Source organism: Micromonospora sp. NPDC049047, assembly GCF_040649135.1.
Classification (GTDB): Bacteria; Actinomycetota; Actinomycetes; order Mycobacteriales; family Micromonosporaceae; genus Micromonospora.
Genome location: NZ_JBEZEY010000012.1, coordinates 115344 through 173014 on the forward strand (window position 1 = coordinate 115344; position 57671 = coordinate 173014).

The 57671-nt window shown below is 72.2% G+C and carries 51 protein-coding genes and 1 pseudogene (2 of these 52 cut by a window edge); 16 read left to right on the top strand and 36 right to left on the bottom strand.

Annotated elements, in window-relative coordinates:
- On the bottom strand, positions 1-249 hold the 5' end (the start) of the coding sequence (locus AB0B86_RS20300) for a DNA translocase FtsK 4TM domain-containing protein (RefSeq protein ID WP_357409052.1). The gene continues 2208 nt to the left of window position 1, outside the view; the window shows 249 of its 2457 coding nt (coding positions 1-249); its start codon is at positions 247-249; the stop codon falls past the left edge of the window.
- 113 nt (positions 250-362) lie between these two features.
- Between AB0B86_RS20300 and AB0B86_RS20305 the strand changes: the two genes are divergently transcribed.
- Together AB0B86_RS20305 and AB0B86_RS20310 are read left to right on the top strand one after the other, a co-directional pair.
- A complete protein-coding gene (locus AB0B86_RS20305; RefSeq protein WP_357409054.1) occupies positions 363-842 on the top strand; it encodes a YbjN domain-containing protein in 480 nt (159 codons plus the stop codon).
- Between the two features lie 104 nt (positions 843-946).
- On the top strand, positions 947-2545 hold the full coding sequence (locus AB0B86_RS20310; RefSeq protein ID WP_357409185.1) for a YbjN domain-containing protein: 1599 nt from the start codon (positions 947-949) through the stop codon (positions 2543-2545).
- Positions 2546-2747: 202 nt separating this feature from the next.
- Here the strand turns inward: AB0B86_RS20310 and AB0B86_RS20315 are convergent, their stop codons facing one another.
- From AB0B86_RS20315 to AB0B86_RS20335, 5 genes and pseudogenes are all read right to left on the bottom strand, one after another.
- A complete protein-coding gene (locus tag AB0B86_RS20315; RefSeq protein WP_357409057.1) occupies positions 2748-4436 on the bottom strand; it encodes a ribonuclease J in 1689 nt (562 codons plus the stop codon).
- Between the two features lie 52 nt (positions 4437-4488).
- The gene (dapA, locus tag AB0B86_RS20320; protein WP_357409059.1) at positions 4489-5415 is read right to left on the bottom strand and encodes a 4-hydroxy-tetrahydrodipicolinate synthase; all 927 of its coding nucleotides are present in this window, start codon (positions 5413-5415) and stop codon (positions 4489-4491) included.
- 47 nt (positions 5416-5462) lie between these two features.
- Complete coding sequence (thyX, locus tag AB0B86_RS20325) at positions 5463-6203, bottom strand: FAD-dependent thymidylate synthase (protein ID WP_357409187.1); 741 nt, start codon at positions 6201-6203, stop codon at positions 5463-5465.
- Positions 6204-7127: 924 nt separating this feature from the next.
- Positions 7128-7565, bottom strand: a pseudogene (locus AB0B86_RS20330) (DUF2752 domain-containing protein); the annotation flags it as partial.
- A gap of 364 nt (positions 7566-7929) precedes the next feature.
- Positions 7930-9159, bottom strand: a complete 1230-nt coding sequence (locus AB0B86_RS20335) for a crosslink repair DNA glycosylase YcaQ family protein (protein ID WP_357409061.1) — start codon at positions 9157-9159, stop codon at positions 7930-7932.
- Between the two features lie 79 nt (positions 9160-9238).
- Between AB0B86_RS20335 and AB0B86_RS20340 the strand changes: the two genes are divergently transcribed.
- Positions 9239-9790, top strand: coding sequence for a GNAT family N-acetyltransferase (locus AB0B86_RS20340; protein ID WP_357409063.1), 552 nt, complete (start codon positions 9239-9241; stop codon positions 9788-9790).
- Here AB0B86_RS20340 and AB0B86_RS20345 read toward each other — a convergent pair.
- Positions 9689-10963: a glycosyltransferase family 87 protein gene (locus AB0B86_RS20345; protein WP_357419241.1), complete on the bottom strand. Its 1275-nt coding sequence runs from the start codon at positions 10961-10963 to the stop codon at positions 9689-9691. The genes AB0B86_RS20340 and AB0B86_RS20345 overlap by 102 nt on opposite strands.
- 35 nt (positions 10964-10998) lie before the next feature.
- Here AB0B86_RS20345 and AB0B86_RS20350 point away from each other — a divergent pair, with 35 nt between their 5' ends.
- A complete protein-coding gene (locus tag AB0B86_RS20350) occupies positions 10999-11574 on the top strand; it encodes a GNAT family N-acetyltransferase (RefSeq protein ID WP_357419243.1) in 576 nt (191 codons plus the stop codon).
- 42 nt (positions 11575-11616) lie between these two features.
- Here the strand turns inward: AB0B86_RS20350 and dapB are convergent, their stop codons facing one another.
- The 16 genes from dapB to rimP all read right to left on the bottom strand — a co-directional run bounded on the left by dapB (position 11617) and on the right by rimP (position 29021).
- A complete protein-coding gene (gene dapB, locus AB0B86_RS20355) occupies positions 11617-12369 on the bottom strand; it encodes a 4-hydroxy-tetrahydrodipicolinate reductase (protein WP_357409069.1) in 753 nt (250 codons plus the stop codon).
- 117 nt (positions 12370-12486) lie between these two features.
- The gene (locus AB0B86_RS20360; protein ID WP_357409071.1) at positions 12487-13917 is read right to left on the bottom strand and encodes a pitrilysin family protein; all 1431 of its coding nucleotides are present in this window, start codon (positions 13915-13917) and stop codon (positions 12487-12489) included.
- A gap of 47 nt (positions 13918-13964) precedes the next feature.
- Complete coding sequence (locus tag AB0B86_RS20365) at positions 13965-16352, bottom strand: polyribonucleotide nucleotidyltransferase (protein WP_357409073.1); 2388 nt, start codon at positions 16350-16352, stop codon at positions 13965-13967.
- A 227-nt stretch (positions 16353-16579) separates the two neighbouring features.
- On the bottom strand, positions 16580-16849 hold the full coding sequence (gene rpsO, locus AB0B86_RS20370; RefSeq protein ID WP_030337594.1) for a 30S ribosomal protein S15: 270 nt from the start codon (positions 16847-16849) through the stop codon (positions 16580-16582).
- A 194-nt stretch (positions 16850-17043) separates the two neighbouring features.
- Complete coding sequence (locus tag AB0B86_RS20375) at positions 17044-17973, bottom strand: bifunctional riboflavin kinase/FAD synthetase (protein ID WP_357409075.1); 930 nt, start codon at positions 17971-17973, stop codon at positions 17044-17046.
- Between the two features lie 25 nt (positions 17974-17998).
- Positions 17999-18883, bottom strand: coding sequence for a tRNA pseudouridine(55) synthase TruB (gene truB, locus AB0B86_RS20380; protein WP_357409078.1), 885 nt, complete (start codon positions 18881-18883; stop codon positions 17999-18001).
- Positions 18884-18995: 112 nt separating this feature from the next.
- The gene (locus tag AB0B86_RS20385; RefSeq protein WP_357409080.1) at positions 18996-20318 is read right to left on the bottom strand and encodes an MATE family efflux transporter; all 1323 of its coding nucleotides are present in this window, start codon (positions 20316-20318) and stop codon (positions 18996-18998) included.
- Positions 20319-21044: 726 nt separating this feature from the next.
- On the bottom strand, positions 21045-21254 hold the full coding sequence (locus AB0B86_RS20390) for a DUF6186 family protein (RefSeq protein ID WP_357409189.1): 210 nt from the start codon (positions 21252-21254) through the stop codon (positions 21045-21047).
- Complete coding sequence (locus AB0B86_RS20395; RefSeq protein ID WP_357378125.1) at positions 21254-21661, bottom strand: hypothetical protein; 408 nt, start codon at positions 21659-21661, stop codon at positions 21254-21256. Before AB0B86_RS20395 ends, AB0B86_RS20390 begins: the two co-directional genes overlap by 1 nt.
- 102 nt (positions 21662-21763) lie before the next feature.
- Positions 21764-22765 (bottom strand): bifunctional oligoribonuclease/PAP phosphatase NrnA, encoded by a 1002-nt coding sequence (locus AB0B86_RS20400; RefSeq protein ID WP_357409191.1) that lies wholly within the window; start codon positions 22763-22765, stop codon positions 21764-21766.
- A gap of 53 nt (positions 22766-22818) precedes the next feature.
- Positions 22819-23319, bottom strand: coding sequence for a 30S ribosome-binding factor RbfA (gene rbfA, locus AB0B86_RS20405; RefSeq protein ID WP_357409082.1), 501 nt, complete (start codon positions 23317-23319; stop codon positions 22819-22821).
- A 125-nt stretch (positions 23320-23444) separates the two neighbouring features.
- Positions 23445-23741, bottom strand: coding sequence for a DUF503 domain-containing protein (locus AB0B86_RS20410; protein WP_357419251.1), 297 nt, complete (start codon positions 23739-23741; stop codon positions 23445-23447).
- Positions 23742-23831: 90 nt separating this feature from the next.
- Complete coding sequence (gene infB / locus AB0B86_RS20415; RefSeq protein WP_357409086.1) at positions 23832-26852, bottom strand: translation initiation factor IF-2; 3021 nt, start codon at positions 26850-26852, stop codon at positions 23832-23834.
- A gap of 93 nt (positions 26853-26945) precedes the next feature.
- Positions 26946-27278 carry a YlxR family protein gene (locus tag AB0B86_RS20420; RefSeq protein WP_357409088.1) on the bottom strand — a complete coding sequence of 111 codons (333 nt, stop codon included), beginning with the start codon at positions 27276-27278 and terminating at the stop codon, positions 26946-26948.
- A 16-nt stretch (positions 27279-27294) separates the two neighbouring features.
- Positions 27295-28338 carry a transcription termination factor NusA gene (nusA, locus tag AB0B86_RS20425; RefSeq protein ID WP_357247291.1) on the bottom strand — a complete coding sequence of 348 codons (1044 nt, stop codon included), beginning with the start codon at positions 28336-28338 and terminating at the stop codon, positions 27295-27297.
- The gene (gene rimP, locus AB0B86_RS20430) at positions 28335-29021 is read right to left on the bottom strand and encodes a ribosome maturation factor RimP (RefSeq protein ID WP_357409193.1); all 687 of its coding nucleotides are present in this window, start codon (positions 29019-29021) and stop codon (positions 28335-28337) included. Before rimP ends, nusA begins: the two co-directional genes overlap by 4 nt.
- 155 nt (positions 29022-29176) lie before the next feature.
- On the opposite strand from rimP, the gene AB0B86_RS20435 reads away from it, so the two are divergent.
- The 7 genes from AB0B86_RS20435 (at position 29177) to AB0B86_RS20465 (ending at position 35681) form a co-directional block, all read left to right on the top strand.
- A complete protein-coding gene (locus AB0B86_RS20435; RefSeq protein ID WP_357409090.1) occupies positions 29177-29689 on the top strand; it encodes a hypothetical protein in 513 nt (170 codons plus the stop codon).
- A complete protein-coding gene (locus AB0B86_RS20440) occupies positions 29686-30123 on the top strand; it encodes a ferritin-like domain-containing protein (protein WP_357419257.1) in 438 nt (145 codons plus the stop codon). Before AB0B86_RS20435 ends, AB0B86_RS20440 begins: the two co-directional genes overlap by 4 nt.
- Before the next feature lie 52 nt (positions 30124-30175).
- Complete coding sequence (locus AB0B86_RS20445) at positions 30176-30778, top strand: PadR family transcriptional regulator (RefSeq protein ID WP_357419260.1); 603 nt, start codon at positions 30176-30178, stop codon at positions 30776-30778.
- The gene (locus AB0B86_RS20450; protein WP_357409096.1) at positions 30775-31509 is read left to right on the top strand and encodes an ABC transporter ATP-binding protein; all 735 of its coding nucleotides are present in this window, start codon (positions 30775-30777) and stop codon (positions 31507-31509) included. The genes AB0B86_RS20445 and AB0B86_RS20450 overlap by 4 nt, the downstream gene beginning before the upstream one ends.
- On the top strand, positions 31506-34271 hold the full coding sequence (locus tag AB0B86_RS20455) for an ABC transporter permease (RefSeq protein ID WP_357419263.1): 2766 nt from the start codon (positions 31506-31508) through the stop codon (positions 34269-34271). Before AB0B86_RS20450 ends, AB0B86_RS20455 begins: the two co-directional genes overlap by 4 nt.
- 79 nt (positions 34272-34350) lie before the next feature.
- Positions 34351-34851 carry a nitroreductase/quinone reductase family protein gene (locus AB0B86_RS20460; protein ID WP_357409099.1) on the top strand — a complete coding sequence of 167 codons (501 nt, stop codon included), beginning with the start codon at positions 34351-34353 and terminating at the stop codon, positions 34849-34851.
- Between the two features lie 92 nt (positions 34852-34943).
- Positions 34944-35681, top strand: coding sequence for a nucleotidyltransferase domain-containing protein (locus tag AB0B86_RS20465; protein WP_357419266.1), 738 nt, complete (start codon positions 34944-34946; stop codon positions 35679-35681).
- A gap of 6 nt (positions 35682-35687) precedes the next feature.
- Here AB0B86_RS20465 and AB0B86_RS20470 read toward each other — a convergent pair whose 3' ends face one another.
- A complete protein-coding gene (locus tag AB0B86_RS20470; RefSeq protein WP_357409103.1) occupies positions 35688-36401 on the bottom strand; it encodes a VIT1/CCC1 transporter family protein in 714 nt (237 codons plus the stop codon).
- Complete coding sequence (map, locus tag AB0B86_RS20475) at positions 36398-37255, bottom strand: type I methionyl aminopeptidase (RefSeq protein ID WP_357409105.1); 858 nt, start codon at positions 37253-37255, stop codon at positions 36398-36400. The genes AB0B86_RS20470 and map overlap by 4 nt, the downstream gene beginning before the upstream one ends.
- Positions 37256-37350: 95 nt before the next feature.
- Between map and AB0B86_RS20480 the strand changes: the two genes are divergently transcribed.
- Positions 37351-37665, top strand: a complete 315-nt coding sequence (locus tag AB0B86_RS20480) for an STAS domain-containing protein (protein WP_357409107.1) — start codon at positions 37351-37353, stop codon at positions 37663-37665.
- Between the two features lie 31 nt (positions 37666-37696).
- Here the strand turns inward: AB0B86_RS20480 and AB0B86_RS20485 are convergent, their stop codons facing one another.
- The 11 genes from AB0B86_RS20485 to pcaF form a co-directional block, all read right to left on the bottom strand.
- Positions 37697-41356, bottom strand: a complete 3660-nt coding sequence (locus AB0B86_RS20485; protein ID WP_357409109.1) for a SpoIIE family protein phosphatase — start codon at positions 41354-41356, stop codon at positions 37697-37699.
- A 193-nt stretch (positions 41357-41549) separates the two neighbouring features.
- Positions 41550-42101 (bottom strand): pyridoxamine 5'-phosphate oxidase family protein, encoded by a 552-nt coding sequence (locus AB0B86_RS20490; protein WP_357409111.1) that lies wholly within the window; start codon positions 42099-42101, stop codon positions 41550-41552.
- 47 nt (positions 42102-42148) lie between these two features.
- Positions 42149-42832 carry a gamma-glutamyl-gamma-aminobutyrate hydrolase family protein gene (locus tag AB0B86_RS20495; RefSeq protein ID WP_357409113.1) on the bottom strand — a complete coding sequence of 228 codons (684 nt, stop codon included), beginning with the start codon at positions 42830-42832 and terminating at the stop codon, positions 42149-42151.
- Between the two features lie 20 nt (positions 42833-42852).
- Positions 42853-43620 carry a 3-oxoacyl-ACP reductase gene (locus AB0B86_RS20500; RefSeq protein ID WP_357409115.1) on the bottom strand — a complete coding sequence of 256 codons (768 nt, stop codon included), beginning with the start codon at positions 43618-43620 and terminating at the stop codon, positions 42853-42855.
- A 5-nt stretch (positions 43621-43625) separates the two neighbouring features.
- Positions 43626-44981 carry an aldehyde dehydrogenase family protein gene (locus AB0B86_RS20505; protein WP_357419272.1) on the bottom strand — a complete coding sequence of 452 codons (1356 nt, stop codon included), beginning with the start codon at positions 44979-44981 and terminating at the stop codon, positions 43626-43628.
- A gap of 116 nt (positions 44982-45097) precedes the next feature.
- The gene (locus AB0B86_RS20510; protein WP_357409119.1) at positions 45098-46462 is read right to left on the bottom strand and encodes a glutamine synthetase family protein; all 1365 of its coding nucleotides are present in this window, start codon (positions 46460-46462) and stop codon (positions 45098-45100) included.
- A gap of 116 nt (positions 46463-46578) precedes the next feature.
- Complete coding sequence (locus AB0B86_RS20515; protein WP_357409121.1) at positions 46579-48165, bottom strand: amino acid permease; 1587 nt, start codon at positions 48163-48165, stop codon at positions 46579-46581.
- 379 nt (positions 48166-48544) lie between these two features.
- Positions 48545-49045: a DUF456 domain-containing protein gene (locus AB0B86_RS20520; protein WP_357409123.1), complete on the bottom strand. Its 501-nt coding sequence runs from the start codon at positions 49043-49045 to the stop codon at positions 48545-48547.
- A gap of 55 nt (positions 49046-49100) precedes the next feature.
- A complete protein-coding gene (locus tag AB0B86_RS20525) occupies positions 49101-51266 on the bottom strand; it encodes an EAL domain-containing protein (RefSeq protein WP_357409125.1) in 2166 nt (721 codons plus the stop codon).
- Positions 51267-51271: 5 nt separating this feature from the next.
- Entirely contained in the window at positions 51272-52084 is an 813-nt protein-coding gene (locus AB0B86_RS20530; protein WP_357409127.1) for an SAM-dependent methyltransferase, read from the bottom strand.
- 95 nt (positions 52085-52179) lie between these two features.
- Positions 52180-53385, bottom strand: a complete 1206-nt coding sequence (pcaF, locus tag AB0B86_RS20535; protein ID WP_357409129.1) for a 3-oxoadipyl-CoA thiolase — start codon at positions 53383-53385, stop codon at positions 52180-52182.
- Positions 53386-53491: 106 nt separating this feature from the next.
- On the opposite strand from pcaF, the gene AB0B86_RS20540 reads away from it, so the two are divergent.
- From AB0B86_RS20540 to AB0B86_RS20555, 4 genes are all read left to right on the top strand, one after another.
- Complete coding sequence (locus AB0B86_RS20540) at positions 53492-54457, top strand: glutathione S-transferase C-terminal domain-containing protein (protein ID WP_357409131.1); 966 nt, start codon at positions 53492-53494, stop codon at positions 54455-54457.
- A complete protein-coding gene (locus AB0B86_RS20545; RefSeq protein WP_357419281.1) occupies positions 54450-55127 on the top strand; it encodes a DUF998 domain-containing protein in 678 nt (225 codons plus the stop codon). Before AB0B86_RS20540 ends, AB0B86_RS20545 begins: the two co-directional genes overlap by 8 nt.
- 220 nt (positions 55128-55347) lie before the next feature.
- Entirely contained in the window at positions 55348-56640 is a 1293-nt protein-coding gene (locus AB0B86_RS20550; RefSeq protein ID WP_357409195.1) for a dicarboxylate/amino acid:cation symporter, read from the top strand.
- 67 nt (positions 56641-56707) lie between these two features.
- On the top strand, positions 56708-57671 hold the 5' portion of the coding sequence (locus AB0B86_RS20555) for an NADH:flavin oxidoreductase/NADH oxidase (RefSeq protein ID WP_357419284.1). It continues 104 nt past the right edge of the window; only the first 964 of its 1068 coding nucleotides appear in the window; the start codon lies at positions 56708-56710; the stop codon falls past the right edge of the window.

The following is a 57671-nucleotide window of genomic DNA, read 5'->3' on the forward strand; positions in this document are numbered from 1 at the left end:
GTCGAGGTCGCGGGCGGAGGCCGCCTGCCGACCGGCGGCCCGCACCGCCCAGCCCATCCCGTGTGCCACGCCCATCCACAGTGCGCCCACCGCGCGGCCCAGGTAGACGGCCGGGCCGGGCCGGGCCGGCGCCGTACGACGACGGACCGGCGCCCGGGTCTTCTTCGCCGGTTGACGGGCACGACTGTTGGTGCCACCGCGCGGCGACGCGCCGCGCCGCCGACTCGCCTGAGAGGTACGGCCCGCCATAGAGTCACGGTAACGGTGGGGCCGGGCAGATCCCCGCTTTTCCGGGTCGTGTCCGCGCGTCGCAACACTGGCCCCGCCGCCGGTCGTGATATCCGCCTCAGAAGGGATGCCCCATGGCGTCGCCGGAGTTCGAGGGCGATCCGGACGATGTGTTGGCCGGGCACCCGGGCGCGCTACGCCCACTGAGCGGCGAACTGGTCGCCGCTGTGCTCGCCGCCCGTGGCCGGCCCGTCGCCCTGAGCGTGGACGGCGAACTGGTGGGTCGCTTCGACGACAACACGATCTGGTTCCTGCGCCTCGGCGGGGACGGCGAGCTGCTCCAGGTCCGCACGATGGTCACGCCCACCTTCGGCATCGAGCAGGTGCCCGCACTGTACGCGTTCTGCAACTCGTGGAACCACGACCGGCTCTGGCCCAAGGCCTTCGTCCACGTCGACGACGGTGGTCGGGCCCGGGTCTACGGCGAGGTGGTCACCGACCTGGAACGCGGGGTGACCCCGCACCAGCTCGACCAGTTGCTCGACTGTGGCATCTCCACCGGCTGCCAACTCGCCGTGGCGGTCCGTCGACTGCCCGGCGCGGTGCCGTCGTGACCGGCCGGGACGAGTTCACCGCCGGTCGTACCGACCGGGCCGGCCGCCGCGTCGCACCGCCCGCCGGTCCCGTCGGCCGGCTCGACGGGGCCGCCCCGCCGGCCCTGGCGGTCGCGCTCGCCGACGCCCGGGACCTGCCCGACGGCCCGGCCCGGCAGGTGGCCCTGGAACGGCTCGCCGAACGCGCCGACGCCACCGGGGACGTCCGGTCCGGCGTGGACGCCCGGTTCGCGCTGATCGAGGCGTACCTGCTGCACGGGGAGCGGTGGCGCCTGGTCGAGCCGGTCCGGCGGTGCCGGGCCGCCGCCGACCACCGGCCCGAACTGCTCACCGACGTCGAGACCGGGCTGCTGCTGCGCTACCAGCGGTACGCGGTGGAGGCGCTGCTCGGCACCCCGCGGGTCGGGCTGGACCAGACCCGCGCCCTGCTGCACGACCTGGCCCACCGGGTCGGCGCGGCCGGTCCGGACGCGCCCACCGTCGCGGAGCTGCACTGTCGGATCGCCGACCACCTGGGCGACGAACCCACCGCCCGGCACTGGTACGAGCGGTGGTCCGCCCGGCCGCCCGGTCCGGCCGGCGGCTGCCCCGGTTGCGCCCCGGCCCGGCGCGCGGAACTGCTGGCCGGCTGGGGCGAGTGGCGAGCCGCGCTGGACGAGCTGGCGGAGACCGACGATGCCCCGGCGGCCTGCACCGACCAGCCCGAACGGAACCTGGTCGCCAGCCTGCTGCCCGCTCTGCGGGTCGGCGAGCAACAGCGGGCCGCGGCGGCACACGTGCGGGCGTACCGCCGGCACCGGCACGAACCCGCCGCGTTCGCGCACCTCGCCGCGCATCTGCGGTTCTGCGCCCTGGGCGGGCACCTGGAACGCGGGCTGACCATCCTGGCCGAGCAACTGCCCCGGTTGGATCGGCCCACAGACGATTTCGCCGCCATGGAGTTCGCCGCTGCCGGGGCGCTGGTCTGCGGTCTCGCCGTGGCGGCCGGGTTGGGCGGGCGCACGATGCCACGCCCGGCGTACGGCGAGCGGCCCGCCACCGAACCGGACGTGGCAGCCCTCGGCGGGCTGCTGCTCGCCGTGGCAAACGAGCTGGCCGGCAGCTTCGACGCCCGCAACGGCACGGGCCACCACTCGGGACGGATGGCGGCCTGGCTCGCCGAGCGACCGCTCACGGCACCGGTCGCGCTACCCGTCGACGACGAGCCGGACGGGTCCGCCAAGCCCGACGCCGCCGGGTCCGACGCCGGCGAGCCCGACGCCGGCGGGTCCGACGGGCGGATCGGGTCGGGCGGGCGGGAGCTGATGGCGCTGACGCTCGACCTGATCACCGCGGCCCTTGACCGGCGCGGCGACGGGTACCTGGTCGAGGAGGGCGAGCGGGTCGTCGGCCGGTGGGATGGCGTGGTGGTCGAGTTCCAACGGGCCGGTGAACGCCGTGCGGTGCTGCACGCCCGGGCCATGGCCGCCCGCCGGCTGCCGGCGACCCGCCGCGCCGAGGCGTACGCCTTCTGCAACGCCTGGAACCACGACCGGTTGCTACCCAAGGCGTACGTGCACGACCTCGGCGGGGAGTTGGTGCTGGCCGGGGACGTCGCCACCGACCTGAGCCACGGCGTGGCCCCGGCGCAGCTGACAGTGCTCGTGGACGCCGCCATCGCCACCGGGGTCGCCTACGCCGAGGCGGTCGCCGCGCTCCCCTGAGTCACGACCCTCGTCAATGGTTGGGCGCGGCGCGCGATTGTGCGACATCCGACAGCGCGCAACCGGAAGGGCCCCGCAGCGGTGCTACCAGCATCAGTAACCGCACGCCCGGGAGTCCGGCACTGAGCCGAACCGACCGGGATGGGCCGGGCCGGCCACCGACAACCACGGGGGATGTCGGCGACCGGCCCGGTCACACAGGTCAGACTTCGACGACGGTCGGCACGATCATCGGGCGACGACGGTACTTGTCGTTCACCCACCGCCCCACGGTCCGGCGGACGATCTGCTGGAGCTGGTGCGGGTCGGTGACGCCGTCCGCCGCGGCCCGGTTCAGCGCCTCGGTGACCAGCGGGACCACCGGGTTGAACGCCTCCGGGTCTTCGGAGAAGCCCTTCGCGGACAGCGTCGGGCCGGCGACCACCTTGCCGGTGACCGAGTCCACGACCACCGTGGTGGCGATGAAGCCCCCGTCACCGAGGATCCGCCGCTCGGTGAGCAGCGACTCGCTGACGTCACCGACGGCGAGGCCGTCCACGTAGACGTACCGGCTCTTCACCCGCCCGACCAGGCTGGCGCGGCCCTCGACCAGGTCGACCACGTCGCCGTCCTCGCAGATCACCACCCGGTCGGCGGCGACCCCGGACTCGATGCCGAGCCGGGCGTGGGCGCGCAGATGACGCCACTCACCGTGCACCGGCATCAGGTTGCTGGGCCGGACCACGTTGAGCAGGTAGAGCAGTTCCCCGGCGGGGGCGTGCCCGGAGACGTGCACCTTAGCCACGTCCTTGTGGACGACCACCGCGCCGGCGCGGGCGAGCCGGTTGATCACCCGGTAGACCGAGGTCTCGTTGCCGGGCACCAGCGAGGAGGCCAGCACCACGGTGTCGCCGGGGGCGATGGTGATGTGCCGGTGGTCGCCGCTGGCCATCCGGCCCAGCGCGCTCATCGGCTCGCCCTGGGAACCGGTGGACATCAGGACGATCTCGTCCGGCGGCAGCGTGGTCGCCTCGTCGATGCTGATGACCAGGCCGTTCGGGATGTTGAGCAGACCCAGGTCCCGCGCGATGCCCATGTTGCGGACCATGGACCTGCCGATCAGCGCGACCTTACGGCCGTGCTCCGCGGCGGAGTCGAAGACCTGCTGCACGCGGTGCACGTGTGAGGCGAACGACGCCACGATGATGCGACCCTTGGCCTTCGCGAAGATCGAGTCGAGCACCGGCCCGATCTCCCGCTCCGGGGTGACGAAGCCGGGGATCTCCGCGTTCGTGGAGTCGGACAACAACAGGTCGACGCCCTCGGCGCCGAGCCGGGCGAAGCCGGCCAGGTCGGTGATCCGACCGTCCAGCGGCAGCTGGTCCATCTTGAAGTCGCCGGTGTGCAGCACCAGGCCGGCGGGGGTGCGGATGGCCACCGCGAGGGCGTCCGGGATCGAGTGGTTGACAGCGAAGAACTCACACTCGAACGGGCCGAGCCGCTCCCGGCCGCCCTCCCGCACGGTGAGCGTGTACGGCTGGATCCGCCGCTCGGCCAACTTGGCCTCGACCAGCGCGAGGGTGAACTGTGAGCCGACCAGCGGGATGTCGGGTTTGTGGGCGAGCAGGTACGGCACCGCGCCGATGTGGTCCTCGTGGCCGTGGGTCAGCACGATGGCCTGGACGTCGGCGAGCCGGTCCAGGATCGGACCGAAGTCGGGCAGGATCAGATCCACGCCCGGTTGCTCGACGTCGGGGAAGAGCACCCCGCAGTCGACGATCAGCAACTTGCCGTCGTACTCGAAGACGGTCATGTTCCGACCGATGGCGCCGAGCCCGCCGAGCGGGATGATCCGCAGGCCGCCTTCCGGCAGCGGCGGGGGTAGCTCCGCCTCGATGTGCGCCTCGGTCACGCGTCCACCTCATTCTGCGACGCCGTTACTCGGCGCCCATCGTGTCGTTCGTTCATTCGGGCAGCTCCAGGCCCGCTGCCGCGAAGTCCGCGCGCAGCTGGGCGATCTCGTCGGTGGTGGCGTCCACGAGCGGGGGGCGCACCGGGCCGGCCGGCAGGCCCAGCGATGCCAGGCCCGCCTTCACCAGGATGGCTCCCTGGGTGCGGAAGATGCCGGTGAAAAGTGGCAGCAGCCGGCGGTGCAGGGCAAGCGCGGCCGGCATGTCCCCCGCGTCGTACGCCTCGATCATCTGCGCGGTCAGTGCCCCGGTGAAGTGCGTCGAGGTACCGACCACGCCCACGCTGCCAACGGCCAGCGCCGGCAGGGTGAGGGCGTCCTCGCCGCAGTAGAAGGCGAGGCCGGTCCGGCTGGTCACCCAGCCGGTGGCGATCAGGTCGCTCTTGGCGTCCTTGACCGCGACGATGCGGCCGTGCTCGGCGAGCCGGACCAGCGTCTCGGTGTCGATCGGCACGCCGGAGCGGTGTGGGATGTCGTACAGCATCACCGGGAGGCCGCTGGCGTCCGCGACGGCGGTGAAGTGTCGCAGCAACCCGCTCTGCGGCGGCTTGTTGTAGTACGGGGTGACCACCAGCAGGCCGTGTGCACCGGCCTTCTCGGCGGCGGCGGCCAACTCGATGGTGTGCCGGGTGTCGTTGGTGCCGACCCCGGCGACCACCTTGGCCCGGTCCCCGACGGCCTCCACCACGGCCCGGATCAGTTGTTCCTTCTCCGCTTCGGTGGTGGTCGGCGACTCGCCGGTGGTGCCGTTGACCACCAGCGCGTCGTTGCCCTGCTCGTCTACCAGGTGGCTGGCCAGCCGGGCGGCACCGTCCAGGTCGAGCGAGCCGTCGGGGGTGAACGGGCTCACCATGGCGGTGAGCAGCCGGCCGAAGGGCCGGGACACCGGTCGGGCGGCGGCGTCGAGGTGGTCGTGCGTCATACCCTCCAACCTAGCGGACGACCAGCCGGGGCCCGCCAGGGAAGGGCTCAGGACGCCTCGTGCGGGCTGGCGGCCACCTCGGTGCCGTCCGGCAGCGTGGAGATCGCGAAGTCGGCGAACACGTTCGGGGCGACGCCCTGCAGCTGGCGCAGGCACTCCACGGCCAGCTCGCGGATCTCCACATCGGCGTGCTCGGTGGCCCGCATCGCGATGAAGTGCCGCCAGGCCCGGTAGTTGCCGCTGACCACGATCCGGGTCTCGGTGGCGTTGGGCAGCACCGCCCGAGCGGCCTGCCGGGCCTGCTTGCGGCGCAGCGTCGGGTTCGGCTCGTCGGAGAAGCGCTGTTCGAGGCCCTCCAGCAACTCGGTGTACGCCTGAACGCTCGCCTCGGCGGCGGCCACGAACTTCTTGTGCAGCTCCGGGTCGTCGGCGATGACCGCCGGTTCGACCATTGCCGCGTCCCGTTCCGGTACGTAGCGCTGGGACAACTGGGAGTACGAGAAGTGCCGGTGCCGGATCAGCTCGTGGGTGAAGGAGCGGGACACCCCGGTGAAGTAGAAGGTGACCGAGCCGTGCTCCAGCACCGACAGGTGACCGACATCCAGGATGTGCGCCAGGTAGCCGGCGTTGGTGGCGGTGGCCGGGTTCGGCTTCTTCCAGGACTGGTAACAGGCCCGGCCGGCGAACTCGGCAAGCGCCTGGCCACCCTCCGCATCGGTCGACCACGGCACATCGTCCGGGGCCGCGAACTGGGTCCACGCGATCAACTTGACCTGGGGCTGCACCATCTCCGGCATTCCTGGGACTGTAGTGGCGAGGCCCCTCCCGGCCCAACTCAGGCACGCCTCCTGCAATGTCGATCACTCGGTCAGCGATGGAAGCCGACGACGCCCTGGGCGAGGGGCGGGTCCGCGCATCGTCGCCGAGGCCGGGGGCGGACGCCTCCAACGGGTCCTTTGGAGCTGAATCGTCTGCGACATCAGCCCCGCGGACGAACCACCAAGCCGACAAGCGCCACCCAAGCGCCCGACCGACAAGCGCCGCCCAAGCGCCCGACTGCCCCGTCAGCCGCTGCCATCCGCAAGATCGGTAACAACATCCTGGATGTAGTGGCCTCCGGCGCACCTGACCCCACCACATCCGGAATCGAGCACGATCTTGGGACAGGATCGGCCGCCGCCGTGCGCCGAGGGCGCGAGTGTGCAGCGAGGGCGCGACTGTGCAGCGAGGGCGCGAGTGTGCGGCGAGGCCGAGCCGTGCCACAGTGCCGAGCCAGGGCCGGACATAACCGGGTGATCGACTCGGGTTTCCGGAAGTCGGGGTGTCCGGGGCGAGTGGATCGCCCGGTTTCCTGAATATCGAGTCGATCACGGGGGCGCGGCAGGAGAGCGCGGGAGGAGGCAGGAGGCGGAGGCGGAGGCGGAGGGCGGGAGGCGGCGGAGGGCGGGAGGCGGAGACGGCGGAGGGCGGGAGGCGGAGGCGGCGGAGGCGGAGGGCGGGAGGCGGAGGCGGCGGAGGCGGAGGGCGGGAGGCGGAGGCGGCGGAGGCGGAGGGCGGGAGGCGGAGGCGGAGGCGGAGGGCGGGAGGAGGGCGCGGGAGGCGGAGGCGGCGGCACGTGATGTCGTAAACGAGTCAGGTCCAAAGGACGTCCGCACAGGGCATGCCGGTCGAGCGCCGGATCGACGGAGCGGCGCGGCGAGCAGCGGGGGCGCTCAGACGTAGAGCGAGGTGAACGGCGCCCAGGGCAGGTTACGCAGCACCGAGAAGGCCAGCCAGGCGCCCATGAACCCGACGATGACCTTCGAGCTGAGCCGCAGCTCGGGCAGTCGCCACCCGAACGCCTGGTTTCCCGCCCAGGCCACGAAGAGGTACGCGAGGAAGGGCAGGGCGAAGACGAACAGGAAGTGGTGCCGGGCGGCGGCCGGCAGGTCGGCGTGCAGCACGTACCAGAGTGCGCGGGTGCCGCCGCAGCCCGGGCAGTCCAGCCCGGTGGTCAGCTTGAGCAGACAGGTGGGCGCGGCGTCCGGGGCGGCGTGGGCCGGGTTGCTGAGCAGCGCGTAGCCCATGCCGACGCCGACACAGCCGAGTGCGGCAAGCGGCGCCGCCCAGCGCGGTGAACGCGCGTGGAGGCGCAGCACGAACCGGGTGAGGACGTCCGCCGGCACCTCCCGCCGGTATTGCGTGAAGCGGTCCGACTCGTGCGCCGGGTAGCCACCCGGCGGGGACGCCGACCAAGCACCCGGACCGACACCAACCGGGCCGGCCCCAACCGGACCGACACCACCCGGACCGACACCAACCGGACCGGCCCCAACAGAAGCGGCGCCACCCGGACCAGCACCACCCGGACCGACACCAACCGAAGCGGCGCCACCCGGATCGGCGCCAACAAAACCAGCGCCAACCGGATCGGCTCCGACGGAAGCGGCGGCGCCGGGGTCAGCCGGCACGGTGTGCAGCGCCCCGGGGGCGGGCTGCGGCATGTCTAGCGGTCCGGGAGCGCTCGTCACGCTCTCACGCTACACCGGACACGCCGGCCAGGGCGGCGGTGAGCGGGCCGGCCAGGTCGCCGGCCAGCGGCGGCGCCACCGCGTCAAGGCCGAGCCAGCCAGCGAGTCGGTACAGCTCGGCGGCGAGCGCCACAGCGGTCTCCCCCGGGTCGGCGCCGGGCTCGACCCACGCGGCCGGCACCAGCAGCACCCCGGCCTTGCGGTCGGCCTTCAGGTCGACCCGGGCGGTGAACCGGTCGCCCTGCAGGAAGGGCAGCACGTAGTAGCCGTAGACCCGCTGGGGCGCCGGGACGTAGATCTCGATCCGGTAGCTGAAGTCGAACAGCCGCTCGGTGCGGGCCCGTTCCCAGACCAGCGGGTCGAACGGGCTGACCAGGGTGTTGGCCCGGATCCACCGGGGCAGCCGGGCGGACGCGTGCAGCCAGGCCGGCTGACGCCAGCCCGCCACGGTGACCGGCACCAGCTCACCGGCCTCGGCCAGCTCGGCGACGGCCTGTCGGGCACCGGCCAGCGGCAGCCGGAAGTAGTCGCGCAGTTCCGGCTCGGCGGCCACCCCGAGCGACCGCGCGGCAAGAGCGACCAGCGTGCGGTACGCCTCGGCGTCGGTCGGGGTGGGCGCGGCCAGCACCGCTGCGGGCAGCACCCGCTCGGGTAGGTCGTAGCGGCGGGCGAAGGAGGTGGTGCGTTCCGCGGCGGTCACCTCGCCGGCCCAGAAGAGGAACTCCAATGCCCGCTTGACCGCCGACCAGTTCCATCCCCAGTTGCCGGTCTCCCGAGGCGCGTCGTGCTCGATCTCGGCAGCGGTCAGCGGGCCGCAGGCAGCCACCTCGTCCCGCACCCAGGCGACCAACTCCGGCTGCTCCTGGGCGATCCGCCGCATGCCGCCCCAGGATTCGCTGTGCGCGCGTTCCATCCGCCAGCGCAGCACCGGGTGCAGCTCGACCGGCACCAGCGACGCCTCGTGGCCCCAGTATTCGAACAGCTCGCGCGGACGGCGGTAGGCGGCCTGGTCGAGCAGCGTGGTCGGGTAGGGCCCGAGCCGGCTGTAGAGCGGCAGGTAGTGCGCGCGTTGCAGCACGTTTACCGAGTCCATCTGGATCAACCCGACCCGGTCGAGCACCCGGCGCAGGTGCCGGCGGGTGGGCACGCCGGCAGGCGCCGGGTCGGCGAAGCCCTGGGCGGCGAGTGCCACGCGGCGGGCCTGGGCGAGCGAGAGTGATTCCGGTGCGGTCATCGTCGGCGACCCTAATTCATCGGTACGACGCCGGTGCGGGAAGCTGGACGTGAGGACCAACGGGGCATAGAACGGTGCAATGCTGACCATCCGTCGGGAGGAGCCGGACGACGCCGAGGCGGTCGCCCGGGTGCACGTGCACGGCTGGCAGGCGGGCTACGCCGGCTTCATGCCAGCCGAGGTGCTGGGGCGGCTGAACGTGGCGGCCTGGGCGCAGCGCCGCCGGGACATCGGCACCGCCGACCCGGAACATCCGTTCACCACGCTCCTCGGCGAGGTGGACGGGCTGGTCGTCGGCTTCACCACCTTCGGGCCGTACCGCCGCAACCAGGACCGGGACGACCTGGACCCGACGGTCGGTGAGGTGGTGGCGCTGTACGTGGAGCCCGTGTACTGGGGGGACGGGAGCGCAGCCGCGCTCCTGGCCGCCGCTCGGACCGGGCTCGCCGAGCGGGGCTGGGGTGACTACCGGGCGTGGGTACTGGCGGACAACCGGCGGGCCCGCCGGTTCTGCGAGCGCGCCGGCCTGTCAGCGGACGGTGAGCGGTCGACCTACCAGGTGCCGCTGGCCGGTGGGAGTCCGCCGGTCGGGCTGGTCGAGCTGCGGTACGCCGGACGCCTCGACGGCTGACCCGTTCGAGGTCAGCCAGCGGCGGATCGGCAGGAAGGCCAGCAGCGCCAGGCTGATCCACACGTAGGCGTTGCTGCCCAGGAAGCCGTCCAACCCGGTGAAGTCCTTCTCCCAGAACCAGACGGTGCGGCTGATCAGCAGCGCGTACCCGATGGTCGCGGCGACAAGCAGGACCCGCCGGCGGCGGCCGGCCGGCGCGGCCATCGCGTTGTCGACAAGCAGGATCAGCGCGGGCAGCAGCCAGACCAGGTGGTGCACCCAGGTGACCGGGCTGACCAGGCACATCACCGCGCCGGTGAACGCCAGGCCGGTGGCCTCGTCACCGGCCTGGACGGCGGCCCGGGACCGCCAGGCCCAGAGTGCCAGGGTGCCGAGCACCAGCAGCAGCCACAGCAGTGTGCTCGGGTGCTGCGGGTCGAGTCGGGCGACCACCCCGCGCAGCGACTGGTTGGAGACGAAGGCCAGCTCACCCACCCGACCGGTGTTCCACAGCGCCTCCGTCCAGAACTCCCGGGACGCGTCCGGGAAGAGCGCACCAGCCAGCAACGACACCCCGGCGGCGGTGCCGGAGGCGGTGAGCGCCGCCCGCCAACGCCCGGTCACCAGCAGGTAGACGATGAAGACACCGGGTGTCAGTTTGATCGCGGTGGCGAGCCCGATGCCCACCCCGGCCCACCTGTTGCCGGCCGGCAGCAGGCGCAGCAGATCCACCGCCACCAGGAAGAGCAGCAGCGTGTTGACCTGACCGAAGTTGACGGTCTCGCGCATCGGTTCGAACGCGGCGGCCAGGCAGAGCGCCACCGCGAGGGCGAACCACCGGGTCCAGCCGGCGCGGCGGGCGATCGGGTCGACAAGCCACCAGATGAGCACCGTGGTGCTGACCACGCTGGCGAGCACACTCACCACGATCGCGGCCGACCACGGCAGGTACGCCATCGGCAGCATGACCAGCGCGGCGAACGGCGGATAGGTGAAGCCGTACTGGGTGCCGGGCTTGAGGTAGTCGTAGATCTCGCCGCCGTCGTGCACCCACCAGGTCAACGCACCGTAGTAGACCTTCAGGTCGAAGAAGCCGTGCCGCACGGCGGCGACGGCGAGGAACGCGGCGACCGCCGCGGCGAGCACCACCACCCCGACGACCTGCGCGGTCGTCCTCCTGGCACCCTGCGCCACCGTCGCCTCCCTCGCCCTGCGTAGGCTTCCGTCCCATGGCTCTCGGGTACGTCCGCCCGGCGCGTCCTGAGGACGCCGGCGAGATCGCACGCATCCAACTCGCGACCTGGCGGGTCGCGTACCGCCGGATCCTGCCTCGGCACGTGCTCGACAACCTGGACGAGGCGTTCCTCGCCCGGCGGTGGAACGCCGCGGTGCTGGAGCCGCCCTCGGGCGCGCACCGGGTGCTGGTCGCCGTCGAACAGGCCGAGCAATCGTATCTGGTGGGGTTCGCCGCCTCCGGCCCGGCCGACGGCGAGGCGCTGGCTCCCGGAGAGCCGGCCGACGCGCTCGGCCCGGACGTGGCGGCGGTGACCGACCTGCTTGTCGAGCCGCGCTGGGGTCGGCGGGGGCACGGCAGTCGGCTGCTCGCCGCCGCCGTCGACCTGTGGCGGGAGGACGGGATGAGGCGGGCGGTGGCCTGGGCGTTCGACGCTGACGAGGCGACCCGGAAGTTCCTCACCAGCACCGGTTGGGAGGTTGACGGCGCGGCCCGCGCGCTCGACGTCGACGACATGCTGGTGCCGCAGGTGCGCCTGCACGTCGCGGTGCCGACCGAGAAGGTCGAGTGACGGAGGTCCGGCTTCCGCACCGGGACGGTCCAGCCGCCCCGCTCAGTCGAGCAGGGCGTCCAGGCCGACGGTGAGGCCGGGCCGGTTGCGCACCGCGCGGACGGCAAGCAGCACACCGGGCATGAACGACACCCGGTCGTACGAGTCGTGCCGGATGGTCAGCGTCTCGCCGGTGCCGCCGAAGAGCACCTCCTGGTGCGCGACGAGGCCGGTGGCGCGTACCGCGTGCACGCGTACCCCGTCGATGTCGGCACCGCGCGCACCCGGCACCTCGTCCTTTGTGGCGTCCGGCACCGGGCCGAGGCCGGCCTCGGCCCGGGCCCTGGCGATCTGCCGGGCGGTGTGCGTGGCGGTGCCGCTCGGGGCGTCCAACTTGCGCGGGTGATGCTGCTCGATGATCTCGACGGACTCGAAGTGCCGGGCGGCCCGCGCGGCGAACTGCATCATCAGCACCGCGCCGATGCCGAAGTTCGGGGCGATCACCACGCCCACCTCGGGCTTGCCGGCCAGCCAGGCGCGCACCTGCTCCAACCGCTGCTCGGTGAAGCCAGTGGTGCCGACGACAGCGCTGATGCCCTGCTGGATGCACCACTGGAGGTTGTCCATGACGACGTCCGGCGTGGTGAAGTCGACGACCACGTCGGTGCCGGACACGGCGGAGCGGTCGTCGCCCTGGTCGATCGACGCCGCCAGGTCGAGGTCGTCGGCGGCGGCGACGGCCTTGCAGACCTCGATGCCCATCCGGCCCCGCGCACCGAAAACGCCGACCCGGGTCTTGCCCTGCTCGTCAGTCACGGGGCACAACCTATCCCAATCGGGACGTGCCCCTCCGGCCGGATCGGGTGCGCTCCACCGGCCGGGACGCCGGGACCGGCACACCCGGACCGGGACACCGTGCCGCGCGGCAGAACCTCAGACCGCGAAGTCGCCCGCGCCGAAGGGGCCGACCACGGCCAGCGACATCGGCCTGCTGAGCAGTTCGGCGGCGAGGGTGTTGACGTCCGCCACGGTGACCTCGTCGACGCGGCGCAGCAGTTCGTCCACCGGCATCAGGTCGCCGTAGAGCAGCTCACCCTTGGCCAGCCGACTCATCCGTGAGCCGGTGTCCTCCAGGCCGAGCACGAACGAGCCCTTGCTCATCCCCTTGCCGCGGGCCACCTCGGCCTCGGTCAATCCGTCGGCGGCGACCCGGGCCAGCTCGGCGCGGGTCAGGGCCAGCACCTCGTCCACCTTGCCCGGCGCGCAGCCGGCGTAGACGGCGAACAGGCCGGTGTCGGCGTACTGGCTGGCGTAGGAGTAGACCGAGTACGCCAGGCCGCGCTGCTCACGGATCTCCTGGAACAGGCGGCTCGACATGCCACCGCCGAGCACGTTGTTGAGCACCCCGAGGGCGAAGCGCCGGTCGTCCAGGCGGTCGATGCCGGGGCAGCCGAGGATGACGTGCGCCTGCTCGGTCTCCTTCGGCTCCACCTTGGTGGTCGCCGGCTTGGTGCGTACCGCCGGGGTGGCCGCCCGGTGCGGTGCCGGGGTGGCCGGGTCGCTGTCCAGCGGGGTGCCCTGCACCGCCTGGCGGACCAGCTTGACCACCGTGGCGTGGTCCAGGTTGCCGGCGGCGGCGATGACGATCTGCGGCGCGGTGTAGCGGCTCCGGTAGAAGTTCTGGATCTGCTTGCGGGTCATCGGCGTGACTGTCGCGGCGGTGCCGGAGATCAGCCGACCCATCGGGTGGTCGCCGTAGACGGCCTCGACGAAGAGGTCGTGCACCTCGTCACCGGGCTCGTCGTCGTGCATGGCGATCTCTTCCAGGATGACGCCGCGCTCGGTTTCGACGTCGGCCGGCTCGAGCAGCGAGTCGGCGACCAGGTCGCACATCACGTCGATCGCCAGCGGCAGATCCTCGTCCAGCACCCGGGCGTAGTAGCAGGTGTATTCCTTCGTGGTGAACGCGTTCGTCTCACCACCCACCGCCTCGATCTGCGAGGAGATCTCCAGCGCGGTGCGCTTGTGGGTGCCCTTGAAGAGCAGGTGTTCGAGGAAGTGCGCGGCGCCGGCCTGCGGGCCGGTCTCGTCGCGGGAGCCGACCGCCACCCAGATGCCGAACGAGACACTGCGCATCGTCGGGATCGCCTCGGTGAGGACGCGCAGGCCGCTGGGCAGCACGGTACGTCGTACCGTGCCACCCAGCGGGTCGTCGCTGAGCGTCCGGGTCACCGCGCGGGCGGTGCCGCCGGAGCGGCCGCCCGTCCCGGCGGCCCGGGCTCGACCCGACTCACTGGCTTGCCAGCCAGACGGGGCCACCCCCCGTCGATCCGGTGGAAACGGCGCACTGAAGGCCCGACTCACGTGTTGCTCCCGGTTCGACGAGGGGTGGGTGATGCGATGTACGACGGTCAGCTGTGCCGGGTCCGGCGGCGCGGACGCTCGCCGCCCTCGCCACCCTCGCCCCCGCCGTTGCCGCCCTCGCCGCCACGCTCCGGACCACGGCCGCCCCGGTCGCCGCCACGCTCGCGGTCGCCGCGGTCACGCGGAGCCCGGTCGCCCCGGTCCCGACCAGCCGGCCGGTCGCCGCCAGCGGCCTCACCGGCGGCCGGCGCCTCGGCGCCCTCCGGGCGGACCTTGTCCAGGTAGATCTTGCCGCGGGCGTCGATGTCCGCGATCTCGACCTCGACCCGGTCGCCGACGTTGAGGAAGTCCTCGACGCGCTCGACCCGCTTGCCGTCGCCCACCTTGGAGATGTGCAGCAGGCCGTCACGACCCGGCAGCAGCGAGATGAACGCACCGAAAGCGGCGGTCTTGACCACCGTGCCGAGGAACCGCTCGCCCTGCTTCGGCAGCGTCGGGTTGGCGATGCCGTTGATCCGGTCGACGGCCGCCTGGGCCGACGGGCCGTTGGTGGCACCGACGTAGATCGTGCCGTCGTCCTCGATGGAGATCTCGGCGCCGGTCTCGTCCTGGATCGCGTTGATGGTCTGCCCCTTCGGGCCGATCACCATGCCGATCTTGTCGACCGGGATCTTGACGGTGGTGACCCGCGGCGCGTAGTCCGACATCTCGGCCGGAGCCTCGATCGCGGCCTTCATGACGCCGAGGATGACCTGCCGGGCCTCGTTCGCCTGCTGCAGCGCGGCGGCCAGCACGTCCGACGGGATGCCGTTGAGCTTGGTGTCGAGCTGGAGCGCGGTGACGAACTCCGGCGTGCCGGCGACCTTGAAGTCCATGTCACCGAACGCGTCCTCGGCACCGAGGATGTCGGTGAGCGTGACGTACTGGGTCTTGCCGTCCACCTCGTCGGAGATGAGCCCCATCGCGATGCCGGCGACCGGCGCCTTCAGCGGGACACCCGCGGAGAGCAGGCCCAGCGTCGACGCGCAGACCGAACCCATCGAGGTGGAGCCGTTGGAGCCGAGCGCCTCGGACACCTGCCGGATGGCGTACGGGAACTCCTCGCGCGACGGCAGCACCGGGATCAGGGCCCGCTCGGCGAGCGCGCCGTGGCCGATCTCGCGCCGCTTCGGCGAGCCGACTCGGCCGGTTTCACCTGTCGAGTACGGCGGGAAGTTGTAGTTGTGCATGTAGCGCTTGCGGTTCTCCGGGGACAGCGTGTCCACCATCTGCTCCATCCGGAGCATGTTCAGCGTAGTGACGCCCAGGATCTGGGTCTCGCCCCGCTCGAACAGCGCCGAACCGTGCACCCGGGGCAGCACGCCGACCTCGGCGGTCAGCGGCCGGATGTCGCGCGGGCCACGCCCGTCCATCCGGACCTGCTCGCGCAGCACGCGGTTGCGCACCTCGGACTTGGTGAGCGAGCGGAAGGCTGCGGACAGCTCCTTCTCGCGGCCCTCGAACCGGGCGCCCAGCTCCTCGGCGACCCGCGCCTTGACCCGGTCCAGGGCCTCCTCGCGGTCGGCTTTGCCGGCGATGGTGATCGCCTCGGCGACGTCGCCGCGGGCCAGGTCGGCGACGGCGTCGTACACGTCGTCCTGGTAGTCCAGGAAGACCGGGAACTCGGTGACCGGCTTGGCGGCGACCTCGGCCAGCTCGCTCTGCGCGCGGCACAGCTCGCGGATCGCCGGCTTGGCGGCCTCCAGGCCGCTGGCCACGACCTCCTCGGTCGGGGCGGCGGCGCCGGCCGAGATCAGCGCGACGGCGTTCGGGGTGGCCTCGGCCTCGACCATCATGATCGCGACGTCGCCGTCCTCGAGGGTGCGGCCGGCCACGACCATGTCGAAGGTGGCGCGGGCCAGCTCCTCCAGGGTCGGGAAGGCGACCCACTGGCCGTCGATGTGGGCGACGCGGGTCGCCCCGATCGGGCCGGAGAACGGCAGGCCGGAGAGCTTGGTCGACATCGAGGCGGCGTTGATCGCCACGACGTCGTACGGGTGCTGCGGGTCGAGCGCGAGGATGGTTTCGACGACCTGGACCTCGTTGCGCAGGCCCTTCACGAAGGACGGGCGCAGCGGCCGGTCGATCAGCCGGCAGGTGAGGATCGCGTCCTCGCTGGGCCGACCCTCACGGCGGAAGAACGAGCCGGGGATGCGGCCCGCGGCGTACATCCGCTCCTCGACGTCGACGGTGAGCGGGAAGAAGTCGAACTGCTCCTTCGGGTGCTTACCGGCGGTGGTGGCGGAGAGAACGACCGTCTCGCCCAGCTGGGCGATGACGGAACCGGCGGCCTGACGAGCCAGCCGGCCGGTGGAGAAGGTGATCTCGCGGGTGCCGAAGGACCCGTTGTCGATCACGGCGGTGCGGGATTCGGTGCCGAGTTTGGTCTCGGTCATGTGCTGTCGTGCTCCTTCGCGTCGTGGGCCCACGACATCGGGGAGCTGCTCAGCCGGCCGGTCTTCGATCGAAGCGCCCGGGTGGCCGGCATGATGCCGGGGTTCCCGGGGGCCACTACCGGAGACCGGTACGCTGACCGGCTCCCTCTCGGGTGGTCGCGCGGCCCGTGTTTCTTCAGGTGGGACGCGGTACGGGGGAGCAGCCAACAGGCCACTCCCCCGTCACGTCACCGGCGCAGGCCGAGCCGCTCGATGAGCGACCGGTAGCGGGCAATGTCCTTCTTCTGGACGTAGTTGAGCAGCCGACGGCGACGGCCGACCAGCAGCAGCAGCCCACGGCGGCTGTGGTGGTCGTGCTTGTGCACCTTCAGGTGCTCGGTCAGCTCGGCGATCCGCTTGGTGAGGACCGCGACCTGGACCTCCGGCGAACCGGTGTCGCCCTCGGCGGTCGCGTACTCCGCGCGGATGCTGGCCTTGGCTTCCTGGTCGAGCGCCATGTTCTCCCTGTTTCGATGGGTTGATCAAGTGGGTGTCCGTCGTCCAGATGGACCGGGAACGGACCGGTACCTCGCACCCGCGGCGTCGAGCAGGCACGCGAGGCCCCACGCCGGTCACCCGACGTCTCGGCAAGACTACCAGCACTCGCTGGTAACACCCGGCGAAGGGCCTCGGCGGCGTCGCCGCACGATGCTCAGGCCAGCGCGCGCCTGGTGCTTTCGACGTCCAGATTCATCTGGGCGATGAGCGGCTCGATCGAGTCGTACCGGACCTGGCCACGCAGGTGCGCCACGAAGTCCAGGGCCAGCCGCTCGCCGTACAGGTCGCCGCTGAAGTCCAGCGCGTACGCCTCCACCCGCCGCTCCCGACCGGAGAACGTCGGGTTGGTGCCCACCGACACCGCCGCCATCAGGGGCTCGTGCCGCCCGCGACGGATCAGCCTCGCCGCGTACACCCCGTCGGCCGGGACCGCCGCGTACCGGTGGCAGAGCAGGTTGGCGGTGGGGAAGCCCAGTTCCCGCCCCCGCTGGTCGCCGCGGACCACCACACCCTCCAGCCGGTGTGGGCGGCCGAGCGCGGCGGCGGCCGCGCCGACGTCACCGGCGTCGACGCAGGAGCGGATGTACGTGGAGGAGAAGACGGTGCCCTCCTCGACAACGAGCGGGCTGCCCTCCACCCCGAAGCCGAAGGTCTGACCGAGCCGCTCCAACAGCGCCACGTCGCCGGCAGCCCGGTGCCCGAACCGGAAGTTGCCACCGACCACCACGAGCGCGCAGTGCAGGTTCTCGACCAGGACGTCGTGGACGAACTGTTCGGCCGACAGCCGGGAGAACTCGGCGGTGAACGGCACCACACAGAGCACGTCCACGCCCAGCGCCTCGATCAGTTCCGCCTTGCGGGCCTGCTCGCTGAGCACCGCCGGGTGCGACCCGGGGCGGACCACCTCGGCCGGGTGCGGGTCGAAGGTGACCACCACCGACTGCACGCCCAACTCCCGGGCCCGGGCCACTGTGTGCCCGATGGTCGCCTGGTGCCCCTTGTGCACGCCGTCGAAGACGCCGATGGTGACGACCGAGCGCCCCCACCCACCGGGCGCCGCCTCGTACCCCCGCCACCGCTGCATGCTGTTCCTCCCCTGTCGCCCGGCCTCAGGCCGGGGCGAGCACGATCTCCGCGCGGGCCCGCCCGTCCCGCTCGCTGACGATAGCGATCAGGCCGCCCGCGGGCCCGAACACCGCGTACGGCCCGGCGCGGCCGGTCGGGTCCAGCGGCCCACCGTGGGCCAGCACCCGGGCCTCGTCGGCGGTGGCCTCCCGACGCGGGAAGAACCGGTCGGCCGCCGCGTCCAACGGCAGGTTCACCACGTCCGGGGCGCGCTGCTCCAACTCGTCGAGGGTTGCCGCCTCGGCGAGGGTGAAGCCACCCACCGCGGTCCGCCGCAGGGCGGTCAGGTGGCCGCCGACGCCGAGCGCCAGGCCCGCGTCCCGGGCGATGGCCCGGATGTACGTGCCGGAGGAGCAGGTCACGTCCACGTCCACGTCCACCACGTCCGGCTCGGTGCGGCGGATCGCCAGCACCGCCAACCGGGAGATGGTGACCCGCCGGGCGGGCAGTTCGACGCTCTCCCCGTCGCGGACCCGCTTGTACGCCCGCTGTCCGTTGATCTTGATGGCGCTCACCGCGCTCGGCACCTGGTCGACCTCGCCGCTCAGCCCGGCCAGCGCGGACCGGATCGCCTCGTCGGTCACCAGCCCGGCCGGGGTGGTGGCGATCACGTCGCCCTCGGCGTCGTCGGTGACGGTGCTCTGACCGAGCCGGATGGTGCCGGTGTAGCTCTTGCCCGCACCGATCACGTAGGTCAGCAGCCGGGTGGCCCGGCCGACCCCGATCACCAGCACCCCGGTCGCCATCGGGTCGAGGGTGCCGCCGTGCCCGACCCGTCGGGTCCTGGCCAGCCGGCGGATCCGCGCCACCACGTCGTGCGACGTCATGCCGCCGGGCTTGTCGACCACGATCAGACCATCGGTGCTCACGACGCCCAAGCCTGCCAGACGGCCCGTACCGGCTGGTGGCTGGGCAGGCCGGCGGTGAGGCCCGCGGCCGCGCCGTGCGGTGCGGGCCGGATCGCGGCGGCCGGCGACCTGGTCAGCGAACCGCGCCGGTCACCGCCCAACCGCCGCTGCGCAGGCGCAGCAGGAGCGCGACCAGCCGGATCACCACGAACAGAGTGAGCCCGGCCCAGATGCCGCCCAGCCCGAGGTTCAGCGCGTACGCCAGCCAGATGGCCGGCAGGAAGCCGCCGAGCGCCGCCACGATGGTGAGGTCGCGCAGGTAACGCACGTCACCGGCGCCGATCAGCACGCCGTCGAGGGCGAACACCACCCCGGCCAGCGGGAGCATGGCGACGAACCACGGCCAGGCCACCATGGCCTGCTCGCGTACCCCCGCGTCGGAACTGAACCACGACGGTACGACGCCGGCGCCGGCGGCGACGACGAGCGCGAAGGCGACGCCGCAGCCACCGCCGAGCAGCCCGATCCGGCGGGCGAGCGCCCGCGCGCCCGCGTCGTCGCCGGCCCCGAGCGCGGCGCCGACCAGGGACTGGGCAGCGATCGCGAGGGCGTCGAGCACCAGCGCGGTGAAGAACCAGAGTTGCAGGGCGATCTGGTGGGCGCCGACGGCGGCGGCCCCGAAGCGGGCGGCGACGGCGGTCGCGGAGAGGAAGCTGGCCTGGAACGCCACCCCTCGGATCAGCAGGTCCCGGCTGAGCACCAGTTGCTGCCGGATCACGCGAGGCCGGGGCCGCAGCGACACCCGCTCGGCGACCAGCGCCGCCGCGAAGAGCACCCCGCAGAGCGTCTGCGCGACGACGTTGGCCACCGCCGAGCCGATCAGGCCCAGCCCGACGGGATAGACGAGCAGTGGGCACAGCAGCGCGGAGAGCAGGTTGGGCCCGAGCACGAAGTACAACGGGCGGCGGGTGTCCTGCACGCCGCGCAGCCAGCCGTTGCCGGCGGCGGCGAGCAGCAGGCCGGGGGCGCCGAGGGCCGCGATCCGCAGCCAGTGCGCGGCGGCGTCGGCCACGTCGCCACCACCGCCGGCGAGGGTACGCGCGAGCGCGCCACCGCCGAACTGCATGCCGATCGCGATCAGCAGGCCGACACCGAACGCCAGCCAGGACGACTGGACTCCCTCGGCTACCGCGGCTGCCCGGTCACCTGCCCCGAAGCGACGGGCCGCGCGCCCGGTGGTGCCGTACGCGACAACGGTGCCGACCCACGCGGTGAGCGTCATCACCGTGCCCCCGACGGCGAGCGCGGCGAGCGGCACCCGGCCGAGGTGGCCGACCACCGCGGTGTCGACAAGCACGTAGAGCGGCTCGGCGGCGAGCACCACGAGGGCCGGCAGGGCGAGGCTGGCGATCCGCCGGGGTGAGGCGGAGCGGTGGGCGGTGACGGTCTGGCTCATCGCCGCCGATCCTGGCACGAGCTACGTAAGGAGCGCAATCCTGCCGAGCGCTTACCTCGACCGGCGCCTGGACCGCTGGGCCCGGTCGGCGGCTGGTAGTCCGTCTCAGCGCGGCCCCCGCGCAGCACCTGCCGGGCAGTCGGGGCGTGGGTCTCTGGTCAGAGGCTTTGGAGCTGATGTCGTAGACGAATCACGCCGTGACGTGTGCCCGAATCTCGTCGCGACGGTCGCAGACGAATCACGCCGTGACCTCGCAGACGAATCAGGTCGCGATGTCGCAGACGATTCAGCTCCAAAGGCTCAGGCGGAGACGCCCGACGCCCTCCCGACCGAGTCCGCGGGAGGGGCACCGCCGGACGGCTCGGATCACTGACGGGTGTCCATCGACGTCTGCAACGCGCGGCGGGCCTGCTCGCGGGCGTCGTCGGTGGTCTCGGGCTTGGGCTTGTTCGGCATGGCGGTGGTCCTTCCAGGGAGCAGGCCACCGGCGCGCGGCGGCCCTCGCGGGCGGTCGTCCTGCGCGCCCCACGGCGGTCCGGGATTACCGGAGCAGCCGACTGGGCAGCGTGAGCCCGGGTCGATCCGACCCTGGAGGGAGGCAGCACGAGGTGTGGCGCCACCACCCATGACCTGCACCGCTACGCGGTACCCGGCCTTCTCCCAAGTTATCGTTCAGGTCCATATGCTGCTCTCGGTTCCCGCCATTTGGACATGCGGCGACCCGGCTCAGCGGGCCAGGAAGTGCCAGCCCAGCCACCACCAGAACCCGAACAGACCGATCCGGCCCACCGGCACCGAGCCGACCTCGTAGCGCATCACGTACGCGCAGACCTCGCCCAGGGTGGGAATCCGGGAACCCTCCCGCCGGGCCATCCACTCGACAGTCGCGAAGAGCACCAACGCGGTGAGGAAACCGCCGATGGCGAGCGCCCGCATCATCGGCGCACCAGCCCCCAGAAGGCGGCCAGCCAGGCGAACCACACCGCCGACCGAGTCAGATGATCTTCCAGGAGTGGATCTGCCAGCCGGGAGAAGGTGGGAAAGTCGTCACCGGCGGCCATCACGAAGGTCACGCCCTCGAAGACCCCGAAGACCACCACCGGCACCGCCCACCAGACCGCCCCCGAGCCCAGCCGGCGCGGTGCCGGTCGGCGTGGCACCCGGTTGCTCAGACCGAGCCAGATCAGCACTCCGCCGGTGCCGATGGTGAACAGATTCGCCTCGGTGGAGAACGACGCGAACCGGCCGCCGACAAGCGACAGGCAGACGAGAACGGGAACGGAGACGGCGGGCCGGTCCCAGGCGCGGGGGGCCTCCACGGTGAGGTCGTGCGGCTGCTCCATCCCGCAATTCTTCCCGGTCTCACCGAGCGCGGGAAGACCGACACTCCCCGGAGTTGACCCTGATCCTTTGGATCGAACGATCGATGACGGCGATCGTCCGGGTCAGGCGTCGGGGCGGAGCAGCGCGCTGTCCAGTTGGCCGCGGATCGACTCGACCACCTGCTCGGCGGTGCCCCGACCGGTGAACCCGGCCGCGAACCGGTGGCCACCACCGCCAAGCGTCACCGCGACCCGGCTGACGTCCACCGCACCCTTGCTGCGCATCGACACCGCCCACTCGTCGGGCGCGGTCTGCTTGACCACACAGCTCACATCCGCCTCGGCGGTGCATCGCACCGAGTCGATAAGCGCCTCGAGCACGTACGGCCGCTGGTCGTGGCGGGCCAGGTCATCGAGGGTGGCGAAGGTCCAGACGAACCCTCGGCCGCCGGCAGCCGCCGGCTCCAGCCGGGCCCGCCCGAGCACCTCACCGAAGAGCCGCACCGCCCCGAAGGGCCGGGTGTCGAAGACCCGGCGGGAGATGTCCCCGGGCGAGATGCCGGTGGCCAGCAACCGGGCAGCCATCTCGTGCACCGCCGGGGTGGTCGCCGCGAACCGGAACGAACCAGTGTCGGTGGTCAGCGCCACGTAGAGGCACTCCGCGATTGCCGGATCCACCACCACCCCGAGCCGGGACAGCAACTGCTCCGCCACCACCGAGGTCGCCGCCGCACCCGGGTCCACGAGGTTGACAGTGCCGAAGCCCCGGTTCGACGCGTGGTGGTCGAGCACCAGCGCCGCGCCCGCCGACGACAACCGCCCGGCCAGCTCACCGAGTCGCGACTCACTCGCCGCGTCGAAGCAGATCACCAGGTCGGGTGCCGGGTCGGCGGCGCCCGCCGGGACCAGCAGGTCCAGCCCGGGCAGCTCCCGGAACGGCTCGGGCACCTCCGGCGGCCCGGGGAAGGTCGCCTGCACCTGGTGGATACCGAACTGCCGCAGGCCCAGACCGAAGCCGAGCATGCTGCCCAGCGCGTCACCGTCCGGGTTGACGTGGCAGATCAGCAGCACCCGGCCAGCCGGCGGGACAGCCCGCACCAGCGCCTCGGCCGCAGCCCAGTCCATCTCGGCCGGGTCGACCCCGGCCGCACCGGCTAGCGGAACGCTGGCGGTGCTGGTCACCGCGTTTCCCCACCCCGTGCGGCGTCCTTCACGTCGGTGGCCGCGTCGGCCTCATCCGCCTCGTCGTCCTCATCGGTCTCGTCGTCAACCCGGTACGGCTGAGCCTCGCCCGCGTACTTCGCCTGGGCGGCCAGCCGCTGCACCTCGGCGTCGGCGTTACGGGCGGCGGCGAGCAGGTCGTCGATGTGCTTGACCTGGTCCTGCACGTCGTCGAGGACGAAGGTCAGGGTCGGCGAGTGGCGCAGCCCGAGCGCCTTGCCGACAGTGCTGCGCAGCATCCCCTTGGCGCTTTCCAACGCGGCGGCGGTGTCCGCCTGGGCCACCGCGTCGCCGAGCACCGTGTAAAAGACAGTCGCGTCGCGCAGGTCAGCGGTGATCCGGGCGTCGGTGATGGTGATCATCCCGAGCCGCGGGTCCTTGATCTGGCTCCGCACCACCGACGCGACCAGCTCACGCACCCGTTCCGCGTGCCGGCGTACCTTGGCCGGATCAGACATCTCGCCACCTCCACGGCGTCCTGCTCCCGGTCGGCAGGTGACCCGGGGGTCTCCGGCCGACCGGCCAACATCTCGAACACTACCTTCGCGGCCGCACCGGTCGCCCGGCACAGCCGGCTCCGGGGTCAGTCGTCGTCCTCGCCGTACAACCGGCGTCGGACCGACAGCAACTCGACCTCGGGGCGACCGGCCACCAGGCGCTCACAGGAGTCGAGCACCTCGCGGACGTGCGCCGTCTCGGCGGCCACCACGGCCACCGCCAGCTGCGCTCGACCATGCAGGTCGAGCGCACCCACCTCGGCGGCCGACACCTCGAAGCGGCGCAGCGCCGCCACGATCGGCCGTACATATGATCTCTTGGCTTTGAGCGACCTGGAGTCGCCCGGCAGCAGCAGGTCGAAGACCGCGATTCCGGTGAACATCGCCCCGGACGATACCGCCAACCCGCCCCGCATGATCAAGGGGTTTACGCCGTACGGCGTAAACCCCTTGATCAGCGTGTCACTGCCGGATCAGGCGCGAACCTTCTCCCGCATCTCGAAGGTCTCGATGACGTCGCCGACCTGGACGTTGTTGTAACCACCCAGGGTCAGACCACACTCGAAGCCCTCGCGGACCTCGGTGGCGTCGTCCTTGAACCGCTTGAGCGAGGTGATCGTGAGGTTGTCCGCCACGACCGTCCCGTCCCGAAGCAGTCGAGCCTTCGCGTTGCGCCGGATGATGCCCGACCGGACGATGCAACCGGAGATGTTGCCGATCTTGGACGAGCGGAACACGTCGCGGATCTCCGCGGTGCCCAGCTCGGCCTCCTCGTACTCCGGCTTGAGCAGGCCCTTGAGCGCTGCCTCGATCTCCTCGATGGCCTGGTAGATGACGGTGTAGTACCGGATCTCCACGCCCTCGCGGTCGGCCATCTCGCGGACCTTGTTCGAGGCCCGCACGTTGAAGCCGATGATCGTGACCGGCTCGGACGAGGCACTCGCGAGCATGACATTGCTCTCGGTGATCGCGCCGACACCCCGGTCGAGGACCTTGAGCTGGACCTCCTCGGGAATGTCGAGGTTGAACAGCGCGTCCTCCAGGGCCTCCACCGAACCGGAGACATCACCCTTGAGGATGAGGTTGAGCGACGTCTTCTCGCCCTCCTTGAGCTGCTCCATGAGCGTCTCAAGAGTGGCCCGACCACGGGAGTTGGCGAATGCCGCCGCCCGCCGCCGTGCCTGCCGCTGCTCGGCGATCTGCCGCACCGTGCGGTCGTCCGCCGCGGCGAGGAAGGTGTCACCCGCACCGGGCGGCGCGGTCAGACCCAGCACCATGACCGGACGCGCCGGCCCAGCCTCGGAGAGCTGGTTGCCGTTCTCGTCGAGCATGGCCCGGACCCGGCCGTGGGCCCCACCGGCGACGATCGAGTCGCCTGCCCGCAGGGTGCCCTTCTGCACCAGCACCGTCGCCACCGCACCACGACCCTTGTCCAGGTGCGCCTCGATGGCCACACCCTGCGCCGGCCCGTCGATCGGAGCGGTCAGCTCCAGCGACGCGTCGGCGGTCAGCAGGACCGCCTCGAGCAGCTCCTCGATGCCGATGCCCGGCTTGGCGGCCACGTTGACGAACATGGTGTCGCCGCCGTACTCCTCGGCGACCAGGCCGTACTCGGTCAGCTGCTGGCGGACCTTGTCCGGGTTGGCGTCCGGCTTGTCGACCTTGTTGACCGCGACCACGATCGGCACGTCGGCCGCCTTGGCGTGGTTCAACGCCTCGATGGTCTGCGGCATCACGCCGTCGTCGGCCGCGACCACCAGGATCACGATGTCCGTCACCTGGGCACCACGGGCACGCATGGCGGTGAACGCCTCGTGACCGGGGGTGTCGATGAAGGTCACCGCGCGGTCCACACCATCGTGTGGAACGTGCACCTGGTACGCACCGATGTGCTGGGTGATGCCACCCGCCTCACCGGCCACGACGTTCGCCTTGCGGATGGCGTCGAGCAGCTTGGTCTTACCGTGGTCGACGTGACCCATGACGGTCACCACCGGCGCACGGCTGACCAGACGCTCCTCGGCCACCTCCGCGTCGAGGTCGATGTTGAACTGCGCGAGCAGCTCGCGGTCCTCGTCCTCCGGGCTGACGATCTGGATGTCGAAGCCCAGGTGCTCACCCAGCAGCTGCAGGGTGTCGTCAGAGCAGGACTGGGTCGCGGTGACCATCTCGCCCAGGTTGAACATCTCCTGGACCAGCGAACCCGGGTTGGCGTTGATCTTGTCGGCGAAGTCCGACAGCGAGGCGCCACGGGAGAGCCGCACGACCTGACCCTGACCCCGGGGAGCACCCGAGCTCATGGTCGGAGCCGACAGGTTGTCGAACTCCTGTCTGCGCTGCTTCTTGGACTTGCGACCGCGCGTCGGCCGACCACCCGGACGCCCGAAGGCACCCGCGGCGCCGCCGCCACGGCCACGACCACCCGCACCCGGACGACCGCCGCCGCCCGAGGGAGCGCCCGGACGGAAACCGCCACCGGGGGCACCGCCACCGCCGCCGGGACCGCCACGGTAGCCACCGCCACCGCCGGCACCCGCGCCGCCACCAGGGCCGCCACGGTAACCGCCACCGCCGCCGGCGCCACCGCCGGGACCGCCACGGAAGCCGCCGCCACCGCCACCCGGACGACCGGCGCCGCCGCCACCGGGGCGACCAGCGCCACCGGGACCGGGACGACCGGCAGCCGGACGCTGGCTCGGCATGGAAGCCGGGCTGGGACGCGGCGGCATGGAGTTGGGGCTCGGCCGCGGCGGCATGCCCGCCGGGCTGTTGGGCCGGGGACCACCCGCACCGGCGGCCGGGGGCCGCTGCTGCTGGCCACCCTGGATGCCGAACGGGTTGTTACCGGCGCCGCGCGCCGGTGGGCGACCACCGGGACGGGCACCCGGACCCGGAGCCGGCGTGCTCGGACGAGCGGCCGGCGAACCCGGGCGGGGTGGCATCGCGGCGGGACCCGGCCGAGGACCGGGTCGGTTGCCGCCGTCGGCCGGAGGCTCCCGGCGAACCGGGTTCTCCCGCTGCTGCTGGCGGGCGGCCTGGGCGGCCTTGACCGCGGCCTCCTGCTCAGCCTTCAGCGCGGCGGCACGCGCCTCGGCGGCCGCCACCTCGATGTCGTGGGCACTCGCCGGCTTGGCGACCGGAGCCGCGGGCTGCGGTGCGGCGGGCACCGGGCCCTTCGGCTTCGGGCCGGGTGCCGGCGCGGCCGGCCGCCGAGGCGGCATCGGCTTGGCCGAGACCCGGGGCGCGCCCGGGGTCGGGGACAGCGTCGGGGTCGGGTTGGCAGCCGGCGTCGGCGCGGGCGCCGACGGGGCGGCCGGCGCCGGAGCACCGGCGGACGCAACGAATGCGTTACGCAGCCGTCGGGCGACGGGCGCCTCGACGGTGCTGGACGCGGACTTCACGAACTCGCCCATTTCCTTCAGCTTGGCGAGAACGGTCTTACTCTCGACCCCGAGCTCTTTTGCAAGCTCGTGTACGCGGGCCTTGCCTGCCACTGCACTCCTCACTCCGAGGTCGTGCGGGCAGCACCCGCAGCGACCTCACTCGTGCACTTGAAGCCTGGTCATTTCAGGGACTTCATCGTGTGCTCATGTCGGTCGTCCTACCCTGCTAGCGACCCTCGCCCGGTCGGGCTGACCGGACGTAGTGGTTGGCGCATCGACGTGCTCTGCCAGCACACCGTGGTCGAGGACCTCGGTGATGCGCAGCGCTCGCCCGAAGGCGCGGCGCCGCACCGCCAGCGCGAAGCAGGCCGGATCCGGGTGCATGTTCGCTCCCCGACCCGGCAGCCTGCGGCGCGGATCAGGTCGGAGGCTGAAACCAGCCTCGTCCCGGACCGCGACGATCCGCAGCAATTCGCTGGCCGGCGCACGTTGCCGACAACCCACACAGGTGCGTTCCGGCGTTGTGCGTCGTACCACTGGAAGAAGTCTACCCCTAGCTGCCCGAGATCGCGCCGCCCGGCTCCCGCACGTGATCAGCTGCGGCCCGCGCGGCCGGGGCGGTCTGCTCCGCATCGGACCGAATGTCGATCCGCCAACCGGTCAATCGCGCCGCGAGTCGGGCATTTTGCCCCTCCCGCCCGATCGCCAGCGAAAGCTGGAAGTCGGGAACTGTCACCCGGGCGGCTCGACCAGCCAGGTCGACCACCTCGACCCGCAGCGCCTTGGCCGGCGACAGCGCGTTACCGACAAAGGTGGCCGGGTCGTCCGACCAGTCGATGATGTCGATCTTTTCGCCGTGCAACTCGCTCATCACGGCCCGCACCCGCTGGCCCATCGGGCCGATGCAGGCGCCCTTGGCGTTCACCCCGGGGGTGGTGGAGCGTACGGCGATCTTCGTGCGGTGACCTGCCTCACGGGCGATCGCGCCGATCTCCACGGTGCCGTCGGCGATCTCCGGCACCTCAAGCGCGAACAGCTTCTTGACCAGCGCCGGGTGCGACCGGGACAGGGTGATCTGCGGCCCGCGCATGCCCTTGGCGACGTGCACCACCACACAACGCACCCGCTCGCCGTGCGCGTACCGCTCGCCGGGCACCTGCTCGGACTGCGGCAGCACGCCCTCCAACTTGCCCAGGTCGACGCTGACGATGCCCTTCTCGGTACGCGTCTCGTGCGCCTGCACCACGCCGGTGACCAGGTCACCCTCGCGGCCCACGTACTCACCGAAGTGCACCTCGTCGGTGGCCTCCCGCAGGCGCTGGAGGATCACCTGCTTGGCGGTCATGGCGGCGATCCGGCCGAAGTCGTGCGGGGTGTCGTCCCACTCCCGCACCAGGCTGCCGTCGGCGTCCATCTCCTGCGCGTACACCAGGGCGGCGCCGGACCTACGGTCGATCTCCACCCGGGCGTGCGGCTCGGCGCCGTCGGTGTGCCGGTAGGCGGTCAGCAACGCGGTCTCGATCGCCGCGAGAATCGTGTCGAACGGGATCTCCCGCTCGCGCTCGAGTGCGCGCAGCGCCGCGAGGTCGATGTTCACCTCTCCTCGTCCTCCACATCATCTTCGTCGTCGAAGTCGTCTGAATCGATCTCGTCTGAATCGTCCGCGTCGTCGAACTCCTCGTCCGGCTCGCCGAGTTCGGCGAGGCGGGTGAACTCGACCTGCACGCGCCCCGGGCCGAGCTGGGCGTACGTCCAGGAGGTGCGGCCGGCCTCGGTCTCCAGCTGCACACCCTCGTCGTCGGCCGCGACCACCCGGCCGGTCAGCTGGCGCTCGCCGGTGGGCTGCTCGCCGCGCTGTCCGGGCAGCGCGGCCGCGCCCCGGACGGTGACCTTGACCAGCCGGCTCAGGTTGCGCCGCCAGTGCCGGGGCAGGGTCAGCGGCCGGTCGACACCCGGCGAGCTGACCTCCAGCTGGTATTCCCCGGCGACGATGTCGCCGCCGGTCTCCTCGGCGGCGTCGAGCGCGGTGGAGACCGCCCGGGACACGTCCGCGACGGCGTCCAGGTCGATCCCGCCGTCGGCGTCGACAAGCACCCGCACCACGTGCCGGCGGCCGGCCCGGGAGACCGACAGATCCTCCAGGTCGTAGCCGGCGTCGTTGACCACCGGCTCGATCACGGCCCGCAACCGCGCGCGCCGCGCTGCGAGATCACCGCCGCGCGGACCCGCGGCGTCGCGGGGTCGCCCTGTCGACCTGGTGGCACGGCCACGCTGCGTCATCTCCGCACCCTCTCCCTGGTCGACGGTGATCGGGTATCCCGACATGCCGGCACCCCACCGGAGCGGACGCGCCGGTGGCTGCGCAGAGCGTAACGCGCCGGCCCGTCGGCGGACCGGCCGGCGCACCGACGTCGGTGGCCCCCGGACCGACTCCGATGGTGTTGACTTGCCGGGTGGGGACCGGCAGAACGACACAGCGCGACCAAGCATCCAGACATTCCCGGCGAAAGCTCCTACGCGCCGGGGCGCTGCTGGCACTCGGTGGTGCCGCGGCACCGTTGACCGGCTGTGATCTTTTCGACCGTGACGATCAGCCAGCGCCACCACCGGACCCGCTGCGGCCGATGGTGGACGAGGCACTCGCGTTGGCCGGCGTCTACCAGGCCCACGCCGCCGCGCATCCCGACCTGGCCGACCGGCTCAACCCGATCGCCGCGGCGCACACCGCGCACGCCACCGAGCTGGCCCGGGTGATCGGCGTCGCCCTGCCAACCGCTGTCGCCACCCCGGCGACCGACCCGGGTGGCACGCTCACCACCCTGCGCGCCCTGGAGAAGACCGCCCAGCAGTCCGCCACCGCCGCGTGCGCCGCGGCGAGCCCGGAACGGGCCGCACTGCTCGGATCGATCGCCGCCGCCCGAGCCACCCATCAGGAGGCCCTGAAGTGAGGCAGCCGTCCGCCGGGGAGGCACTCGCCGCCGCCCTGTCCGCCGAGTACGCGGCCATCTACGCCTACGGGCGGATCGGGGTCCGACTCACCGGGGCGGCGCGCGAGGCCGCGCACCAGGCCGAGGCCGCGCACCGCGGCCGGCGCGACGCGCTTGTGGTGCAACTGAGCACTGCCGGTGGCGCCGTGCCGCCGGACCGCGCCGGCTACGCCCTGCCGTTCCCGGTCACCGACCGGGCCAGCGCCCTGCGGCTCGCCGCCGAGGTGGAGGAACGCACCGCCGCGCACTGGCGGGCGGCGCTGGCGTCCACCACCGGCGCCGACCGGGACCAGGCGCTCGCCGCCCTGGTCGAGTACGCGGTACGGGCCACCCGGTGGCGGAAGACGGCCGGGATGACCCCGCTTACTGTCCCATTTCCCGGCCGTCCGACCTGAACCGTTCCACTCCGGTTGCGGCGCGCATACCAGGTATGCATACTCCGTTGCCATGTCCATCCGTCACGGGTTGCTCGCCCTGCTCGAACGCGGCCAGATGTACGGCTACCAGCTGCGCGCCGCGTTCGAGGAGTCGACCGGCTCGACCTGGCCGCTGAACATCGGGCAGGTGTACACCACGCTGTCCCGGTTGGAACGCGACGGCCTGGTCCGCCCGCTGCCGGAGAGCGAGGCCGGGCAGCGGCCGTACGAGATCACCGACGCCGGCCGGGCGGATCTGGCGCTCTGGTTCGCCACCCCGGTCAGCCGCAACGACAGGCCCCGCGACGAGTTGGCGATCAAGCTGGCGCTGGCGCTGACCACCCCCGGGGTGGACGTCCGCTCGGTGGTACAGGCCCAGCGCAGCGCGACGATGCGGGCGCTGCAGGAGCTGACCCGGTTGAAGTACGGCAGCAACCGGCCGGAGGACCTCCCCTGGCGCCTCGTGCTGGACTCGATGGTGTTCCAGGCCGAGGCCGAGGCCCGCTGGCTGGACCACTGCGAGACCAGTCTGGTGCGGCACCAACCCAGCGGCCCGCCGCCTCCCCCACCCGGACCGGCTGACGCCGACGCGCGGGACGCGGCGCGTTGGGCCGACGAGGAGGCGCGACGGTGAGCGGATCGGACGACGCGGTGCTCGAGCTCCGCGCCGTCCACCGCACCCACGGCGCCGGGCCGGCGGCGGTGCACGCGTTGCGCGGGGTCAGCCTGGTCGTCCGGCCCGGCGAACTGGTCGCCGTGATGGGCCCGTCCGGCTCCGGCAAGTCGACATTGCTGGCCCTCGCCGGCGGGTTGGACCGGCCGACCGGCGGGGAGGTCCGGGTGGAGGGGCACCCGCTGGGAGCGCTTGACCGTCGCGGGCTGGCCCAGCTGCGCCGCCGGCGGATCGGTTACATCTTCCAGCAGCTCAACCTGCTGGGCAGCCTGAGCGCTGTGGAGAACGTGGCGCTGCCGCTGGAGCTCGACGGCGTCAGCGGACGTCGGGCCCGGACGCTGGCGATGGCCGCGCTCACCGAGGTGGGCCTGCCCGCATTCGGCGACCGTTTCCCCGACCAGCTCTCCGGCGGGCAGCAGCAGCGGGTGGCCATCGCCCGCGCGCTGGTGGGCGAACGTCGGCTGGTGCTCGCCGACGAACCCACCGGAGCCCTGGACTCGCAGACCGGCGAGGCGGTGCTGCACCTCCTGCGCCGCCGGATCGACGCGGGGGCCGCCGGAGTGCTCGTCACCCACGAGGCCCGACATGCCGGCTGGGCCGACCGGGTGGTGTTCCTGCGCGACGGCGTACTTGTCGACACGACGGCACCGCTGGGCAGTGTCGAGCAACTGCTCTCCGGCAGCGATCGGTGACCGCCCGCCGTACCCGACCGGGTCCTGCCCGGATCGACACCGCCGCGTCGGCACCTGCCGCACCGCGGGTGCGGGTCGGTCGGCGGCGGTTCGCCGAGCTGACCGGCTCCTGGCGGGCGGCGTTGCGGATCGCGCGGCGGGAGTCGCGCCGGGCCCGGCGTCGGACCGCCCTGGTGCTCGCGATGATCGCCCTCCCGGTGGCCGTGCTGGCCTTCCTGGCCGCCAGCTACGACATGGCCGAGCTGACGCCGCAGGAGCAGGTGGATCGCCAGCTCGGCGTGGCCGACGCGGAGCTGCGCTGGGTCTCCGACACCCCCGTGGAGCAGGACGAGTGGGGTGACGGCTGGTCCACCCGGGACGGTCAGCAGCCATCCGCGGCCCGGGCCACCGCTGCCCAGGTGAGCACGCTGCTCGGGCCGGGCAGTCGGGTCACCGAGGTGCGCACCGGCATCCCGCTGACCCTGCGGGGCCCGCATCGCGACGAGGACGTGGAAGGGCGGGTGCTCGACCTCGCTGACCCGTTGGCCCGCGGCCTGGTGCGCTTCCGGGCGGGCCGGGCACCCGAGCAGTCCGGCGAGGTCGCGGTGAGCCCCGCGGCGCTGCGCCGCCTGGACCTGCGCCTCGGTCGTGCCGTGGCCCTCGCCGACGGGAGCAGGGCGTACACCGTGGTGGGGGTTGTCGAGTTTCCCGACAATCTCGGCCCGGTGGTGGCGCTGCATCCGGGCACGGTGCCACCGACCAGTCCCCCACCGGAGAGCAGCTGGCTGGCCGACGTGCCCGGCACCATCGATGCCGCGCTGGTGACCCGACTCAACGACCGGGGTGTGGTGGTCGCCGCCCGCCCCCCGGCCGACGAACGGAAGCGGCTCTGGCTCGGTCCCATCGAGCCGGGCGAAACCACCGACCTGGGCACCAGCGTGCTGATCGCCGGCCTCGGGCTGCTGGAGGTCGTGCTGCTGGTCGGGCCGGCCTTCGCGGTCGGCGTCCGGCGCCGACGGCGGGAGCTGGCGCTCGTCGCGGTGGCCGGCGGGGATGCCGCCCAGCTTCGTCGGGTCGTGCTGGCCGACGGCGTGGTGCTGGGGGTGCTGGGCGCCGCCGCCGGTCTGCTGGTCGGCGTCGGCGCGGCGTTCGCCGGTCGTCCGCTCGTGGAGCAGTACGTCTTCCACGCCCGCTTCGATGGGTACCGGTGCTGGCCGATCGCGCTGGTGCTGCTCGCTGGGGTCGCGGTGCTGGCCGGGGTGCTCGCCGCGCTGGCACCGGCCTGGACCGCCGCGCGGCAGGACGTCAGCGCCGGCCTCGCCGGGCGACGCACCCCACCGGTGTCCCGTACCCGGTGGTTGGCCATCGGGCTGTCGCTTGTGGTCGGTGGGGCGGGGTTGGCGGCGTTCGGGGCCGCCCGTACCTCCGCGCCGGTGATCCTCACCGGTCTGATCCTCGGCGAGTTGGGCCTCGTGTGCTGCACGCCCACCCTGATCGGCGCGCTCGCCCGGCTCGGCCGGGCGTTGCCGTTGGCGCCGCGGATCGCGCTGCGGGACGCCAGCCGCAACCGCGCGTCCGCCGCGCCCGCCATCTGCGCCGTGATGGCCGCGGTGGCCAGCAGTGTGGCGCTCGGCGGCTTCCTGGCCAGCACCGACGCCCGTAATGTGCGCGGCTACCGGCCGATGCTGCCGCCCGGCCACGTGCTTGTCTACGCTGGCGAATCGGCTCGGCAGCCCACGCTCAGCCAGTTCGCCGCCATGGCCCGGGACCACTTGGGCGCCCACTCGGTCGCCCCGATCAACACGCTCCGTTGTCCAACTGGTTACTGCGACGTCGTGGCGGAGCTGCCGCCCGCGCAGGTCTGCCCCTGGCAGCCCGGGGACGACCTCTCCGAGGCGCACCGTCGGCAGGCGCGGGCCGACCCGCGTTGTCAGACCAACCCGATGGGTTACGACGGTAGCTACGTGCAGGCGGGGGTGTATGACGGGGCCGCGCTGCCGCTGCTCACCGGTGCGGACCCGGCGACGACCGCCACCGCCACCGCCGTGCTGCGTGCCGGCGGCGTGGTGGTCACCGATCCGCGCTACCTGCACGACGGCCTGGTGACCGTACGCGTGAACGAGATGGATCCCATGACGGACCGGCCGCGCGCCGTCGCCGACTTCCCCGGGTACGCGATGCCCGGCGTGGTCAGCGGTTCCCAGCTGCTGCTCTCCGCGTCCGCGGCCCGCCACCTCGACCTGACCTGGTCACCTGTCGGTTGGGTGCTCGGCGCTGACACCCCGCCGGACCGGCATCAGCAGGAGCGCTTCGTCAGCGCCCTGCGCCCCTTCGGCACGTTCTCGTTGGTGGTGGAGGACGGCGGTGGTTCGCGCGACATCTCACCGTTGCCGCTGCTGCTCGCGGCGGCGGCCGGGGTCATCACGATGGGTGCCGCGGGGATCGCCACAGCGCTCGCCGCCGCCGAGGGACGCGCCGAGCTGACCACCCTCGCGGCCGTCGGAGCGGCGCCGGCGCTCCGCCGGATGCTGGCGATCTGCCAGGCGGGGGTGATCGCCGGCCTGGGCTCGGTGCTCGGCATCGTGGCCGGGCTGGGCACCGCCGCGATAGTGCTGTTCTCGGTGAACCGGCAGTACGCGAACGACTGGCCGGTGCCCGACCAGTACCCGTACGTGGTGCCGTGGCCCGCGCTGGGGGTCCTGGTCCTGGTGCCGATCGTGGCGATGCTCGGGGCGGGTCTGTTCACCCGCGCCCAGCTGCCGATCGAACGGCGACTGGACTGACAGCCGCGTGACCACCCGGTCGGCAAGCCGGCGCGTACGGGGGTGCCGGCGGGGGCCGGCAGCCGGCACACTGATCCGCGTGTCAGTGCTCGGAACCCTCACCCGTCGAGTCGGTCATCACCGCTGGTTCGGCGCCGCCGCCCGACTGCTGGTCCCCGCCGACCGGGTGGTCGGTCGACTCACCCGGGGACGGGTGGTGGCGCTCGGCCTGATCCCGTCCCTGGTGATCACGACGACCGGCCGCCGCTCGGGTAGGCCACGCAGCAACCCTCTGCTCTACGTGCCCGACGGCGACGCCTACGTGGTGATCGGCTCCAACTGGGGCCAGACCCACCACCCCGGCTGGGCGATGAACCTGCTCGCCGATCCCGCCGCCGAGGTGCAGCTGAAGGGCCGGCGGATCCCGGTGCGGGCCGAGCGGGCGTCCGGCGCCGAACGGGACCGGCTGTGGCAGCTGTTGGTCGCCGAGTGGCCCGCGTACCACACGTACGTGCGGCGGGCCGGCGGCCGGGAGATCCACATCTTCCGGCTCGTGCCGACCGGGCGCGGCGTGCCGACCGGTCCCCCGTCGGCTGGCTAGGCTGACGCTCAGTCGCGAACAGAGGCGGTTTCCGTGAGCGCGAGCAGTCAGCCGGGGTGGCGATCCCCGCGGTCGCGCACCGGGGCGGCCGGATGAGCGCAGGCGATGACCGGGTCGCTGTCGACCGGGGCCTCGACGACGGTCGGTGGGCGGTCGCGGCACGGGTCGGCGAGGCGGTCCGCCGGCGCTTCCCGGCCGATGTGCTCGCGGTCGCGGTGCACGGGCCGCTGGCGCACGGTGACGACGACGGCGGCGGGGACCGCGAGGCGGGTCTGCTGGTGGTCACCTACCGGCACCATGCCGGCCCGAAGCCGGCGACCCGACGCGTGGACGGGGTGCTCGTCGATCTGACCGTGGCCGCCGCCGAGGACTACCTGGCGCAGGCCCGGGTGATCTCCCCGCTCTGGCCGCTCACCGCCGATCGGTACGTCACGACGCAGCCGTTGCACGATCCGACCGGTTGGTTGCGGACGCTGCGCGACGAACATCTGGGCCGGTTGGCGCGGGCCCGGCCGGCGGAGTTCAGCACCGCGGCCCGGCAGGCCTGGTATCGGGGTAGCGCGGCGCACGCACGGGCCGCCCGGCTCGCCGAGTGGTACGAGACCGACCAGGCCCTGCTGATGCTCGGTGAGGCCCGGTTGGCGGCGGCCACCGTGACGGGCCTGCTGAGTCGCACCTACTACCGGGATCCCGGTGACGCGGTACGGCGCACCGGGTTGGCCGGCGCGGACATGACCGAGGTGGGGGTGGTGCTCGGTCGACAGGCCGAGGAGTTGGCAGCCCGTGGTCGGGCGGTCGACGGCACGATCGACGACCTGCTCAGCGGTTGACCTGTCTCACACCCCGCCCGGTACGCCGACCAGCATGCCGACCAGGTAGGTGGCGGCGGCGGCCGCCGCGCCCAGCAACAGTTGCCGCAGCCCACTGGTCCACCACGGGCGTTGGGTGAAGCGGGCCACCACCGCTCCGGCGGCGAACAGCCCGAGCCCGCCCACGCCGAGGGCCAGCCACAGGTCGGTGGCGCCGAACAGGTAACTCAGTAGCGGCACCAGCGCGCCCACCGAGAAGAACAGGAACGACGAGATCGCCGCCGCCCACGGGCTGGGCTGGTCGTCAGGGTCGACGCCCAACTCCTCGCGGACGTGCACCCGCAGGGCCTCCTCGGGGTCGCGCCGCACCGCTTCGGCGACCTGGGTCGCCAGGTCCCGGGGAAGACCCCGGGCCACCCAGGCGTCGGCCAACTCCCGGGCCTCCGCCTCGGGGTGCCGTTCCAGTTCCCGTCGCTCCTTGGCCACCTCGGCGGCGACCTGCTCGTTTGCGGAGCGCACGCTCGTGTATTCGCCGAGCCCCATCGAGATCGCGCCGGCCACCAGGCCGGCGGTGCCGGTGAGCACGATGTTGCGCGGGGACACCCCGCCGCCGCCGACACCGGCGATCAGGGCGATGTTGGTGACCAGACCGTCCATCGCACCGAAGACGGCAGGGCGTAGCCACCCGCCGGAGACGTCCGCGTGGTGCGCCTCGCGCAGCGCCGCTGGGGTGTCGGTCACGGCAGGGTCAGGATCTCGTGGCCGTCGTCGGTCACCACGATCGTGTGCTCGAACTGGGCAGTCCACTTCCGGTCCTTCGTGACCACTGTCCACCCGTCGTCCCACATGTCGTACTGGTAGGTGCCCAGGGTGATCATCGGCTCGATGGTGAACGTCATGCCCGGCTCCATGATGTCGGTGGGCCGCGGGCTGTCGTAGTGCGGCACGTAGAGCCCGCTGTGGAACGCCTCACCGATGCCGTGGCCGGTGAAGTCGCGGACCACGCCGTAGCCGAACCGCTTGGCGTACGACTCGATGACCCGGCCCACCACGTTGATCTGGCGGCCCGGGACGACCGCGCGGATGCCGCGCATCATCGCCTCGTGGGTCCGCTCGACAAGCAGCCGGGCCTCCTCACTCACCGCACCGACGCAGAAGGTGGCGTCGGTGTCGCCGTGCACCCCACCGATGTACGCGGTGACGTCGACGTTGATGATGTCGCCGTCCTGCAGGACCGTGGAGTCGGGGATGCCGTGGCAGATGACCTCGTTGAGGCTTGTGCAGCAGGACTTCGGGAAGCCCTTGTAGCCGAGCGTCGACGGGTACGCGCCGTGGTCGCAGAGAAACTCGTGCACCACCCGGTCGATCTCGTCGGTGGTGACGCCGGGCTTGCAGTGCTCACCGGCGAGCTGGGTCGCCTGGGCGGCGAGTCGGCTGGCGACCCGCATCTTCTCGATGGTTTCCGGCGTCTGCACGTGCGAGCCGCGCCACTGGACGGGGCGCTTCTTGCCCACGTACTCCGGTCGGGCGATCTGGGACGGCACCTGACGCATCGGGGAGAGCGTGCCAGGTGTCAGCGGCGGACGGACGGTCATACCGTCAGCCTATCGCCGGGAGCGGTGGTGACCCTCGCCACGGCCGCTCCGGGGAGGTTGTTGCCCCGCAAGTATCGCTGTGCCATCGTGTCTGGGTGGATCAAGGGGGAGCACCACCCGTCTTCACCGCCAGCGCGGAGATCGACGGCAGTCACCTCCAGGTGGTGGTGGCCGGTGAGGTCGACATGGCCACCGCCGACACGATGCTCCAGACCGCGCTGCGCGAGCCCGCCGAGCGGATCACCCTCGACCTGAGCGCCGTCACCTTCTTCGACTCGGCCGCCATCCACGCCCTGGTCCGGCTGGCCCAGCAGTTTTCGGGCGTGCTCACCGTCCTGCCGTCGCGGCAGGTCCGCCGGGTGCTGGAGATTTCCGGCCTGGGCGAGCAGAGCTGGCTGCGGCCCGACTGAGACGCCGACCCGGCCGCCGCCGGGCGCCCGGTCAGCTCCGCAACTCCCGGCGCAGCGTCACCTCGGTGCCCTCGTCGGTACGCCGCACCGACAGCTCACCCAGCGCCCTGATCAACGCCAGGCCACGCCCCCGGAACCCGGAACCTGTCGACTCACGCCACTGCCCGCTGTCGCGCACTGTGGCGGTCACCGTCCGACCCTCGATGGCCACCTCCACGCTTATCACCGCCTCGGCGGGGTGGACCGGATGTTCGATGGCGTTGGCCGCGGCTTCGGAGACCGCCACGGTCAGGTCGAACACGTCCGTCTCGTCGACCGCGTGGGCGACGAGGAAGTCCTCCAGGCGCTTGCGCAGCACGCTGAGCCGGGTCGGGTCCGCCGGCAGCCGCAACGCGAAACGGTTCAGCTCGGCCGCTTGGAGGGCGAGGACCGCCACGTCGTCGCGGCGCGGACGCCCGTCGACCCGCTCGACGACCGCGTCGATCAGGTCGGCGACGTGCTCGCTGGGGGTCGCCGCGTCGACGCACAGCTGGGCCAGCGCGGCATCGATGCCGAGCTGACGGTCCTCGATCAGCCCGTCGGTGTAGAGCACAAGCCGGTCGCCGGACGCCAATTCACCCTCGACCGTCTCGTACCTCGCTCCGGGGATAGCGCCGACCGGTGGGCCGAGCGCAGGGCCGTGCAGGAACGACACCTGACCTCCGCTGATCAGCAGCGGGGACGGATGGCCGGCGCTGGCGTACCGCAGCCGGCCGGTGCGCGGGTTGAACAGCAGACAGACCACGGTCGCGAAGGAGCGGCCCTCGGTGGAGCCGACCAGCCGATTGAGCCGGGTCAACGACTCGCCCGGGTCGTAGCCCTCCAGCAGGTAGGCCCGCAGCGCGTTGCGCAGCTGCCCCATCGCCGCGGCGGCCTGGACGCCCTTGCCGACCACGTCGCCGATGACCAGGACCAGGTTGTCGTCCTCGACGGTCATGGCGTCGTACCAGTCACCGCCGACCTCGACGCCGGTGGTGCCGGGTAGGTACCGGCTGGCCAGCACCGCTCCGGGCAGCTGCGGCAGCGACCGGGGCAGCAGGCTGTGCTGCAACGTGGTCGCGATGCGGTGTTCGGCTTCGTAGAGCTGGGCGTTCTCCAGACGGACCCCGACCAGGCGGGCCAGTTGGGTAAGCGCGGCGTCGTCGGCCGGTGCGCCGTCGCTGGCCGGGCGCCAGACCCGCAACTCGCCGAGCGGCTCGCCGGCGGTGCCGGTCAGCTCGGCCACGAAGGACGGGGCGGTGGCGGTGGCGGCGCCGGTGTCCGCCTCGGACCGGGCCCCGCTTGTGGTGACCACCACCCGCGCGGCTTCGACGAGGCTCAGCGCGTGCCGGGCGGCGACCTGCAACACGTCGGCGGTGGACCGGGCGGTGTTCACTGCCACCGCCGCGTCGGCAAGCGCCCGGAGCCGACGGATGATCTGGTCGCGGACCTGCCCCAGCTCGACGTTGGCCCGGACCCGTGCGATCAACTCCTGGCCGGAGAACGGCTTGGTGAGGTAGTCGTCGGCACCGGCGGAGAGGCCGGCGACGGCCTCCGCGGAGCCGGCCCGGGCGGAGAGCAGCACGATCGGCACATGACGGGTACGCGGATCCGCGCGCAACGCGCTCACCAGCCCGAATCCGTCAAGTCGGGGCATCATCACGTCGCTGAGCACCAGGTCGAAGCCGCCGTCGCGGGCCAGCGGCAGGGCATCCAGCCCGTCGCTCGCGGTGACCACCTCCCAGATCGGGGAGAGCAGTCTGGTGACGTGCTCACGCAGGTCCACGTTGTCGTCGACGACCAGGATCCGGCCGGCCGGAGCGCCTGCCGTGGGCCGATCGTCGAACCCGGGCGTTGGTGCGACACCTGTCCACAGCGCGGTTTCGGCCACGTAGAGCCGGGCCTGCTGGGGCTCGTCCGGCGGTCGCGGGTCGAAGGCCGCGACCCGGTCCACGGGCAGGTGCGCCGTGCCGAACGGAACGCTCACCGTGAAGGTGCTGCCCTCGTCGAGCTGACTGGTCACGCCGACCGTGCCGCCGTGCATCTCGACCAGCTCCCGGACCAGCGCCAGCCCGATCCCGGTGCCCTCGTGGGTGCGGGCGCGCACCCCGGGCACCCGGTGGAACCGCTCGAAGACGTGCGGCAGTTCGTCCGGCAGGATGCCGATGCCGGTGTCGGTCACTGTCAGTTGGGCCACGCCGTCCACGGCCCGGACCCGCACCCGGATCTCGCCGTCGAAGGTGAACTTGACAGCGTTCGACACCAGGTTGAGGACGATCTTCTCCCACATGTCCCGGTCGACGAAGACCGGCGCCGGCAACGGCGGACAGTCCACCACCAGCCGCAACCCGGCCCGTTCGGTCGCCGAGCGGAAGGTGCTGGCCAGTCGTGTCGTGTAGCTGGCGAGGTCGGTGGGCTGATAGCGGGCGGTGAGTCGACCGGATTCCAGTCGGGAGAAGTCCAGCACCGTGTTCACCAGTTTGAGCAGGCGCAGCGCGTTGCGGTGCATCATGGTGAGTCGGTCGGTGTCGGCCGCGGACAGCGCCGGGTCGGCGAGCATGTCCTCGAGCGGGCCGAGCACCAGGGTCAGCGGGGTGCGGAACTCGTGGCTGACGTTGGCGAAGAAGTTGGTCTTCGCCAGATCAAGCGCCGCCAGCTCGGCGGCGCGGGCCCGCTCCTGTTCGTACGCCCGCTGGGTGCCGGCCGCACGGGAGATCTGGGCGGCGACCAGCTCCAGGAAGTCGCGGTAGTCGTCATTGAGCGGAAGCTGGCGGGCCACGCCGACGACAAGCACGCCGACCGTCTGGTTGGTCGCCGTGAGCGGTAGCACGAGGGCCTGGTCGGCGGCGTCGACCGGCGGCCGATCGAGCAGATCAGCCACGTCGACGGTCGCGGGCGCGGTGTCGGCGGCGACCCGGGCCAGCAGCTCGGCGGGATCGCCGAGAGTGGCCGGGCCGGTGCCGGTGGAGCCGGCCAGGGAGAGTCGACCGCTCTCGTCGGCCAGGTAGATAAGGGCGAAGGGCACGTCCGCCTGGTGCCGGCCGAGCACTCCGGCGACGGTCCGACCGAGTTCGGCGGCGCTGCCCGTGTCGGTCAACTCGGCACCCAGTTCGGCGAGTGCCCGCAGTCGGCGCTCGCCGAGGACCCGTCCGGTGGTCTCGTTGACGACGCAGTAGACCCCACTTACCGAGCCGTCCTCGCCCCGGATCGGGTCGTACGAGACGTTGAAGTAGGTCTGCTCGACGAAGCCGTGCCGGTCCAGCAGGAACGGGTGGTCGTCGCCCCGGTAGGAGCGCCCGGTGCGTCGTACGCCGTCGAGCAGTGGGCCGAGCACCGACCAGGTCTCCGACCAGTGTTGGCGGGCCGGTTGGCAGAGCACGTCCGGGTGCTTGCTGCCGATGGTCGGGCGGTAGGCGTCGTTGTAGAAGGCGAGCTGCTCCTCGCCCCAGAACATGACGATCTGCGCGCTGGAGGCCAGCATCATGCCTACCGCATTGGTGAGCGCCAGCGGCCAGCGGCTGGGCTCGCCGAGCGTTGCCGTGGACCAGTCGAAGCGGCTCAGCCGCTCGCCCATCTCGCCCCCGGCCGCGAACGCCGCCGCAAGCATCGGAGGAGCCGCTGGTCCGGGCGCGACGGACTGCCCGATGTCCGCACCCCCCTGGGCCGAGCTCATACAGCCTCCCGCTCCGGCCGGCACCCCGCGACCGTTGATCTTTACCCGCCGTGCCTCGACTTGTACCCCAGCGGGCCAGCAACGTAACGCAATACGACGGTTGGGCGCTGTTCACCCCGACCCGAGCCGTCGGGGACCGGACAGTACGGGTGTGCACCGGCGTCGAACGGCCGTCGCCAGCACGCCCGGCGGGTCAGAAGACGGGCAGCCCGTCGATGCTCGCCGCGTTTTTGGTGGCCCGGTAGACCGCCAGGTCCTCGGCGGTACGACGGGAGTGTGAGGTGAGTAACAGGTCGCGTTCGGCGCGGAATTCCATGAATGGCACCGCGTACCCGCAGGAATCGCTCACCCGTTCCACCTCGACGGTGATCACGGCGCGGACGGCGTGCACGTCCGGCGGCGCGGGAAACTCGGCGAGCCGGGCGGCGAAGTCGTCGTCGGTCACCGCGACGCTGTGGCCCCGGCCCTGCAACCGGACGATCTTCGGCGGCCCGTCGAACGCGCAGAACATCAGCGTGATCCTGCCGTTGTCCCGCAGGTGGGCGATGGTCTCCGCCCCGCTGCCGTGATAGTCGAGGTAGGCCACCCGGTGCGGGCCGAGGACCACGAACGTGCCCCGCATGCCCTTCGGCGAGACGTTGACATGCCCCTCGGCGCCGGACGCCGCGGTGGCCACGAAGAAGAGCGGCTGGTCCGCGATGAAGTCACGTAGCCGACGGTCGATCTCCGGATAGACCTTGCCCATGAGGCGATCCTCCCACCCACCCCACCACCCGTCGGGGGCGATCTGGCTCACAGCCGCTCGGCGGCGGCCCGGACCAACGCCGTGATCGGCCGCGGCTCCTCCTCGTTCTCCGGATGCCACTGCACACCGAGCACGAACGGCAACGCCGGATCCTCGACGGCCTCGATCACGCCGTCCGGCGCCCACCCGGTGACCGCGAGTCGACCGGGATCAGCGACGGCCTGGTGGTGGTACGAGTTGACCCGGTCCACCCCGGCCAGCACGGTCGCGGCCAGGCTTCCCGGCGTGAACTGTGCCGGGTGGGTCCCGTAGACGCCGGGTGCCGGACGGTGCCCCTCGTGACCGACCACGTCGGGCAGGTGCTGGTGCAGGGTGCCGCCGTAGGCCACGGCAAGTAGCTGCATCCCCCGGCACACGCCCAGCACCGGCAGTTCGGCGGCGAGCGCGGCGGCCAGCACCACCAGCTCACCGGCATCCCGGTCCGGTCGGTCCTCGGTGCGCGGGTGGTGCCGCTGGCCGTAACGCCCCGGACCCACGTCCGCGCCACCGGCCAGCAGCAGCCCGTCGAGGACGGCCACCACGTCGGCGTCCACGTCGTCCGGCGGCAGGACCACCGCGCGGCCACCCGCGGCCGTCACCGCCCGCGGGTACGCCGCCGGCACCAGCACTGCCGGTACGCCCCGCCAGACCGCCCAGTCGGCGGGCTCGACGTACGCGCTGATCCCGATCAACGGTCTACGGACCGGCGCGCTCACAGCGGTGTGACGTACGCGCCGGTGATGCCGCCATCCACAACGAACTGCGCGGCGGTCATGAACGACGCGTCGTCGCTGGCCAGGAAGGCCACCGCGGCGGCGATCTCCTCCGGTTGCCCGAACCGGCCCATCGGCACGTGCACGAGCCGGCGGGCGGCCCGTTCCGGATCGGCGGCGAACAGCTCCAACAGCAACGGGGTGGCGACCGGGCCGGGGCAGAGCGCGTTCACCCGGATCCCCTCGCGGGCGAACTGCACACCCAGCTCCCGGGTCATCGCCAGCACGCCGCCCTTGCTCGCGGTGTACGCGATCTGTGACGTCGCCGCGCCCATCAGCGCCACGAACGACGCGGTGTTGATGATCGAGCCCTTGCCCTGCCGGCGCATGTGCGGGATCGCGTACTTGCAGCAGAGGAAGACGCTCGTGGTGTTGACCCGGAGCACCCGCTCCCACGCGTCGAGGCCGGTGTCCAGGATGGAGTCGTCGTCCGGCGGGGAGATGCCGGCGTTGTTGAACGCGATGTCCACCCGGCCGTGCCGGTCGGCCACCCCGTCGAACAGGTCGCGGACCGCCGACTCGTCGGCCACGTCGGTGGCCACGAACTCGCCACCGCACTCCTCGGCGGCCCTCGTGCCAGCCGCTTCGTCGATGTCCACGCAGACCACCCGGGCCCCCTCGGCGGCGAACCGCCGCACGGTGGCCAACCCGATGCCGCTGCCCGCTCCGGTGACCACTGCCACCCGGTCCTGCAACCGACCCTGCACAGGCGTCACTCCTTCGTCGCGATGAACACGTTCTTGACGTCCGTGAACGAGTGCAGTGCGTCCGGGCCCAGCTCACGGCCGAGCCCGGAGCGCTTCATCCCGCCGAACGGGGTCCAGTAGCGCACCGAGGAGTGCGAGTTGACGCTCAGGTTGCCGGACTCGACGGCGCGGGCCATGCGCAGGGCGCGGCCGACGTCCCGGGTCCAGATCGAGCCGGAGAGGCCGTACTCGGTGTCGTTGGCGAGCCGGATGGCGTCGGCCTCGTCGTCGAACGGGAGTACCGAGACCACCGGGCCGAAGATCTCCTCCCGCCAGTGCCTGTCGGCTGGCGAGTCGGCGAGCAGCACAGTGGGCGCGTGCCAGAAGCCGGGGCCGTCCGGGCAGGAGCCGGTGAAGGCGACAGTCGCCCCGGTCAGGTAGCCGGCGACCCGGTCCCGCTGGGCGGCGGAGATCAGCGGACCCATCTCGGCGGTGTCCAGGGCGGGGTCCTCCACCCGCACGGCGCGTACCGCTGGTTCGAGCAGTTCGAGGAAGCTGTCGTACACCTGGCGTTGGACCAGGATCCGCGACCGTGCGCAGCAGTCCTGGCCGGCGTTGTCGAAGACCGCGCCCGGCGCGGTCGCGGCGGCGCGTTCCAGGTCGGCGTCGGCGAAGACGATGTTCGCGCTCTTGCCGCCCAACTCCAGGGTGAGTCGCTTCACCTGCGCCGCGCAGCCGGCCATGATCCGGGTGCCGACCTCGGTGGAGCCGGTGAAGCAGATCTTGCGGACGGCCGGGTGGCTGACGAACCTCTCCCCCACCACCGCGCCCTCGCCCGGTACGACTGTGAACACGTCGTCGGGCAGGCCCGCCTCGCGGGCCAGCTCGGCCAGCCGCAGCGCGGTCAGCGGGGTCAGCTCGGCGGGTTTGAGCACCACAGTGTTGCCGGCGGCGAGGGCCGGGGCGAACCCCCAGGCGGCGATCGGCATCGGGAAGTTCCACGGCACGATCACGCCGACCACACCGAGCGGTTCGTGGAAGGTGACGTCCAGGCCGCCCGGCACCGGGATCTGCCGCCCGGTCAGCCGCTCCGGCGCTCCGGCGTAGTAGTCCAGCACGTCGCGGACGTTGCCGGCCTCCCACCGGGCGTTGCCGATGGTGTGCCCGGAGTTGCGGACCTCAAGCGCGGCCAACTCGTCCAGGTGCGCGTCGACAACAGCGGCGAACCGCCGCAACAACCGCCCCCGATCCCCCGGCGCGACCCTCCGCCACGCCTCGAACGCCCGCCCCGCCCGAGAGATCGCCAAGTCAACCTCGTCAAGAGACGCCCCCGGAACCTCCCGAAACCCAACCCCAGAAGCCGGATCAACAACCAAAGCCACGCCCCCACCGCCCCTCGCCGTCGATCATGGAGTTGTGGTGCCCCACAAAAGCCGCAATCCACCGCACTTCGGTCACCACAAGTCCATGATCGACGCGGGCATCCCCGGGCGGGTCCTTAGAGGCGCTCGAAGCCACGGGTCAACTCCCAGTCCGTCACCGCGGCGTCGAAGGCGGCCAGCTCCACCCTCGCCTGGTTGGCGTAGTGGGCGACCACCTCCGCGCCGAACGCCTCTCGCGCCACACTGGACGCCTCCCAGAGGGCCAGGGCGTCGCGCAGGGTGCTGGGGACCCGCTCGGCCTGCGGGTCGTCGTACGCGTTGCCGGTGCACTCCTCGCCCAACTCCAGCTCCCGCTCGATGCCGTGCAGGGCACCCGCGACAAGCCCGGCGATCGCCAGGTACGGGTTGACGTCCGCGCCGGGCACCCGGTTCTCCACCCGCATGCCCTGCCCGTGCCCGACCACCCGCAGCGCGCAGGTGCGGTTGTCCACGCCCCAGCGCAGCGCCGTCGGGGCGAACGAACCGGGCTGGTAACGCTTGTAGGAGTTGATGTTCGGGGCGAACAGCAGGCTGAACTCCCGCATGGTGGCGAGCAGCCCGGCGAGCACCCGCTGGCCGGTCTGCGACAGGTGCGCCGGCCCGTCGCCGAGCATCGCCGAGTCACCGTTTGTGTCACGCAGCGAGAAGTGGATGTGGCAGGAGTTGCCCTCCCGCTCGTTCGGCTTGGCCATGAAGGTGATCGCCATCCCCTCCTGGGCGGCGATCTCCTTCGCGCCGTTCTTGTAGATGACGTGGTGGTCGGCGCAGGCCACCGCCTCGTCGTACCGGAAGGCGATCTCGTGCTGGCCGAGGTTGCACTCGCCCTTGGCGCTCTCCGGTGTGAGGCCGGCGGCGGCCATCTCGGTGCGGATCCGGCGCAGCAGCGGCTCCACCCGGGCGGTGCCGAGCAGCGAGTAGTCCACGTTGTACTGGTTCGCCGGGGTGAGGTCGCGGTAGCCACGCCGCCAGGCGTCCTCGTACGAGTCGCGGAACAGCACGAACTCCAGCTCGGTGCCGGCGTACGCGGTCAGCCCGTGCCCGGCCAACCGGTCCAGTTGTCGGCGCAGGATCTGTCGGGGCGAGGCGACCACGTCGCCGGAGCCGTCCAGCCAGGTCAGGTCGGCCAGCAGCAACGCGGAGCCCGGCTGCCAGGGCATCCGGCGCAGGGTGGCGAAGTCCGGCACCATCGCGAAGTCGCCGTAGCCGCGTTCCCAGCTCGACATCGCGTACCCGTCGACGGTGTTCATGTCGACGTCCACGGCGAGCAGGTAGTTGCAGCCCTCGCTGCCGTGCTCGACCACCTGGTCCAGGAAGAAGGGCGCGTGGAACCGTTTGCCCTGCAACCGGCCCTGCATGTCGACAAGGGCGAGCACCACCGTGTCGATCTCGCCCTCGGCGACGGCTACCCGCAGTTGTTCAAGCGTGAACGGAGCTTTCCTCATGCGCGGGCCTCCATCACCAAGGTCTACTGGCAAACCGGATCACCGTCAATGCCCCGGGCGCGGTGGGCGGCAAACCCGGCGGGACGGCAGCAACAACACGCCCCGCCGGGTCCGGGTCAGGCCGGGCCGTCGACCGGCGCCGGGTCGACCGCCGGCACCGGTTCCTCGACGGTACGCACCGGACCGGTGAACCAGGTGCGGGCCGAGGCGTACCACCAGACGGCGACGACAAGCAGCACCCCGCCGACGGCGAGTGGCGCGTAGTTCACCGCCGACCAGGTGAACCCGTCGTTGCCGGGCACCCCGGCGGGCACGATCGGCAGCACGAAGTAGACGGCGATGATGGCGATCTCGATCACCGCGATCCAGCCGAGCAGCTTGTACCTGCGCCCCAGCGTCCACGGGCCGGGCACGAACCTCTCGCCCATCCGCAGCCGCAACGCGATGGGGATGAGGAAGGACAGATACAGCCCGAGGACCGCGACCGAGACCACCGCGTAGAAGGCGATCGGAATGCCGGCCGCGCTTTCGTAGAGCGCCGGCAGGGTCAGCACCAGGCCGGCCAGTGTGGCGCCGATGATCGCGTTGACCGGGGTGCCGTTGCGGTCGACCGTCGACCAGAGCCGCCACCCCGGCACCGCCCGGTCCCGGCTGAACGCGTACGCCATCCGGCTCATCGACGTCACGCAGCTCATCCCGCAGAAGAACTGCCCGATTGTGGAGATGATGATGACGATCTTGAAGAAGACCGGCGTCAGCGCGGACTCGAAGATGGCACCGGAGAAGCCGCCCGCCGCGTTCACCGCCTCGACGTCGGTGGCCGCGAAGAGGAACGCCAGCAGCAGGATCCAGCCGCCCACCGCCGAATAGAAGATCGACTGCCACAGCCCCCGCGCGGCGGCCTGCGACGCACCCCGGGTCTCCTCGGACACGTGCGCGCAGGCGTCGAAGCCGGTGATCGTGTACTGGGTCAGCAGGAAACCGAGCGGCAGCACGTAGAACCAGAACGTCAGCCCGCCGATGTCCCCGTCGCCGAAGCCGGAGTTGTTGAAGCGCTCGGTGAACACGAACTGGAAACTCTGGTGGTTGTCGGGCACCAGGACCAGGATGGCGACCACCACTGCCGCGCCGGCCACGTGCCACCAGACCGAGACGTTCTGGAGTACGTCGATGATCCGGTGTCCGAAGATGTTGATCAGGCCGTGCAGGATCAGGATGACCACGAAGAGCACGAACGCCTGCCGGAGCGTCCCGGCCCAGCCGTCGAAGAGCGCCGACAGGGTGAGGTTGAGAAACGTCGCGCAGCCGTAGTCGACCGAGGCGGTGACCGCCACCAGACCGATCAGGTTCAACCAGCCGGTGAACCAGCCGTGCACCGGGCGACCCATTGTCGCCGCCCACCAGTAGATCCCGCCCGCGGTCGGGTACGCCGACACCAGCTCGGCCATGCAGAAGCCGATGATCAGGATGAACAGCGAGATCAGCGGCCAGCCCCAGGAGATGGCGACCGGCCCGCCGTTGTTCCACGCCTGGCCGAAGGTCGTGAAGCAGCCGGCCAGGATCGAGATGATCGAGAACGAGATGGCGAAGTTGGAGAAGCCACTCCACTTGCGGCGCAGCTCCTGTTTGTAGCCGAGTTCGGCGAGCCGTCGGGCGTCGTCGTCCATCGGTTGCTCGGCGGTTGGCACAGGTGTCGTTGCCACTGCACACCTCCCTGAGGTGGTTCCGCGTGCGAGTGCGCAAAGTGTCGTCCCGGCCGATCAAGGCGGTCAATACACGCGCGGCGGGAATGTCGCCGCCGGCGGCTAATTGTGTTGCCCCGGCGGCCACCCCGCCCGCATCCTTGAGCCCGTGACCAGGCCCGATCGCAGGGCTTACCCCCGGGCGCTCGGACCGCCCGGACCGCGGCGGCGCGGGGCACAACCTCTCTCTCCGTGCGGCGCTCCGCCGTGCCCGGCAGGTGCCCCGCGCCCCCGACCCGTCACGACGAGCCCGGCCGCCCGGCGGGCAACTCGACGAGCATTCCCGACCGGGCCGTGCCGCCTGCGTACCGCCCGAACTCGTCCGACCGAGGGTCGCGGGTCAGGTCAGCAGCAGGCCGGCCAGCCACAGCGCGGCAATGACCAGACCTGCGGTGAACTCGACGAGCATCGACAGCCCGGCTGCCTTGATCGCCTGGACGGTGGACGGCCAGGCGAGCTGGTTGCTGCCGAGCCGCAGTCGCTCCGCCGCCCACACCCCGCCGACGAAGCCGAGCACCAGCCCCACGACCGGCACCACGAAGAACCCGACGATGCCGAGCACCCCACCGGCGAGCAGGGTGGACGTCGGCACACCTGTGCGTTTCAGGTTCCGGCCGGGCCACGCGTACTTGATCACGGTGCCGCCCGCCGCGACCACCGTGGCGGCGGCGAACACGGCCCAGCCACCCACGCCCGCGGCGCCGAAGACCGCCCAGAGCAGCACACCACCCCAGCACAGCGGCAGCGCCGGCAGGCCGGGCACCACCACGCCGGCCAACCCGGCCAGGATGGCCAGCCCGGCCACCACCGTCACCACGGTCTGCGAGTCCGTCAGACTCACCTCGCCACCTTCCATCGCCGCCAGCGGTGCTTACCGAACCGTCGCGCTCCCCCGCTCACGCTGTCGCCCCGCCGCGGAGCCGAGCGGTGATCGCGTCGGCCGGGGCCGGGGCGCCGAAGTACCGGCCCTGCCCGGTGTCGCAGCGCAGCGCCCGCAGCCGCTCCGCCTGCACCCCGGTCTCCACCGCCTCGGCGGTGACCCACAGCTCCAGGGCGTGCGCCAGCCGGACCAACGCGTCGACGATCCGCTCGTCGCGGTGGTCGGCCGCCACGTCGGCCCCGTCGGCCCGGATGCCCTCGACGAACGGGCCGGCCAGCTTCAGGCAGTGCACCGGCAGCCGCCGCAGGTACGCGAGGTTCGAGTAACCGGTGCCGAAGTCGTCGACGGCCAACCGGACGCCGAGCGCGGCCAGTCGGTGCAGGCTGCGTAGCGGCTCATCGGCGCTGCCCATCACCGCGCTCTCGGTCAGCTCCAGCTGAAGCAACTCGGCGGGCAGCCCGCTGGTGTGCAGCGCGTCGGCCACGGTGTCCACGATCGCCGGGTCGTCGGCCTGGCGCGCGGCGAGGTTGACACTCACCACCAACCTGGCGTCCGGGAAGTCCCGCCACCACCGCTCGGCGTCATGACAGGCCTGCCGCAACACCCACTCGCCGAGTCGGACGATCAGGCCGGTCTCCTCGGCCAGGTCGATGAACCGGTCCGGCCCGATCAGGCCCAACTCCGGGTGCTCCCAGCGGACCAGCGCCTCCACCGCGAGCATCCGACCCTCCAACAGGGACACGATCGGCTGGTAGTGCAGCACGAACTCACCCTGGTCGAGTGCGGCCGGCAGGCCGGCGATCAGCGCCGACCGGGCGATGTCCCGGGCGCCGCGCTCCGGGTCGTAGACCGCCCACCGGCCCCGACCCGCCGCCTTGGCCCAGTAGAGCGTGGTGTCGGCGGCCTTCATCAGCTCCGATGCGGTGGTCTCCGTGGCCGGGCACTGCACGATCCCCACACTTGCCGACACGGCGAACTGGTGGTCACCGACGTGCACCGGGACCGCGACGGCGGCCAGCGCGGCCTCCGCGACGGCCACCGCGTCGTCGATGTCGTCGCCGCCGTCGACCAGGATCACGAACTCGTCGCCACCCATCCGGGCGACCAGGTGGCCGTGGTCGGCCACGCACGCGGTCAGCCGGTGCCCGATCGTCACGAGCAGTTGGTCACCGAGGTCGTGGCCGAGGCTGTCGTTTATCGCCTTGAAGCCGTCCAGGTCCAGGAAGCACACCCCGACCCGCCGGCCGCCCGCCGCGTCACCGAGCACCCGACCCAGCGTCTCGAAGAACAACGTCCGGTTGGGCAGCCCGGTCAACGGATCGTGCAGCGCCTGGAAACGCAACCGCTGCTGGAGCTCGTGCCGCTGGGTGATGTCCTCGATCATCGCCACGGTGAACCGGGGTCGACCGTCACCGTGCCGGATCAGTGAGACGGCCAGGTCCGTCCAGACCACCGAGCCGTCCTTGCGGTGGTAGCGCTTCTCCACCCGGGCCGCGTCGTGTTTGCCCTCGATCAGCTCCTGGTACAGCTCCCACATCCCGGCGGCGTCGTCGGGGTGGGACAACGCCGACACGTTCGTCCCCCGCAACTCGGCGATCGAGTAGCCGAGCATGTCGGCGAACGCGTGGTTGACGTCGATGATCAGGCCGTCGATGCCGGCGATGCCGATCCCGATCGCCGCGCCGGTGAAGACCGCCCGGAACCGGGCCTCGCTGTCGCGCAGCGCCTGCTCGACCTCGTCCCGCGCCTGCCAGGCCGACCTGGCGATCCGCTCCTGCTGGCTGAAGGTACGGTCGCGCAGCGCACCGGCGTACCCGGCGGCGAGTCCGCCCTGCACCGCCGCGATCCGATCGGCCAGGTCCGCCGGCCGGTCGACGGCGCTCAGCACCCGGCGCGGGAAGTCCACCCCGAGGGCGTGCAGCGTCCAGCTCAGCGCCTCCGGCTCGGCGAGGTGCGCCTGCACCAACTCCCGCCCGACCTCGGTGGCGGGGAGGGCACTGAACGGCTCGGCCCGCACCGCCTGGGCCAGCCGGATCGTGTGCGCCAGCAGCAGCCGCTCGGTCTCGGCCGCGCTCAGTGGCACGAACCCGAGGCGGCGTACCGCGCGGGCCCAGTCGGCTGCGAACCCCTTGACGTCGGCCCGGCCGGCGTCGACCCCGGCGGAGTCCCCGACGGCGGCCACGTCGGTCAGCCGGCGGGCTGGTCGTACCGGGCGACGCCGCCGAAGGCGCCGAACCGCTCCGGGTGATCGTCCACGTCGGACGGCGAGTCGGGACGCCAGAGTGGCATGTGCACCACACCCGGTTCGAGCACCGTCCAGTCGCCGAAGAAGCCGGTGACCTGTGCCCGGGAACGCAGGGTGATCTCGGTGGCCGTACGCGCCGAGAGCCGCTGGGCGTCGAGCATCTCCTGCGGCTGGTCCTCGAAGGTGCTGTGCGAGACGACCAGGAAACTGCCCGGCGCCGCGACGGCCCGCAGGGTGGCCAGGATCTCCTCGGGCCGGTCGCCGTCCGGGACGAAGTGCACCACCCCGGCCAGCAGGATGCCCACCGGCCGGCTGAAGTCGATCAGCCCGAGTTGCCGGGTCTCGGCGAGGATCCGCTCCGGCTCGCGCAGGTCGGCGTGGATGACGCCGGTCAGCTCGTTGCCGGCGAGCAACTCCCGGCTGTGCGCGACGGCCACCGGGTCGATGTCGACATACACCACCCGGGCCTTCGGGTTGACCGCCTGGGCCACCTCGTGCACGTTGCCGACGGTGGGAATTCCGGAGCCGATGTCGAGGAACTGGTCGATGCCGGCGTCGAGCAGCACCCGCACGGCCCGCCGCAGGAACTCCCGGCCGGAACGCATGGTGGCGGCGAGATTCGGGGTCATGCTGGCGATCTGCTCGGCCAACTGCCTGTCGATCTCGAAGTTGTGCGCCCCGCCCAGGAAGTAGTCGTACACCCGGGCCGCGCTGGGCCTGGTCAGATCGATCTCGGTAGGCAGTCCATCCGGCATCAGCGTGCTCCCCAGTTCATCGCCGCGGCGCGGGACGGCGCCGGCAGGCGTACGCGAGCACCGGCCGACCCGCGGGTCGTGTGGTGTGGACCACTCTAGGCGGCTGACTCCAGCAACAGCGAGATGCCTTGACCGACGCCGATGCACATGGTGGCCAACGCCCGGCGACCGCCACGGCGACGCAGCTCCAGGGCGGCCGTCAGCGCCAGCCGTGCGCCGCTGGCCCCGAGCGGGTGCCCGAGCGCGATGGCCCCGCCGTTGGGGTTGACGTGGTCGGCGTCCACCGGCAGACCCAGCTCCCGCAGCACCGCCACGGACTGCGCGGCGAACGCCTCGTTCAGTTCCACCACGTCCAGGTCGCCCACCTCGACGCCGAGCCGGGCGAGCAGCTTGCGGGTGGCCGGCACCGGGCCGATCCCCATGATCCGGGGCGGCACACCGGCCACCGCCGCACCGCTGACGCGGGCCAGCGGGGTGAGGCCGTACCGGTGCACCGCCGCCTCGCTGGCCACCAGCAGCGCGACAGCGCCGTCGTTGACGCCCGAGGAGTTGCCCGCGGTGACGGTGCCGCCCTCGCGGAACGGGGTGGGCAGCGCTGCCAACTTCTCCAGCGACGTCTCCCGGGGGTGCTCGTCGACAGCGACCAACCGGGTCTCCCGGCGACCGGCCGGCACGGATACCGCCACGATCTCCTCGGCGAACCGGCCGTCGGCCTGCGCCTTGGCCGCACGCTGCTGGGAGCGGTACGCGAAGGCGTCCTGCTCGGCCCGGCTGACGCCGTACTCGGCGGCCACGTTCTCCGCCGTCTCCGGCATCGAGTCGACCCCCCACCCGTCGCGCATCAACGGGTTCACCAGCCGCCAGCCCAGTGTGGTGTCGTACACCTCGGCCGACCGGGAATACGGCGACGTCGCCTTCGGCATCACGAACGGCGCCCGGCTCATGCTCTCCACCCCACCGGCGATCATCAACTCCGCGTCGCCGGCCACGATGGCCCGGGCCGCGGTGGCGAGGGCGTCCAGCCCGGAGCCGCAGAGCCGGTTGACGGTGCTGCCCGGCACCTCCTGCGGCAGGCCGGCCAGCAGCGCCGCCATCCGGGCCACGTTGCGGTTGTCCTCACCGGCCTGGTTGGCGCAGCCGAGCACCACGTCGTCCACCCGCGCCCAGTCCACCGACGGCTGGCGGGCGACCAGCTCACGGATCACGTGCGCGGCCAGGTCGTCGGGGCGGGCGGGGGCCAGCGCGCCCGCGTACCGGCCGATCGGGGTGCGGACACCGGCCACCAGGTATGCCACGGTCATCGCGAGTCCTTCGGGGTGCAGACGGCGGGGGGTGGGGGGCGCCCACCGGGTCGCGGGGGCTGCCGGCCGCCAGGATATCCGCGCCGGCAACGGATAGGTTGACGGCATGGCTCGGGCCCAGTTCAGCGCAGAGACCAGTGGCGGCGGCGCGTTCGTCCGCCAGCCCAACCGCTTCACCGGGCGGGTCACCGCCGACTCGACCTCCCCGCCCGGCGGCGGCCCGGACGAGCAGGACCGCTGGCCCCTGGAGGCCGGCCGGTACCGGCTGATCTGGTGCCGGGCCTGCCCGTGGGCACACCGGGCGAGGATCGTGCGCGGCCTGCTCGGGTTGACCGACGCGATCTCGCTGGGCACCGTCGACCCGATCCGCGACGAGCGGGGCTGGGCGTTCGCCCTCGACCCGGACGGCTTCGACCCGGTCCTCGGCGTCAGCTTCCTCTCCGAGGCGTACCTGGCCACCGACCCGGACTACACCGGCCGGGTGACAGTGCCGGCGCTTGTCGACACGCTTACCGGTCGGGTGGTCACCAACGACTACCCGCAGCTCACCCTCGACTTCTCCACCGAGTGGCGGTCACTGCACGCGCCCGGCGCACCCGACCTGTACCCGGTCGCGCTGCGCCCGGAGATGGACGCGCTGATGGCCGAGGTCCACCACGACGTCAACAACGGCGTCTACCGGTGCGGGTTCGCCACCTCGCAGGAGGCGTACGACGAGGCGTTCCGGGCGCTCTTCGCCCGACTGGACGCGCTCTCCGAGCGGCTGGCCGGGCAGCGGTACCTGATGGGTGACGCGATCACCGAGGCCGACGTGCGGCTGTTCACCACGCTTGTCCGCTTCGACGCCGCCTACCACGGCCACTTCAAGTGCAACCGCAGCAAGCTGACCGAGATGCCGGTCCTGTGGGCGTACGCCCGGGACCTGTTCCAGACCCCGGGCTTCGGCGAGACTGTGGACTTCGACCACATCAAGCGGCACTACTACGGCACCCACCGGGAGATCAACCCCACCGGCATCGTGCCGCTGGGGCCGGACGAGTCGGGCTGGCGCACGCCGCACGGGCGTGGCTGAGCCGGGCCGTTCCGGCACCACGACCGCGCCGAGGGCCGGCGCGGACGTCGCCCGCCGGGCCGCCGGTGCCGCCGCGGCGGGTTGTGCGCTTGCCGGTGCGGTGGCGGTGACGGTCGCCGTGGTCGCCGGTCCCGGTCCCGGTCTCACCGGGTACGTCAGCGAGGCCGGTATCGCCGGCAGTGGGCACGCCGCGACGTACCGGATCGGGATCCTCGCGCTGGCCGCCGCGTTGCTGCTGATCGGTGCCGCGCTGCCACCCGGGGTGTGGGCGGCGGCACCGGCGCTGCTCGCCACCGGTGCGGTGTTCGCGGCGGTGTCCGGGGCGGTGACCTGCTCCGCCGGCTGTCCGCTGCCGCCCTTCGAGCGAGCCACGACAGCGGATCTGGTGCACGGCGGCGCGAGCATCGCGGCCACCGCGTCTGTGGTTTTCGCGATGCTCGCGCTCGCCGCGTCCGGATCGGCTGGTCCGGCGGTGCGCTGGCTGGCCGGCGGGGCCGCCGCGCTGGCGCTACCGCTCTGCGCGACGGTCGGGCTGGCGATGCTGGTCCTCGGCCGGGGCACGTTCGTGGGCGTGCTGGAACGGCTGGTCCTCGTCCTGGCCGTTGTGTGGGGCATAGCCACCGCGACCACCCTCGCCCTGGCCCGCGGGCGAGGAAGTGCCCCTTCGTGACGGATTGACGGCCGCTGTAAGGAGCCTCACCCCGATAGCCCCTTCCATTGAGCCGGAACAGGCGTAACCTCGCCTAGCGATGACCAATGTCTGGGGCCTCACTGTCCGCCTGTATGTCGATCTCCGACTACAGGCCAGCGGCATCTGTCCGGGCTAGCTGCGCTTCCACGCCTGCCCCGATCAGACCGGACAATTGGATAACTTCCTCATGCCCCTCAGCCTGCGCAAAATCCCCTTCTCCGTGCAGATCCTGCTCGGCCTCGTGCTCGGCGTCGCGCTGGGCTTCGTGGCCCGCTCCAACGACGTGAGCTGGCTGACCAGCACTCTGCACACCGTCGGCAGCCTCTTCGTCCAACTGCTCAAGCTGGCCGTACCGCCGCTTGTCTTCACCGCCATCGTGGTCAGCGTGGTCAGCCTGCGCGGCGTGGCCAACGCCGCCCGGCTCGCCCTCAAGACCCTGATGTGGTTCGGCATCACCGCGCTGATCGCGGTGAGCATCGGCATCGGCCTCGGCCTGCTCACCAACCCGGGCAAGGGCGTGACCCTCGACCTGGGCGGCGCGACACCGCCGAAGAACACCGGCTCGTGGACCGACTTCCTCACCGGCATCGTGCCCACCAACCCGGTCGGCGCGTTCGTCGAGGGCAACGTCCTGCAGATCGTCTTCCTCGCCGTCGTCATCGGTGCCGCGGCCCTGCTCGTCGGTGACGCCGCCGAACCGTTCGTGGCACTGAACCGCGCCCTGCTGGAGATCGTGCAGAAGGCCCTCTGGTGGGTCATCCGGCTCGCCCCGATCGGCACCCTCGGCCTGATCGGCAACGCCGTCGCCTCGTACGGCTGGGACCTGCTGGCCCCGCTCGCGAAGTTCACCACAGCCGTGTACGTCGGCTGCGCGATAGTGCTGTTCGTTGTCTACCCGCTGGTGCTGGTCCTCGCCGGCCGGCTCAACCCGCTGCGCTTCTTCGCTGGCGCCTGGCCGGCGATCCAGCTGGCCTTCGTGTCCCGCTCCTCGGTCGGCACCATGCCGGTGACGCAGCGCTCCGTCGAGCGGCTCGGCGTTCCCCGCGAGTACGCCTCGTTCGCGGTGCCGTTCGGCGCCACCACGAAGATGGATGGTTGCGCCGCCATCTACCCGGCGCTCGCCGCGATCTTCGTGGCCCAGGTCTTCGGGGTGCAGCTCGGCCTCACCGACTACCTGCTCATCGCGTTCGTCTCGGTGGTCGGCTCGGCGGCGACCGCCGGCCTGACCGGCGCGATCGTGATGCTCACCCTGACCCTCAGCACGCTGGGCCTGCCGCTGGCGGGCGCCGGTCTGCTGCTGGCCATCGACCCGATCCTGGACATGATCCGCACCGCCACCAACGTGGCCGGGCAGGCCCTGGTGCCGACAGTGGTCGCCGCCCGCGAGGGCACCCTCGACCGGGTCGCGTACGAGTCCGCCGGTCGGCGTGACCTGATTGAGCCGGAGCCGGTAGTGGAGACCCGCCCCGAGCTGAGTCCTCTTCCCGCCTGACCCGAGTACACCGACGACAGGCCCCTCCCCCAGGGGGCCTGTCGTCGTCTCCGAGAGGATGACCCCCATGAGTTCCCTGTTCACCCCCCTGGCCCTGCGCGCGGTCACCCTGCCCAACCGGGTCGCCATGGCGCCGATGTGCCAGTACTCCGCCGGCCCCGACGGTCTGCCCACCGACTGGCACCTGATCCACCTGGGCAGTCGCGCGGTCGGCGGTGCCGGTCTGGTGATGACCGAGGCGACCGCAGTACTCCCCGAGGGCCGGATCAGCCCCCAGGACACCGGGCTGTGGTCCGGTGCCCACGTCGACGCCTGGCGACCGGTGACGGCGTTCGTCGCCGCCCACGGCGCGGTGCCCGCCGTGCAGCTCGCGCACGCCGGGTTCAAGGCGTCCACGTACCGGCCGTGGGCACCGGAGCGCGGCGGTGTGCCGGACACCGAGGGCGGCTGGACGCCAGTCGCGCCCGGCTCCCAGCCGTTCACCGCCGGCTACCGGACGCCGACCGCCCTCGACGAGGCCGGCGTCGCCGGCGTGGTCGAGGCGTTCGCGGCCGCCGCCGAACGGGCGCTGGCCGCCGGCTTCGCCGCCGTGGAGATCCACGCCGCGCACGGTTACCTGCTCAACGAGTTCCTCTCGCCGCTCACCAACCACCGCACCGACGGTTACGGCGGCGACCGGGCCGCCCGGATGCGGCTCACACTTGAGGTGGCCCGCGCGGTACGCGCGGCGGTCGGCGAGGACGTGCCGGTGCTCACCCGCATCTCGGCCACCGACTGGGTCGAGGGCGGCTGGACGATCGAGGACAGCGTGGTGCTCGCCGCTGAGCTGGCCGGCGTCGGCGTCGACCTGGTCGACACCTCCTCCGGTGGCGTCAGCGCCGACCAGCGCGTCCCGCTCGGCCCCGGCTACCAGGTGCCGCTGGCCGCCCAGATCCGCCGCGAGGCAGGGGTGCCCACCGGCGCGGTGGGTCTGATCGTCGAGCCGGAGCACGCCGAGCAGATCATCGCGGGCGGGGAGGCCGACCTGGTGC

Excerpts from the sequence above, each read along its gene's own strand:
- AB0B86_RS20490 (WP_357409111.1), bottom strand. The coding sequence starts at position 42,101 with ATGGGCAAGGTCTATCCGGAGATCGACCGTCGGCTACGTGACTTCATC.
- AB0B86_RS20445 (WP_357419260.1), top strand. The coding sequence starts at position 30,176 with ATGTCCATCCGTCACGGGTTGCTCGCCCTGCTCGAACGCGGCCAGATG.
- AB0B86_RS20435 (WP_357409090.1), top strand. The coding sequence starts at position 29,177 with ATGGTGTTGACTTGCCGGGTGGGGACCGGCAGAACGACACAGCGCGAC.
- AB0B86_RS20410 (WP_357419251.1), bottom strand. The coding sequence starts at position 23,741 with ATGTTCACCGGAATCGCGGTCTTCGACCTGCTGCTGCCGGGCGACTCC.
- AB0B86_RS20540 (WP_357409131.1), top strand. The coding sequence starts at position 53,492 with ATGGCTCGGGCCCAGTTCAGCGCAGAGACCAGTGGCGGCGGCGCGTTC.
- rbfA (WP_357409082.1), bottom strand. The coding sequence starts at position 23,319 with ATGTCTGATCCGGCCAAGGTACGCCGGCACGCGGAACGGGTGCGTGAG.
- AB0B86_RS20400 (WP_357409191.1), bottom strand. The coding sequence starts at position 22,765 with ATGGACTGGGCTGCGGCCGAGGCGCTGGTGCGGGCTGTCCCGCCGGCT.
- AB0B86_RS20305 (WP_357409054.1), top strand. The coding sequence starts at position 363 with ATGGCGTCGCCGGAGTTCGAGGGCGATCCGGACGATGTGTTGGCCGGG.
- AB0B86_RS20375 (WP_357409075.1), bottom strand. The coding sequence starts at position 17,973 with ATGCAGCGGTGGCGGGGGTACGAGGCGGCGCCCGGTGGGTGGGGGCGC.
- AB0B86_RS20465 (WP_357419266.1), top strand. The coding sequence starts at position 34,944 with ATGAGCGCAGGCGATGACCGGGTCGCTGTCGACCGGGGCCTCGACGAC.
- rpsO (WP_030337594.1), bottom strand. The coding sequence starts at position 16,849 with ATGGCGCTCGACCAGGAAGCCAAGGCCAGCATCCGCGCGGAGTACGCG.
- AB0B86_RS20395 (WP_357378125.1), bottom strand. The coding sequence starts at position 21,661 with ATGGAGCAGCCGCACGACCTCACCGTGGAGGCCCCCCGCGCCTGGGAC.
- rimP (WP_357409193.1), bottom strand. The coding sequence starts at position 29,021 with ATGACGCAGCGTGGCCGTGCCACCAGGTCGACAGGGCGACCCCGCGAC.
- AB0B86_RS20335 (WP_357409061.1), bottom strand. The coding sequence starts at position 9,159 with ATGACCGCACCGGAATCACTCTCGCTCGCCCAGGCCCGCCGCGTGGCA.
- AB0B86_RS20385 (WP_357409080.1), bottom strand. The coding sequence starts at position 20,318 with ATGAGCCAGACCGTCACCGCCCACCGCTCCGCCTCACCCCGGCGGATC.
- pcaF (WP_357409129.1), bottom strand. The coding sequence starts at position 53,385 with ATGACCGTGGCATACCTGGTGGCCGGTGTCCGCACCCCGATCGGCCGG.
- AB0B86_RS20510 (WP_357409119.1), bottom strand. The coding sequence starts at position 46,462 with ATGAGGAAAGCTCCGTTCACGCTTGAACAACTGCGGGTAGCCGTCGCC.
- thyX (WP_357409187.1), bottom strand. The coding sequence starts at position 6,203 with ATGGTGCAGCCCCAGGTCAAGTTGATCGCGTGGACCCAGTTCGCGGCC.
- AB0B86_RS20390 (WP_357409189.1), bottom strand. The coding sequence starts at position 21,254 with ATGCGGGCGCTCGCCATCGGCGGTTTCCTCACCGCGTTGGTGCTCTTC.
- AB0B86_RS20350 (WP_357419243.1), top strand. The coding sequence starts at position 10,999 with ATGGCTCTCGGGTACGTCCGCCCGGCGCGTCCTGAGGACGCCGGCGAG.
- AB0B86_RS20530 (WP_357409127.1), bottom strand. The coding sequence starts at position 52,084 with ATGCCGGATGGACTGCCTACCGAGATCGATCTGACCAGGCCCAGCGCG.
- AB0B86_RS20340 (WP_357409063.1), top strand. The coding sequence starts at position 9,239 with ATGCTGACCATCCGTCGGGAGGAGCCGGACGACGCCGAGGCGGTCGCC.
- AB0B86_RS20485 (WP_357409109.1), bottom strand. The coding sequence starts at position 41,356 with ATGAGCTCGGCCCAGGGGGGTGCGGACATCGGGCAGTCCGTCGCGCCC.
- dapA (WP_357409059.1), bottom strand. The coding sequence starts at position 5,415 with ATGACGCACGACCACCTCGACGCCGCCGCCCGACCGGTGTCCCGGCCC.
- AB0B86_RS20365 (WP_357409073.1), bottom strand. The coding sequence starts at position 16,352 with ATGACCGAGACCAAACTCGGCACCGAATCCCGCACCGCCGTGATCGAC.
- map (WP_357409105.1), bottom strand. The coding sequence starts at position 37,255 with ATGACCGTCCGTCCGCCGCTGACACCTGGCACGCTCTCCCCGATGCGT.